Raw genomic sequence first — 57,088 nt, 5'->3', positions numbered from 1 at the left:
TGACGGGTGGCTGCTCGGGCCACAGCTCGCGGGTCAACGTGGAGACGGGCACCACCTGATCCGGGTGCATGCCGAGCATTGCGAGGACCGTCCGTATTTTGGGTGCCACGCTTACCTGTTTCTCGGCATCCTCGGCATGAAGGCGCATCGGACCCAGCAGTCCGATTCTCGCTCGGGCCTGCTTTCGGGTCTCCATGGGTCCGACTGCGGCACCGTACATCTGACCTGCCGCACACATGCTGACGCGCATACCGTCCCCTCCTCGTGGTCGAGCGTTCAGCAGTCGTCGTGCATATGCATGGGGACTGCTACGCCAACATACGTAGCGTAACTCCGCCGTAACCAGATGGAGATCAAGCCGCTTGGCTTTTTCCTGTCTGTTCCGAACTGGCCAGAAGAGGTGCGCGAGGTGTCATCGTGACGGCATGCGAAAGCGATGGCTCCGTACCCGCCATGCATTGTCCGGAGCCATCTACGATTGTTTTTCGTCAAATCGACCGAAAGGTCAGCGGCCGCATCTCTCGCATATTGAGATGCCCGGGCGATGCCATTTGCAATGTCTTTGCTCAAGTGTCCGAGCGGGTGGGCCGCCGTGACAGATGATTCTCATGCCCTTCATGTCGCTCACTCGCTGCCGTCACGTGAGTCGGGCTCGGCATGCGGAAGGGCGGTGAGTGCAGCTACCTCGCCGCGGCACAGCATCACGATGGCGTTGCAGCTGCACTTGCAGTACTCGACCTCACCATTCGACGTCGAGTGGGCGGACAAGAGGCGCCAAGTCGGCGTGCCGGTGGAGGACGTGCAGCCCCAGGCCTGTAGCGGACACCTTTCCGCGGCCGGCGGGACCGCCGTACCACTGGTCCCTGCGCCCGACTGGAGCGGAGGTTGCGATATCTCAGCGGAGACCGGGCCGGACGGGAGAGTGTTCGGCATCGGCGTCTTCTCCCTTCGGTGCCGTGCTGCCGGAGGGCGGCACGACGGGTTCGGGCAGGGTGTGGAACAGGAGCCAGGCGAGGAAGGGCATCAAGATGAGTGGGGCCAAAGCGGTCTGCAGCGATGTCCGGTCAGCGAGGGTTCCGATGACCGGGCTGATCAGACCACCGATGCTCACGGTGAGACCGAGGGTGATACCACTGGCAGTGCCGACCCGAGAGGGCAGGTAATCCTGACCAAGCGTGACCTGGAGCGAGAACGGGATGTACAGACCGGCGGAGGTCAGGATGACGAACAGGTAGAGAGCCGGTCCCGGGACGAAGACCAGACCGGCGATCGACCCAGCCGTCAGCAGGTACGACCAGCGCGAGACCCGAACCCGGTCCCAGCGGTTCGCCAGCGCACCGCCCAACACGCTGCCCACCGCGCCGCCCAGGTACAGGAGGAACAGTGCGGCCGTGCCGGCGGCCTTGCTGCCGTCCATGCGCTCGGTGGCGTACAGGGAGACGAATGTGCTCAGGCCGATGAAGGCGATGGAGCGGCACACCACGGCAAGCGAGAGCCGCACGAAGGACGCCTTGTCGTCCTTCGCCGTTACGGGCGACGCGGCCGCGTCAGACAGGCGGGTTTCCAGCACGCGCAGCACGGGAAGACAGAGCGCGGCACCGACCACGGCTGGCAACAGGAGCAGCGGAGTGAGGCCCAGTCCCCCGACGGCTACCACGGCGGCGACCATGACCGGGGCCAGCGCGAAGCCGAGGTTGCCGCCCAGCGAGAACCAGCCCATCGCACTGTGGCTGCCGTCGCTGGCGACTCTGGCCACCCGCGCGGACTCCGGGTGGTACGCGGCGACACCGACTCCGGAGACCGCGACGACCGCCAACGTCACTGCGTAGGAGTCGCTCACCCCGCTCAGCGCGATGCCCACCCCTGCGAGCAGGGTGCTGACCGGCAGCAGCCAGGGCATCGCCCGGCGGTCGGTCAATACGCCGAAAACTGGTTGAGCCACCGATGACAGCAACGAGGCAGCGAGCACGATGCCTGAGACGGCGGCATAGCTGTATGCGCGCTCGGCAACGAAGAAGGGCACGAGAGAGGCGACAGCACCCTGGTAGACGTCAACGCAGCCGTGCCCGAGGGATAAGAGCGTGATCGAGAATTTTCTTCGCACCTCATTATCGTGAGCGGTGCCCGTTGTGTCGCGCTTCCGATAAACTGCCAGACGATGACGAAAATCCGCCACACGCCCGTAGCCCCTACCCGCACACAGCGACTGGCGTCCGGAGCGGAGATCGAAGCGCACCGGCACGACGACCACCAGATCGTCTATGCGGGCCGGGGCGTGCTGTCCGTGACCACGAGCGCCGGTTCCTGGGTCGCTCCGGCAACTCGCGCCATCTGGGTTCCCGCCAATACCGTCCATGCCCACCAGGCACACGGCGATCTCGAGCTGCACCTCGTAGGGCTCCCCGCGCGGGAGAACCCGCTGCGTCTGGATGCGCCTACCGTGCTCTCCGTAAGTCCTCTGCTACGGGAGTTGATCATCGCCTATACCCGCACGGAGGACGACGGCAGCCCGGAGCGGATGCGGCTGTATGCGGTGCTGCTCGACCAGTTGCGGATTTCGGTGCAGCAACCCATGCACCTGCCCACACCGAGCAATGCCGTGCTGCGGAGGGTATGTGACCTCCTGAGGGCCGACCCGTCGGACAGCCGCACACTCGCCGAGCTGGGGCGGGAGGTCGGAGCGAGCGATCGCACGCTCTCCCGGCTGTTCAACAAGGACCTCGGCATGACGTTCCCTCAGTGGCGCACCCAGCTTCGGCTCCACCACGCACTGGTTCTGCTGGCCGAGCAGACGCCGGTGACCAAGGTCGCGAACCAGTGCGGGTGGTCCTCCACCAGCGCCTTCATCGATGTGTTCCGCCGGGCGTTCGGTCATACGCCGGGGACGCACTCCCAATGACCAGGCCGGCTCGAGCCGGCAGTCCGCAGTGCTGCAGCGCGGGGCTTTGAACCGCTTGGTGGAGACAGCGGCACTCAATGAGGTGCTGTCTGGTCCGGCCGGTCGACGTCGGAGACGAGTGTGCCGCGCCGAGTAAGCCAGGTGATCGCCCACAGGATCACGCCGATCAGCAGCAGGATCCCTGCGATGCGGTACTGGTCGGCGGGGCGTCCGGAGGACCAGGGCACGACCAGGTAGAGACAAGTGATCGTACCTACCACGGGCAGCACACGGCCTGCCTTGAAGTGCTGCGTGTCGACCCTGTCCCGGCGCAGCACGAGGACCGAGAGGTTGACGCCCGCGAACACCGTGAGCAGAAGCAGCGACGTCGTCCCGCCCAGCAAGGCCACGACCGGGCTGTCGGGTTTGAGCGAGACAAAGACGATGAGGCCGAAGGCGATGGCAGTGGTGAACAGGATCGCCACATGTGGAGTGCGCCGTACAGCATGCACCTTGGACAGGGAAGGCGGCAGCACCCCCTGCTTGCTCATGCCGTACAGCAGACGGCTGGCCATCAGCATGTTGATCAGCGCGGAGTTGGCCACCGCGAACATGGAGATGAACGGTAGCAAGTCAGTGATGGGGAAGTCGGGCGCGGCCGTCTGCACCACTGTGGCCAACGGAGTCTCACTGGAGGCGAGTCGGCCGACAGGGACTACAGCCACAGCGCAGACGGACACCAGGACGTAGATCAGTCCGGTGATGCCCAGGCCAGTGAACATCACGCGGGGAAAGACACGCGCCGGGTCCCTTGTCTCTTCCGCCATGTTGACTGAGTCCTCGAAGCCGACCATCGCGAAGAAGGCCAGCGACGTCGCGGTGCTCACCGCCAGGAACACGCCCTTGTCGGAGCCGGTTTCGAAGGCGACGGCACGGGAGAAGTCCGCGTTTCCGCCCGCGATGAAATAGCCGCTGATCAGGACGACGAGGAGCAAACCGGAAAGCTCCACCGCGGTCAGCAGCACGTTGATCCTGAGACTCTCGGCGACACCGCGGAGGTTGACCAGCATCACCAGGCACATGAAACCGAGGGCGATCAGCAGGATGAGGCCGTTCCCCGCGTCGATCCCGAAGCCCGTCACCAGATTCGCCGCGAAGGCCCGGGAGGCCGCTGACGCCGAGGTGATGCCGGAGCACATCACGGTGAAGCACACCAGGAAGGTCAGGAAGTGCTTACCGAACGCCTTGTGCACGTACAGGGCGGCACCAGCAGCCTGCGGGTACTTGGTGACCAACTCCAGGTAGGAGCAGGCGGTGACCAGTGCGACGGCGAACGCGATGACGAACGGCAGCCATGCCGCGCCTCCGACCTCCCCCGCGACCTGTCCGGTCAACGCGTAGATGCCGGTCCCGAGTATGTCGCCGATGATGAACAGCAGCAGCAGACCCGGGCCCATCACCCGCTTCAGTTCAGGTCGGCCATCGGTACTCGGTGCGGAGGAACCGGGTAAGTGCGTGTCAGACATGGCGCACTCCTTGTCGTGGTGGTGGTCGTGGGACTGCGTTGCTCACGGCATTCTTGCTCAACTGATCGCCGCGATGCAGACGATAAGGATCGTGACGTGCGCACACCTGCGATTCAGCCGCTTGCAGGACTCCGTCAGGTCTGTCTCGGTCTTGATGTCGTGTGTGGCCTGCTGGGCAGGGGCTGGTGGCAGGTGGTGCAGATGCCGGTCCAGCACCTCAGGACGTCCTGGAGGGCGTCGAGGACCTGGTGGAGGGTGAGCCCGGTGAGAACCGAGGAGTTCGCCTGCGCCTGGTCGACGATCGCTCCGAAACTCTCCGGTGCGCCGATCGGCTCGCCCTCGGCGGCAACGGACGAGGACCGCGGGACAGCCGAGAACGCCGGCGCCTTCCCCATGGGCCGGCAGGCCTTCGACATCGCCCTCCGCCCCCCCGGAGCAGGATTACCCAGGCCCACGCGGCATGGACACCGGCTGTGGGGCACTGGCCATCGCCAGGCAGGACCGAGAACGCGGCCCGGCGCGGTGCCGGGGAGAACTTCCCGCGCCGCGGTCCACCGTCCGCGAGGTGTTCGCAGCGCACCTGCCCGCAGGAAGCACCTGCCTGCAGGGGCGGATCCCGCAGAAGCTGAGCGACGGCCGCGGTCCGTCCGGCAGGATTCCGCGGCACACTGTCACCGACCGCGCCCTGGCCGGTCGGCCGGCCCCTCCTGGTGCCACTCGGCCTGACCGCCGTGACCTTCCTGACGGGCCTGCGCATCGCCGGCAGCCGCCGGCCGGTCCTCGGCATCGCCCTGGTCACGGCATCCGTCGCGGTCGGCGCGCTCTGGTACCGGCGCCACCACCGGCGCCCCGGGTGAGGCGTACCGGCAGCGCGGCGCCCGGCCACCGAGCGGCGAAGAGGCACAGGCGGACTTCATCACGCACCGCGGGCGGTGCCTCCCGTCGCGACGTCCGTGACGGTGCGGGCGTGCTGGCTGCGGTTCCGGCACCGGCGGTGTCGACCTTGCGGCTGCGAGGCCGCCTCGCCGGGTGCCCCGGACGACGGACGGCGAGATCTCGGCCAAGCGGTTGCGGGACCCGGTCCGTCCCGCGGATGATCCGGTGGGGGCCGGCCGGACCGGCCTGATGCCCGAGGCCACCCGGTGAGAAGGGAACTCCCCATGGTCGAGCAGGACGAGCACTTCGACGTCGTGGTCCTCGGAGCGGGGCCCGGCGGCTACGTGGCCGCCGTCCGCGCCGCCCAGCTGGGCCGGCGCGTCGCCGTCGTGGAGGAGAAGTACTGGGGCGGCGTCTGCCTGAACGTGGGCTGCATCCCGACCAAGGCGCTGCTGCGCAACGCCGAGCTCGCGCACATCCTCACCCGCGAGGCCAAGACCTTCGGCATCAGGGTCGACGGGCAGATCTCCTTCGACTACGGCGAGGCGTTCCGCCGCAGCCGCAAGGTCGCCGACGGCCGGGTCAAGGGCGTCCACTACCTGATGAAGAAGAACAGGATCACGGAGTACGAAGGCCGCGGCACGTTCCTCGACCCGCACACCCTCCAGGTGACCGACTACGAGGGCACCACCCGCACGATCGGCTTCGACCACTGCGTCATCGCCACCGGCGCCACCCCCAGGCTGCTCCCCGGCACCCGCCGCACCTCCCGCGTGGTGACGTACGAGGAGCAGATCCTCGCCGAGGACCTGCCGCAGTCCATGGTCATCGCGGGCGCCGGCGCCATCGGCATCGAGTTCGCCTACGTGCTGCACCACTACGGCGTGAAGGTCACGGTCGTGGAGTTCCTGGACCGCATCGCCCCGACCGAGGACGCCGACGTCTCCGCCGAACTCGCCAGGCAGTACCGCCGTCTGGGCATCGACGTGCTCACCTCCACCCGGGTGGACGCCATCGACGAGTCCGGCCCCCGGGTCCGCGTCACCGTCACCGGCAAGGACGGCTCCCAGCAGGTGCTGGAGACCGACAAGGTGCTCCAGGCGATCGGCTTCGCCCCGAACGTCACCGGCTACGGTCTGGAGAACACCGGCGTGGCCGTCACCGAGCGCGGCGCGATCGACGTCGACGGCCGCTGCCGCACCTCCGTCCCGCACATCTACGCCATCGGTGACGTCACCGCGAAGCTGATGCTGGCGCACACCGCCGAGGCGATGGGCGTGGTGGCCGCCGAGACCCTCGCGGACGCCGAGACGATGGAACTGGACTACGCGATGATCCCGCGCGCCACCTACTGCCAGCCGCAGATCGCCAGCTTCGGCTACACCGAGGCGCAGGCACGCGAGCGGGGCTTCGACGTGAAGGTGGCGAAGTTCCCGTTCACCGCGAACGGCAAGGCGCACGGCCTGGGCGACTCCACGGGCTTCGTGAAGCTCATCAGCGACGCCCGGCACGGCGAGCTGATCGGCGGCCACCTCATCGGCCCGGACGTCACCGAGCTGCTGCCCGAACTGACCCTGGCCCAGCAGTGGGACCTCACCGTCCACGAGGTCGCCCGCAACGTCCACGCCCACCCGACCCTGGGCGAGGCGGTCAAGGAGGCGGTCCACGGACTCGCCGGACACATGATCAACATGTGAGCCGGCCGCCCGCGCGACGGGAGTCCGGGCAGGACCTGACGAAGCACTCCTAGGGGACACCCAGTTCGAACAGGATGTAACCCGCGTAGGAGCCGGAGGCCAGCGCCGCCACGCCGAGCAGCGCGGCCAGCGACGGCAGGGTGAGGCGGCGCAGGCCGGCGGCGACGGGGACGAACAGCGGGAAGAGGGGGAGCAGGTAGCGCGAGACGTTGGCGAAGTACTGCTGGGTGCCCATCACCATGGCGAAGGACACCACCGTGTAGACGACGAGCACGGCGGGCGGGCGCAACTGGAGCAGCAGCACCGTCAGCACCGGCACCAGCAGCACCACACCGACCCCGATCACGTCCGGGAAGGCCATCGCGAAGAGGTAGTCGAAGTGGCCCACCGGGACGGAGGAGAGCACGTCGAGGGTGTGCCGTCCGTAGTCGAACTTGTGGGCCCAGGCGCCGTCCTGGAGTTTGGAGTAGCCGTTCCAGTCGCCCATGCGGTGGCCGACCCAGCCCAGGTAGCCGGCCAGCCCGAGCGGGGCGATCGCCACCGCGGCCAGCGGGCGGACGACGCCGTCCCGGCGGCGGTACAGGGCGAGCAGCGCGGCCACCGCGAGCGCGGCCGCCAGGGCGACGGCGGTGGGGCGGCTGAGCCCGGCCGTGAAGGTCAGGACGCCGGCGGTGAGCCAGCGGCGGGTCATGACCGCGTGACAGGCCCAGGAGGCGAGGGCCACGTACAGGGACTCGGAGTACACCGCCCACTCCGCGCCGGAACCGGGCCAGACCGCCCACAGGCCCACGGCGATCAGACCCGCCCGGCGCCCGGCCAGCCGGGCGGTGACGGCGTGGACGCCGAGCGCCGCCACGAAGGAGGCGAGGACGGAGACGGTCATGCCGGCGCCGTAGGGGCCGAGGCCGGTGCACTCCGAGACCAGCCGCATCAGCGCCGGGTACAGCGGGAAGAACGCCGCCGAGTTGCCCTCCAGGGTGATCAGACCGGTGGCGCCGGGCAGCGGCTCCAGGGCGGGGTCGTAGCCGTGCAGGGCGACCTGCTGGTACCACCAGCCGTCCCAGCTGCCCAGCACGTCCCAGGGGTGGGCGCCGCCGCCGAAGCGCGGGTGCTTCTCGCGGAAGTCGCCCGCGGAGTCCAGCAGGTACAGGAAGACGGCGAAGCCGGCGAGCTTCAGCACGCCGTACGTCGCCAGCACCGGCCCGTGGTGCGCGGCGGCGCGGCGCAGACGCCGGCGCAGGTCCGGGCCGGCGGGGAGGCGGCCGGGCCGGTCGTCCCCGCAGGGGCGCGAATCGGCCGGGTGGGCCGGGGCGGTGGTCATGACGAGGCGGGTCCTGTCTTACGGCGGGCGGGACGGCCGGGGAACACCCAGGCCCGGAAGAGGAGGAAACGCACCAGGGTGGCGGCCAGGTTGGCGGCGACGAGCACGGCGAGCTCGACGCGGGGCGCGGCCGCGGGCGCGGCGTGGTGCAGGACCGCCAGCGAGCCGCTGGTGAGCGCCAGGCCGACCAGGAAGGCGGCCAGGCCCTTGAGCTGGTGGCGCACGGCGCCGCCCCGGCCCCGGATGCCGAAGGTGAGCCGGCGGTTGGCGGCGGTGTTGGCCAGCGCGCTGGCCAGCAGGGCGAGCGCGTTGGCGGCCTGCGGCCCGGCCGCCGGCCGGAGCGCGGAGTACAGCAGCAGGTAGAACAGGGTGCTGGCGACGCCCACGGTCGCGAACCGCAGCAGCTGGGGGACCAGGCCGGGCGGCAGCTCCGGGCCGTCGTCGTGCCCGCCGCCGCGGCGCAGCGCGCCGAGGGGCAGCCTGCCGCAGGCCAGGGCCCGGCCCAGCCGGGCGATGCCCCGCAGGTCGGCCAGTGCCGTGGACACGATCCGCACCCGGCTGTCGGGATCGTCCACCCAGTCCACCGGCACCTCGTGGATGCGCAGCCCGGCACGCTCGGCGATCACCAGCAGCTCGGTGTCGAAGAACCACGCCCGGTCCTCCACCAGCGGCAGCAGTCGCTCGGCGACGTCGCGCCGCACCGCCTTGAACCCGCACTGCGCGTCGGAGAACCCCACGGCGAGCGTGCCGCGCAGCAGCGTGTTGTAGCAGCGGGAGATGAACTCCCGCTTCGGGCCGCGCACCACCCGGGAGCCGCGGGCCAGCCGGGTGCCGATGGCGATGTCCGAGTGGCCCGAGATCAGGGGCGCGACCAGCGGGAGCAGGGCCGCGAGGTCGGTGGACAGGTCCACGTCCAGATAGGCGAGCACCGGGGCGGAGGAGCGCGACCAGGCGGCGTGCAGCGCGCGGCCCCGCCCCTTCTCGGCCAGCCGGATCCAGTCGGTGCCGGGCAGCTCCGCGGCCAGCCGGGCGGCGATCCGCGGGGTGCCGTCCGTGCTGGCGTTGTCCGCGATGGTGATGCGGAAGGAGTACGGAAAGGTTTCCGCGAGGTGTGCGTGGAGGCGTCGGACGCAGGGTTCCAGGTCGTTCTCCTCGTTGTACACGGGGACGACCACGTCCAGGACCGGGTCCGGGTGGTGCGCGGGCAGCGGGGCGCGGCGCGGCAGCGCCGCCGGGGCCGGAGGCGGCACGGAGGTCGGGCGGCCGGCCGGGGCCGACCGCCTTGCGGTTCTCATGGCTGGTCCACAGTCTCTTTCCGGCCCACGGAATGCCGAGGGCGCCCAAGGGGATGAATGGCGGGATGACGGGCCCGGGCGGTGGGGCGCCCACGGGCGGGCGGGGCCGGCGCGGCCCCTACTCGGCCGCCTCCGCCCCGACGTCGGCCGAGGCGGAGGGCTCCTGCGTCCGCCCGGCCGGCGGCGGGGCCGTCGTCGGCGTCGGGGAGGCGGGGGGTGTGGGGGACGCGGGCGGTGCCGTCGGGGTCCGGCTCGCGGAGGCCGTCGGGGGCGGCTGGGCGGTGGCCGGATCCGTCGTGCCCGCCGGGGCCGTGCCGCCGTCACCGCCGGTGACGGCGGGCGGCGTGACCGGAGGGGGCGGGGACGTGGTCGTACCCGGGTCCGGGACCGGGGCCCGGGTGGTGGGTCCCGCGGTGACCGTGGGCGTGGGACCCGTCGCCGGCCGCGGCCCGGGATCGGCGGGCTGCGGCCGGGGGAACACGCCGGGCAGCACCGCGAGCACGACGCCGAGCCCGGCCGCCGCGGCGGCCGAGCCGCCCGCCCGCCACAGCAGCCGGACGCGGCGCCGGGCCCTGATGCCCTCGTGCAGCCGCTGCCGGTCCCGGGCCGCGAAGGGGGTGTGCTGCCGGGTGCCGCGCATCAGCTGCGCCAGCTCCCGCTCGAAGTCGTCCATGGCGTCTCCCTTCACCCCACGGTCCTGACGGTGTCGGACAGCAGCTGCCGCAGCCGGGCGACTCCGCGCGAGGCGTGGGAGCGGGCGGTGCCCACCGGGCAGCCCAGCGCCTGCGCGACCTGGGCCTCGGGCAGGTCCTCGTAGTAGCGCAGCACCACCGCGGCCCGCTGCCGCGGCGACAGCAGGGCCAGGGCGGCCTCCAGCCGCGAGCGTTCGGCCACGGTGGACGAGACGTCCCCCGGCTCGGCCCGGTCGGGCAGCTGCTCGACCGGGCGCTCGCCCCACCAGCGCCGCCGCGCCGAACGCGCCGCCATCCGCACCAGGACCTGCCGGACGTACGCCTCCGGAGCCTGCTCGGCGACCTTCGGCCAGGCGAACCAGAGCTTGACCAGGGCCTCCTGCACCAGGTCCTCGGCGCGCTGCCGGTCGCCGCCGGTGAGCAGACGCGCGACGTGGAGCAACGCCGACCACCGGGCAGCCACGAACTCGTCGAAGCCGTCTGCCCGAAACCGCGCCATCCCCACCGTCCTGCGTCTCATGGACCCCTTACACCCCTGCTAAAGACGCTGGACCCCGCCCCACGCTGCACTCCGGGCGTGTGATCCGCCTCACTCCCGTTGCCCGTGGACGGGCGCCCCGGGCCGGCCGGGGGACGGTGACGCCGTACCGGGGATGTGCCGGGCACGGCGAAGGGGCCCGAGCTGCAGCTCGGGCCCCTTCGTTCCTGCTCTGCGGCACCTGGCGCACGGGGTGCCGTGCGGGCGGTGCCGGTAAGTCCTGTACCCACCCGCCTTTCGGCTCACCGGACCGGCCGGGAGTGCCGTGCGGCGGCAGGGTGGTGCGGCTCAGCGGGCTCCGGACCCGCCGCTGCCGAAGCCGCCGCTGCTGCCCTCGTTCCAACGGGGCCGCTCCTGCGACGGGCTCGTCTGGTCGCCCATGTTGCCGTGGCCCTTCAGCTCGTGCGGCGTCAGGCGGGTGTCGCTCTTGGGCATCTCGTCGGCCTCGCGGTGCTCCTGCGTCTCACGGACCGGGCCCCCGTCCGGCATGCGGGGCTGCTCCTCGGGGCGCGGCGCCGGCGATTCCCGGCGCATCACGCGGACGCCCAGGACGAAGGCGCCCAGCAGCAGGGCCACGACCACCACACCCGCCACGATCAGTCCGACGCCGAGGGCGCCCCGGCCCGCGGCCAGCTCCATCCATGCGGTATTCATGGCACGCGAGTACCCCTGGTACCGCGTATGAACCGGCTCACCTCTCCCGCGCCGCCCCGGTCCGGGAACGGTTCGCCCCGCGGGGCGCGTCCGCCGGCTCCCCCCTGCGGCATCCACGACCGCCCCCAGGCGCCGAGGCGCCCGGCGACGTCGTGCAGGTGCCTCCCGGAGACCCGCTCGCCGAGGTCCTCGCCGCTGCGGCCGCCCCGACGCCGCCCCCGACGTCGCCTCCGACGGGTGGTCGGCGCCGGTGCCGGAAAATCGCACGCGGCCCTCGCCGGGCCCGGGTTTGACCGCAGGGGCCGCGGCTACCCGCGCGGTGTGACTTCGACGACATCCCAGCAGGAGCTGTTCCGGTTCCTGGAGGACCGCTTCGCGTGCGCCCAGGCGTGCACGGAGTGCGCGCGGGCGTGTGCCCTGCGCGCGAGCCTCGTGGATCCGGACGGGACCGAGAACCAGGAACTCGTACGACGCAAGGGCATCATGTGCGCGGAGGTGTGCGACACGACCTGCCGTGTGCTGTCCGAGCAGAACCAGGTGGACGAAGCCACCATCCGGGCGCAGGTGGAGTGGTGCCGGACGGTGTGCCTGGAGAGCGCGCACGTCTTCGACGCGCACCCGGGCGCGGAGGAGGCCGCGGCGGCGTGCCGCGCGTGCGCGCGGGTCTGCACGGACTTCCTCCAGACCCTGAGCTGACGGCTGACGGCTGGCGGCTGGCCGCTGGCGGGTGAGCGCGCGCCGTGCCGGTCCGTGGCGCGCCCCGTGCCGGTCCCGCCGCGCGGGGTGCTCCGGCGACGGCCGGCGACCCGTCGTGCGCCGCCCCGCCGCCGTCCGCCCACGAGTCGTACGGCACTCCGGCCCCCGCACCCGCACCCGCCGCCTCCCGCCGACCGCGCCTCACGGGCACCGGGGTGCACGGCGTCCCCGCAGGTCCGCGCCGACGGCTCCGGTCCGGACGCATCCCGCGTGCCATGGCCGGACCCGGCCCCGATCCACGTCCGGCACCGTACAGAACCGGGTGGCAGGCGGCCATACTGGACGGGCCAGGGGAGGGCACCTCAGACAGCGACGGGGGCGGGCGCGTCAGATGGGGGACAGCAGGCTGATCCACGGCCGGTACCGGCTGCTCGATCCGATCGGGCGCGGCGGCATGGGCGAGGTGTGGCGGGCGCGGGACGAGTCACTGGGCCGGCACGTCGCCGTCAAGTGCCTCAAGCCGCTCGCAACGCCGTACGACCGCTCCCTCGCGGGTGTGCTGCGGGAGCGGTTCCGGCGCGAGGCCCGGGTGGCCGCCGCCCTGCAGCACCGCGGGATCACCGTCGTGCACGACTTCGGCGAGTCCGACGGCCAGCTCTACCTGGTGATGGAGCTGCTGGAGGGACGAAACCTCAGCCAGCTGCTGGAGGACAACGAGCACCACCCGCTGCCCGTCGCCGAGGTCCTCGAGATCGCCGGACAGGTCGCCGCCGCCCTCGCCTACTGCCACGACCAGGGCGTCGTGCACCGCGACCTGAAGCCCGCGAACATCGTGCGGCTCGGCGACGGCACGGCGAAGATCTGCGACTTCGGCATCGCGCGCCTCGGCCACGACATCGGCTTCACCTCCCGGCTGACCGGCACCGGCATCACGATGGGCACCCCGCACTACATGTCGCCCGAGCAGATCGGCGGCGACGAGGTCGACCGGCGCAGCGACCTGTACTCGTTCGGGTGCGTGCTGTACGAGCTCGCCACCGGGGCGCCGCCGTTCGACCTCGGCGACGCGTGGGCCGTCCTCCTCGGCCACCGCGACACCCCGCCGCGACCGCTGCGCGAGCACCGTCCCGAACTGCCCGGGCACCTCGAGCGGATCATCCTGGACCTGCTGGCCAAGGAGCCGGCGGAACGCCCGCAGGACGCGCGCGAGCTGGTCCGCCGGATCGGCGCGCACCGGGCGGCCCCCGCGTACGCGCCGGCCGCGGCGGCGGCCCGGCCCGGATCCGGGGCCGTGGCCGCGGCCGGCGAAGGGCGGCTGCCGTCCTGGACGCGCGGCATGACCACCGGCCGCAAGGCGGTCGGCGCCGGCCGGCGCACCGCGCCCCCGGACCCGGCGGCCGGCCTGTCCGACGCGTGGACCGCCCGGCCCGCCACCGGACCGCCGACGGGCCCCGGACCGCACGAGCGGCCCGCCCCGCCGCCCCGCCGCCCCGGGCCCTGGCCGCCCGGCACGACGCGGGCCTGAGCCTCGGGCGGCTCGGCCGCTGGGCGGAGGCGGGGGAGCTGCACCGCGCTGTCGCCGCCGAACGCGCACACCTCCTCGGCCCGGACCACCCGGACACCCTCGCCAGCCGCTACGAGGTCGCCCTCACCCTCGGCCGCACCGGCCGCGCCGCCGACGCGCTGCGCGAGTACAAGCACGTCACCGAGGCCAGGATCCGGCTGCTCGGCCCGGACCACCCCGACACGCTCGCCGCCCGCCAGGAGATGGCGTACGTGCTCGGCCGGCTGGGCCGGTCCCGCGACGCCCACCGGGTCTACACGTCGGTGCTCGCCGCCCGCGAGCGCGCCCTCGGCCCCGGCCATCCCACCGCCCTCGCCGCCCGCACCGACGAGGCGCGCTGCCTGGCACAACTCGGCCGCGGCCCCGAAGCCACGGACCTGTACCGCCGGGTGACGACGGCCCTGCGGCGGCAACCGGTGCCGGACGGCCCTTGACCGGACGGCCCGGCCGGGGCGCGGCGGCCGGCGGGGCACCCCTGGCCGGTGCGGATCACCGCGTGCTACCAAGAACCATGACCGCACACGAGGGACCCCGGACCGGCCGGACGTACGACGCCGTCGTCGTCGGAGGAGGCCACAACGGCCTGGTCGCCGCCGCCTACCTGGCCCGCGCCGGACGCTCCGTGCTGGTGCTGGAACGGCTGGGGCACACCGGCGGCGCGGCGGTGTCGACGCGGCCGTTCGCCGGGGTCGACGCCCGGCTCTCCCGGTACTCGTACCTGGTCAGCCTGCTGCCCCGGAAGATCGTCCGGGACCTGGACCTGGACTTCCGGGTCCGCACCCGCACCGTCTCGTCCTACACGCCCGCCGAACGCGGCGGACGGCCCACCGGCCTGCTCGTCGGCGGCGGCGAGCAGCGGACCCGGGAGGCGTTCGCCCGGCTCACCGGCTCCGACCGCGAGTACCGGGCCTGGCGGCGCTTCCAAGCCCTGACCGGCCGCGTCGCCCGGCGGGTCTTCCCCACTCTCACCGAGCCGCTGCCCACCCGCGAGGAGCTGCGGCGCCGCGTCGACGACGAGGACGCCTGGCGGGCCCTGTTCGAGGAACCGATCGGGGTCGCGATCGAGGAGTGCTTCACCGACGACCTGGTGCGCGGAGTCGTCCTCACCGACGCCCTCATCGGCACCTTCGCCGACGCCCACGACCCCTCCCTCAAGCAGAACCGCTGCTTCCTCTACCACGTCATCGGCGGCGGCACCGGCGCCTGGGACGTACCGGTGGGCGGCATGGGAGCCCTCACGGACGCCCTGGCCGCCGCGGCACGCGCCGCCGGCGCCGTGATCGCCACCGGCCACGAGGCGGTCCGGATCGACACCGACGGGCGCACCGCGGAGGTCGCCTACCGCACGGCCGGCGGCCAGGGCACGGCCGTCGCGCGGCACGTCCTGGTGAACGCCTCCCCGCAGCAGCTGGCGGCCCTGACCGGCGACGATCCGCCCCCTCCCGCCGAGGGCGCCCAGCTGAAGGTGAACATGCTGCTCGAGCGGCTGCCGAGGCTGCGGGACGACTCCGTCGACCCGCGCGAGGCGTTCGCCGGGACCTTCCACGTGGCCGAGGGCTACGAGCAGCTGGCCACCGCGTACGCCCAGGCCGCCGCGGGCCGGCTGCCCGCCGCGCCGCCCTCGGAGATCTACTGCCACTCGCTCACCGACCCGACCGTCCTCGGCCCCGGCCCGACCGCCCTGGGCCACCAGACGCTCACCCTCTTCGGCCTGCACGCCCCGGCCCGGCTGTTCGCCCCGGACAACGACGCCGTACGGGAGGAACTGCTGGCGGCGACGCTCGCCCAGCTCGACGCCCACCTGGCGGAACCGCTCGCCGACTGCCTGGCGACCGACGCGGACGGGCGGCCCTGCATCGAGGCCAGGACCCCGCTCGACCTGGAGCGCGACCTATGGCTGCCCGGTGGCCACATCTTCCACCGCGACCTGGCCTGGCCCTATGCCCAGGAGGGCACCGGCCGCTGGGGCGTGGAGACCCGGCACCCGAACGTCCTGCTGTGCGGGGCGGGTGCGGTGCGCGGCGGCGGGGTGAGCGGCGTGCCCGGGCACAACGCGGCCATGGCGGTGCTGGAGGAACACGGCGCCTGAGGAACCGCGGTACCGCGCGGCCGAATGGCTGCCGCCGGGTGGGGCACTCCGTCAGAGCGAAGGCATCCGCACGACCCGGCCGCCCCCCGAGGGCGGCCTTATCACCCCCCACGGGAGGCTGCCATGGCCGACCTCAGCCCGATCGACCTGCAGAAGGCCCTCAGCGGCATGGACTACCCGACGGACAAGCAGCACCTGGTGGAGCAGGCCCGCAAGAACAAGGCCGGCGACGAGGTCGTCAGCCGCCTCGACGGTCTGAAGCAGGACCGCTTCGACGGACCGAACGAGGTGCAGAAGGCCGTCTTCAACCAGTAGGACGCCCGGCTAGTCGGCCGAGAGCGTCCAGCCCTCGGCCCGCACTCGTGCCGCGTCCGCGGGGCGCGCCTCGTCGAAGAGGACGCCGCCGGCCGCCTCCACGCGCAGGCCGTCGACGTAGGCGCCCCGGCCGACGTACAGCCGGTCCGTGCCGTACCGCCAGCGCAGGGTGAGCCGCCGGGCGGCGGGCAGGTCCGCCGTCAGCCGGTGCCACACCCGGCCCGACCAGCCGGTGACCGAGCCCGCCGGGTGCCGCCGCGGCTCCCCGTCCCGGCACGCCGTCGTGAACGGCACGGCCCGCCAGGTGGAGCCGTCGTCCGCCGTGGCCTCCAGGACCAGGACGTCGGAGCGCGGCTCGGTGTCCCACCACAGCGCGCAGCGCAGCCGGGCCCCGCCGGAGGTGTCCAGCGCGGGCAGGGCGAGGGTGGCGGTGGCGGCGTTCGCCATCCCGGAGAACCAGGCCGTGCGTCCCCGTGCCGGGCGGACCGGTACGGCGCGCGCCAGGGCGTTCGCGGCGGCCACCCGCGGCGCGGATCCGGACCGCCAGCCGCGCACCGGGTGCACGGAGTTGCCGAGCACGACCAGGAACGAGTCGGTCGTCGGGTCGAGCACCAGCGAGGTGCCCGTGAAGCCGGTGTGGCCGGCGGTGCGCGGCGTGGCCATCGCGCCCATGTACCAGTGCTGGTAGAGCTCGAAACCGAGACCGTGCTCGTCACCGGGGAAGGCGGTGTTGAAGTCGGTGAACAGCAGCTCCACCGACTCCGGCGCCAGGATGCGCGTCCGGCCGTGCACGCCCCCGTCGAGCAGCGTACGGCCGAGGACCGCCAGGTCCCACGCGCAGGAGAACACTCCCGCGTGGCCCGCGACGCCGCCGAGGCTGAAGGCGTTCTCGTCGTGCACCTCGCCCCACACCAGTCCCCGGTCCAGGCCGGACCACGGTGCGCGCGCGTCCTCCGTCGCCGCGATCCGCGCCCTCCAGGAGGCGGGCGGGTTGTAGCGGGTGCGGCGCAGCCCGAGCGGGCCGGTGATCCCGTCGCGCAGGAGGACGTCCAGGGTGCGGCCCGTGATCCGCTCCAGGACGAGCTGGAGCGAGATCAGGTTGAGGTCCGAGTAGAGGTAGGCGGTGCCCGGCGGGGCGACGGGTGCCTCGTCGAGGACGAGCCGGATCCTCCCCTCGTACGTCGGCGCCTTGTACAGCGGGATCCAGGCGCGCAGCCCCGAGGTGTGGGTGAGCAGGTGACGGACGGTCACGTCCTGCTTGCCCGCGCGGCCGAAGCCGGGCAGGTACGACGCGACCGGCGCCCGGAGCTCCAGCCGGCCCCGCTCCATCTGCTGCACCGCGAGGAGCGAGGTGAACAGCTTCGACACCGACGCCAGGTCGAAGACGGTGTCCCTGGTCATGGGGATCTGCCGGTCGGGCGGGAACTCGACGCCGGTGTCGGTCCTCTCGTCGTACGCCCGGTAGCGCACCGCCATGCCGATGGGCTCGTGCAGCGCCACGGTGCCGCCGCGGCCGGCGAGCAGGACGGCGCCGGCGTACCAGGGGTGCTCGGGGGAGGGGCCGAGGAACGCCTCGGCGTCGGTGACGAGCCGGCGCAGGGGGGCGGCCAGGAGCCCGGCGCGCTCGGGGGAGCCGTACCGGAGAGTGGGTCCGCCCGCCCGGTCCGCGGCGGCGGCCGGCCCGGCCGGCCAGGGCGCCAGGGCCAGTGCTCCGCCCAGGACCAGGGCGCTCCTGCCTAAGTGGCGGCGGGTCGGCCCGCCGGCCGTCGTCGCCCTGTCTGCCGCGCCTTCGGTCATCGTGGATCCCTCCGCCGAGCCGCCCGGACGTCCCCGGAAGCATGTCCGCCGTACCGGCCCGCGAATCTGACGCGGTGTCGGAGGATTCCCTCCGTCGTCCCGGGGGATCCGCCGCCCCGTGCCCCGCCGCCGCTCGCGCACCCGGACCACCCCCGCCCCGGGCGAGGCCGTCACGTCCTCGCCCCCACGCCCGGGGACCTGGTGCCGCCGGGAACGGGGACGCGCCGGCCGTCGCGCACCGCGCACCGGTGCTCGCCGGGCCGTGCGAGGGGCGGTGCGCCGGCCCGGTCGCGTCGCGCGCCCCGCGGCGGCGGGGAGGCGGACGCGTCTTGACCTCCCCGCCCGGCGAACCCAGGATCGTCTGTCATGACGATGCCCGGGCACGGCAGCACGGTGGACACGGTGGTGCGGCGCAGCGCCCGGCGCACCCCGGCGCGGGTCGCGGTCGAGTACGGCGACCGTTCCTGGACGTACGGCGAGCTCGACACCGCCGTCTCCCGCGCGGCGAGCGTCCTCCTCGACCAGGGGCTGTCCCCGGGCGACCGGGTCGGTGCCTACGGCCGCAACTCCGACGCCTACCTGATCGGCTTCCTCGCCTGCGCCCGCGCGGGCCTGGTGCACGTGCCGGTCAACCAGCACCTGACCGGCGACGACCTCGCCTACGTCGTCGGCCAGTCCGGCAGCTCCCTGGTCCTCGCCGACCCGGACCTCGCCGCCCGGCTCCCCGGCGGAACACGGACCTTCGCCCTGCGCGACACCGCCGACTGCCTGCTGACGCGGCTGGCCGGGGCACCCGTGCACGAAGGGCCCGGACCGCGCGCCGAGGATCTGGTGCAGCTGCTGTACACCTCCGGCACGACCGCCCTGCCCAAGGGCGCGATGATGACGCACCGCGCCCTGGTCCACGCGTACCTGAGCGCCGTCACCGCCCTCGACCTCGGCGCCGGGGACCGGCCCGCGCACGCGCTGCCGCTGTACCACTCGGCGCAGCTGCACGTCTTCCTGCTGCCGTACCTCGCGGTCGGCGCGACCAACGTCATCCTGGACGCCCCCGACGGCGACCGGCTCCTCGACCTGGTCGAGGCGGGCCGCGTGGACAGCCTGTTCGCCCCGCCCACCGTGTGGATCGCCCTGTCGAACCGCCCCGACTTCGCCACCCGCGACCTGAGCGGCCTGCGCAAGGCGTACTACGGGGCGTCGGTCATGCCGGTGCCCGTCCTGGAGCGGCTGACACGACGGCTGCCGGGGCTGGCGTTCTACAACTGCTTCGGGCAGAGCGAGATCGGTCCGCTGGCCATGGTCCTGGCCCCCGACGAGCACGAGGGGCGCATGGACTCGTGCGGCCGGCCGGTGCTGTTCGTGGACGCCCGGGTGGTCGACGAGGACGGCGAGGACGTCCCCGACGGGACACCCGGGGAGATCGTCTACCGCTCACCGCAGTTGTGCCAGGGGTACTGGGACAAGCCCGAGGAGACCGCCGAGGCCTTCCGCGACGGCTGGTTCCGCTCGGGGGACCTCGCGGTGCGGGACGCGCACGGCTACTTCACCGTCGTCGACCGTGTGAAGGACGTCATCAACTCCGGCGGGGTCCTGGTCGCCTCCCGCCAGGTCGAGGACGCGCTGTACACGCACGAGGCCGTCGCCGAGGCCGCCGTGATCGGTCTGCCCGACGAGCGGTGGATCGAGGCCGTCACGGCGGTCGTCGTCCCGCGCGGAGAGGTCACCGAGGCCGGTCTGATCGCCCACGTCCGCGAGCGGCTCGCCCCCTTCAAGGCGCCGAAGCGGGTGGTGTTCGTCGACGCGCTGCCCCGCAACGCCGCCGGCAAGATCCTCAAACGGGAACTGCGGGAGCGGTTCGCACAGGGGTGAGGCCCAGGTCACCGGTCCTGGCGCGGACGCAGGTCCACGATCCGCCGGATCTTCCCCACCGACCGCTCCAGCGACTCCGGATCGACGATCTCGACGTCGACCGACACCCCGATGCCGTCCTTCACGGCCGCCCGGATCGACCGCGCGGCCGCCTCCCGCACCTCCGGCCCGGCGCCGGGCCGTGCCTCCGCCCGCACGGTCAGGGCGTCCAGCCGGCCCTCCCGGGTCAGACGCAGCTGGAAGTGGGGCGCGACGCCCGGCGTGCGCAGCACGATCTCCTCGACCTGGGTGGGGAAGAGGTTCACCCCGCGCAGGATCACCATGTCGTCGCTGCGGCCGGTGACCTTCTCCATCCGGCGGAACACCCGGGCCGTGCCCGGCAGCAGCCGGGTCAGGTCCCGCGTGCGGTACCGGATCACGGGCATGGCCTCCTTGGTGAGCGAGGTGAGGACCAGTTCCCCCTTCTCGCCCTCCGGCAGCACCTCGCCGGTGACCGGGTCGACGACCTCGGGGAAGAAGTGGTCCTCCCAGATGTGCAGTCCGTCCTTGGTCTCCACGCACTCCTGTGCGACACCCGGGCCCATCACCTCCGACAGCCCGTATATGTCGACCGCGTCGATCGCGCACCGCTCCTCGATCTCGCCCCGCATCCGCTCGGTCCACGGCTCGGCGCCGAAGATCCCCACGCGCAGCGAGGTGCGGCGCGGGTCGACGCCCTGCCGTTCGAACTCGTCGAGCAGCGTCAGCATGTACGACGGCGTCACCATGATGACGTCCGGCTCCAGGTCCCGGATCAGCTGCACCTGGCGGGCGGTCATGCCGCCGGACGCCGGGACCACCGTGCAGCCGAGCCGTTCCGCGCCGTAGTGCGCGCCCAGCCCACCGGTGAACAGGCCGTAGCCGTACGCCACGTGCACCGTGTCCCCGGGCCGGCCGCCCGCCGCCCGGATCGAGCGCGCCACCAGGTCGGCCCACACGGACAGGTCGTTGTCGGTGTAGCCGACCACCGTGGGGCGACCGGTGGTGCCGCTGGAGGCGTGGATGCGGCGCACCCGGTCGCGCGGCACGGCGAACATGCCGTACGGATAGGTCTCGCGCAGGTCGGCCTTCGTGGTGAGGGGGAAGCGGGCCAGGTCGGCGAGCGAACGGCAGTCCTCGGGACGCACGCCCGCCGTGTCGAAGGACCGCCGGTAGAACGGCACGTTCTCGTAGGCGTGCCGCAGCGCGCCCCGCAGGCGCTCCAGCTGGAGCGCCTGCAGCGCGTCCACGTCGAGCCGTTCCCCCGCATCCAGCAGATCCGCCGTCTCCGCCATGAGGACCTCCCTCGCCTACCGCGTCAATCCGGACGACCGATCATTCGGTCGATCTGTCGGGGATCAGTAATCCAGGCCACGGCCTCCCAGACAAGAGCCGGGCCCGCACTTTTCCGGCGCGCCGCCGCACCGCCGGCCCGCCCGCCGCGGCACAACCCCGTTGCGGCCGGACGCCGCGACACCCGAGGATCGGCGCATGCCGACTTTCAGTGCCTGGGACGGGACCGAGCTCGCCTACCACCTGCGGGGCGACGGCGAACCCCTGGTCGTGCTGCCCGGAGGGCCCATGCGGGCTTCCGGGTACCTCGGGGAGCTGGGCGGGCTGAGCGCCCACCGCCGGCTCGTGCTGCTCGACCTGCGCGGCACGGGGGAGTCCGCCGTGCCGGCGGATCCGGCGACGTACCGCTGCGACCGGCTCGTCGACGACGTCGAGGCGCTGCGCGGCCACCTCGGACTGGAGCGGATGGACGTCCTCGCGCACTCCGCGGGCGGAAGCCTCGCCATGCGGTACGCCGCCCGGTACCCGGCGCGCGTGGGCCGGCTGGCGCTGGTCACCGCCACACCGTGGGCGCTGGGCCTGCCGGCGACGGCCGGGCACCGGCTGGCGGCGGCGCGGGCGAGGAAGGACGAGCCGTGGTTCCCGGCGGCCTTCCCGGCCTTCGAGGCGTGGCTCGCGGGGACCGGCGGCTTCGATCCGGTGTTCGTCCCCTTCTTCTACGGACGCTGGGACGACGCCGCCCGCGCGCACGACGCCCGCGCCGAGGAGGAGTGCAACGACGAGGCCGCCGACGTGTACGGCTCCGAGGGCGCCTACGACCCTCCCGCGACCCGGGCCGCGCTCGCCCGGCTCACCTCCCCGGTCCTCGTCCTCGCCGGTGAACTGGACGGAGGCCCGAGCCCGGAGCTGGCGCGCCGCGCCGCCGAGGTGTTCCCGCACGCCGAGTTCGCGGTCCAGCCCGGCGCGGGCCACTACCCGTGGCTGGACGACCCGGCATGGTTCGTCCGGCGGATCGCGGCCTTCCTCGCGGAGGCCCGCTGACCCCTTCCGCCGCCGGCGGCCCCGCCGCCACCGCGCCCGGCCGTGGAGACACGACCACGCTTCCCCGGGGCCGTGGACGAATCCCCGCGCTCTAGGCGCGGGGCCCGTACGCCGTCATGAACCGGTCGCGGAACTCGTCCATGCCCCACCGCGGCGCGTCCCCGGCCGGTTTGAGCCCTTCGGTCCAGCCCCAGCCGGAGACCCGGTCCAGCACCTTGTCGTCGTGGGCGACGATGGTGACCGGCACGTCCTTGCCGGTGTCCCCGGCGGTGACGGTGGGGACCGGCTGGTGGTCGCCCAGGAAGACCAGGACCGTGTCCTCGTCGCCGTAGCGCTCGACCCACTCGGTCAGACTCCGCAGCGAGTACTCGATGGCACGCCGGTACTCGGTGCGCACCCGCTCCGGGTCCTTCCAGACCTCCTTCGGGTCGGTGCCCTCCTTCTTGATCCGGTGGAACACCGAGCCGTCACCGAGGTCCTCCCAGTCCACCATGCGCGCGATGGGCGACCAGGGGTTGTGGCTGGAGGCGAGGATGATCTCCGCCATGATCGGCTCACGGTCCTTCCTGCCGTGCTCCAGGCGCTCGAAGGCCTCCAGGCTGAACTGGTCGGGCACGGGCGTCCAGCTGAAGTACGGGCCGTGGTAGCCGAGGTGCTCGGAGTCGTAGATGTGGTCGAGGCCGAAGTACTTCCCCTCCGGCCAGGCGCGCCGCACGCCCGGCACGATGCCGACGGTGCGCCAGGCGCCCGTCTTGCGGAAGTAGTTGGTCAGCGTCATGCGGTCGCTGGTGGTCAGGCTGCGGTACCGCTGCTGGTTCTTGATCCACAGGCCGGACAGGAAGGTGGAGTGCGCGAGCCAGCTCCCGGCGCCCGTCACCGGTGACTTCAGCCAGCCGCTGCGCGAGCCGAAACCGGCCGCCTTCAGGGAACGCGTGCCCTCCCGGAGGACCGCGTCGGTCTGCTTCGCCATCGCCGGGTCGTCGATCGCGACCCGGCCGTAGCTCTCGATGAAGGTGAACAGGACGTCCTTGCCGCGCAGCCCGGTCAGCAACCGGTCCGGCGGGGTGGTGGCGAAGGCGTCGACGGCGGCCTGCTTCTCGAAGACCCTCGCGTCCCGCAGCCCGGCGCGCACCTGCTCCACGCGGTTGCCGACGAACTCGGCGTTGCCCTTGGTGGCGACCGGTACACCGGCCGTCACCTGCACGCCCAGGGTGACGCAGGTGATCCACGCGGTGCCGAGGACCAGCGTCGTCCGGGCGGCCACGGGACGGTGGCGGACCATCAGGTCCGTCAGCCGCGCCATCGCGAGCGTCATGAGGACCAGCAGGGCGGCGAACAGCACGATCACGCCGGCCACGGCGAGCACCTGCCCGGTGCGGCCGAACGACTCCCGCAGGAAGTCCGTCGCGTAACCGAGCAGGATCCAGTCCAGGACCAGGTCGAAGGGCCGGGCCAGCACCTGGTAGAAGCCCATGTCGACGAACTTCAGCACCGTGAGCAGGCCGAGGAGCACGCCCGAGACCACCGCCGTGACGCGCCGGGGCCTCGGCGGCAGCGCCAGCAGCAGGCCCGCGAGCAGGACCCCCTCGGCGGGGATGCGCAGGAACGCGCCGGGGGTGAGCCGTTCCAGCCGGTTCGGCACGAGCAGCGCGAAGAGCACCAGCGCGCCGGCCAGGACGGTCGTCCCGACGGTGACCCCGCGCGCCGTACGGGGGTGGCGGCGGCGCCAGCCGAACCAGCCGGGCGGGCCGGACGCCTCCGCCCGGCCCGTCTCCTCGGCGGCCTCCTCGCCCGTGACGCCGCCGCCGCCCGTGTCCGCCCCGGCCTCGGTGGTGTCCGGCAGTTGACGGGAGCGAGTGAAGAGCGGCACCCGGTGGTCCTTCCGTGCGGTCGTGCGATGGCATGGCGAACAGGACCCGGTCACCGGGCCTGCCACCACCAGTACGTCCGCGCCCGGCCCCCGGTTCAATCGCGGCGGCGCGGGTTTCCCGCGTCCACCGCCCCGCCGGGAACTTCGGGGCGGCCGGCGGGCCCCGGCCCCGGACTCCCAAGAAGGCACCCCTCGCGTGGCCTGTCGGCCGTGGGAAGCGATCGCTAGGCTGACCGGCGGACGACGACTCGGGAGGAGCACGGACGTGGCCGAGAGCACCATCCAGCAGCGCGCGTTCACGGGCTGGGACAAGCCGGACCTGGACCTCAGCAACGCGCAGTGGCAGTCCAGCAGCCGGGGCCTGGGCGATGTCCAGATCGCCTTCGTGGAGGGTTTCATCGCCATGCGCAACAGCACCCGCCCGGAAAGCCCCTCCCTGATCTTCACGCCCGCCGAATGGGGCGCCTTCGTGTCGGGAGCACGGGAGGGCGAGTTCGACCTGACCTAGGCACCGGCGGCTCCGCGCGGCGACCGTGCGCCGGCCGGCGACCTGGAGGGCTTCCGCCCGTTTTCCCGGACATGGGACCTGAAGCGCCTTCCCGGGGCCGCCGCCTGAGTCGGGCTGCCTCGGGGAGAGGGTCGTACTCCGGAGGCGGGGAACCCCGCGAGCACCCTGCCGGTCATCGCGGTGGCCGACGGTTCGGACGACAGCCTGCGCGCCCCGGAGCGGGCCCTGGACGCCGCCCGCCGGCGCGCCGCACCACTGCGCGTGGGGCACGTACGGCAGTACGCCCCTGGGTGCGGCCCGAGGTGCCGGCCGCCGCGCCGGCGGGCCCGGACGGCGATCCCCTCCTCCGCCGGGCCCGCGCCCACCTGGAGGAACACCGGCCGTGCGGCCGTCGAGCACCTCGGCCCGGGGGGCGCCCGGTGCCGTGCTGCCCGAACCGGGCTCCGCCGCCCGGTTGCTGGTGCTCGGCTCGCGGGGCCGCGGCGGCTTCGCCGCCCTGCCGCTCGGCTCCAACGGCATGGCCTGCGCCCGCGACGCCGAGTGCCCCGTCGCCGTGGTGCCCCGGCCCGGGCACGAGGCCCACGGCGAGGCGCCGGCCGGACCCGGTCCCCGGGTGGTCGTCGTCCCGCACGCGGACAGCCCCGACGAGACCGTGCTCGCCTTCGCCTTCGCCGCGGCAGCCCCGCGCGACGCCCGCCTCCAGGTGGTCGCCGCCCACCCGTGGCCGGCACAGGCCTGGACCCTCCCCGGGGAGCTGCCTCCGCCGGTGATCGGCCAGGGCGTCGCCGAGAACGAGACCCGCACGTTCGCCGAGGGCTTCCCCGTCCCGCACCGCGACCGGTACCCCCGGCGTGCCGGCCGAGACGTGCGTGGTGCCGGGCGACGCGGCCGGACAGCTCGTCGCGTGGCGGGCGCGGACGAGGCTTCGACGAGTGGGAATCGCAGCGCGTCAGCGACGGGCGTGCGGTGGCCATCTGACCGGCACCCCGCTCAGTCCCCAGCGCGGCGCTCGTCGTCCAGGTAGGACAAGGCGAAGCCGCGTTCCTCGGGACGGCGGGCCAAGCGCGCCGTCACCCACGCGGTCCGGGCGTCCATCCCTTCACCGGAGGCGGCGGCCAGGCGCCGGGCCCGCCAGGTCGTACGAGGGGCGAGCACCCACCGCACCAGCGGGAATCGGACCCGGCCGGTGCAGGCAGTCGTCCGGCCTGCTCCGTCGGGGGAGTCCAGGGGAGCGCGGTCATGGGGGTTCGGGTCGGCCACGATCGCGAGTCTGGCGACGGGCGCATCACCGTGGCGGCCGCCCGGCCAGAGATCACCGAAATGGGCGTCGGTATCGCCGACGTTGACGACGGACCGGCCGTGGGCGACTTCAGGAGAGAGCCGTCGGCCTGCGAGGTGGCGGTACGGCGCGGAGCAGCTCCCACAGGGGGCGTGAGCCGGACGCCCATACGCCGAGGGTGTGGCGGTCGACGACGTGGAGGTGCTGCTGCTTGGCGAAGTCCACGGCAGGTGCGGTGACCCGTCCGTTGGTCACGATGACCGCGACGTCGGCGCCGTGGACCTGGCGGGCGGTGCCGTTGAGGACTTGCAGGTCGGGTGTGCCCACGGCGGAGCCGGCGAGGCCGTTGCGCCGGTGCTTGCACTGGATCACCCAGTGCCGCCCGTAGGGATCGGTGGCTTTCACGTCGGCGCCCAGGTCGCCGCCGCCCCCGACGCGGACCGCGTCGTGGCAGCCGTCGCGGCGCATCAGGTCGCGCACCGCGTCCTCGAACCGGGCGTGGTGCAGGGCGTCCAGTTGAGACAGCCCGTAGCGCAGCCCTTGGGCGCGGACCGCTTCCCACCGAGCCTGCTGCTGCTTGTGGTACACCCAGCCGCCGCCGGCCAAGACTACACCTACGACGACCGCGACCGCGTCGTCGCCGAAGGCGGCGAAGCCGGCCACGTCCAGATCACCCTCACCTACACCGACACCGACCCCGACACCGGCCACCGCACCACCGCCGACGGCCACACCACCCGCCACCTCATCGACCACCGCTGCCGGGTCATCGCCACCACCGACCCCCTCGGCCACACCACCCGCTACACCTACGACCCGAGCGGCAACCTCCTCACCCACACCGACCCCCTCGGCCACACCACCGCCCACTCCTACGACGAGGACGACCGGCTCGTCGTGGTCACCCGGCCTGACGGAAGCAAACTGCGCACTACACGGGGCTTGCTCGGATGGCCCACAGAGTTCTACGGGCCGGACGGCACCCGGTGGCTCCAAGAGTTCGACGAGCGCGGCAACCGCATCGCCGTCACTGATCCGTCAGGTTCTACCACCCGATACGCCTACGACGACCGGGGCAGGCTCATCACTGTCACCGACGCCCTCGGCGCCGCCACCACCGTGCACTGCGACGCTGCTGGCTTGCCGGTGGAGGTGACCGACCCAGCCGGCGGTACCACTCGATTGGAACGCGACGCTCTGGGCCGGACGGTCCGCATCGTCGACCCGGTGGGCGGTGTCACGCGTCTCGAATGGGATGCGGACGGCAATCTCGCTCACCGTGTCACCCCGGACGGTTCCACCGAGTCGTGGACCTACGACGGCGAAGGCAACTGCCTCACCCACACCGACCCGGCCGGGGGCGTCTCCTACTACGAGTACACCCACTTCGACCTTCTCGTCGCCCGCACTCACCCCGATGGCACCCGCTACGAGTTCGACTACGACGCCGACCTGCGGCTCACTCAGGTCACCGCCCCCCAAGGGCTCACCTGGTCGTACAAGTACGACAAAGCCGGCCGGCTCATCTCCGAGACCGACTTCGACGACCGCACCCTCACCTACCGCTACGACGCCGGGCGGCTCACCGCCAGGACCGATGCGCTCGGCGGTGTCGTCTCCTACGCTTATGACCAGCTCGGCCAAGCAGTCCGCAAAGACGCCGCGGGCAAGGTGACCACCTATACATATGACCGGGCCGGACGCCTGCTGCAGGCAGTCGGGCCGGACAGCGAGGTCGCCTATGTGTACGACCGGCGGGGGAGGATCAAGACCGAACTCGTCGATGGCCGTGCCATAAGCTACGCCTACGACGTCCTGGGCCGTCGCATCCGCCGTATCACCCCCACCGGCGCGGTCACCGAATACGGCTACGACACCGCTGGCCGCCCAGCTCGGATGACCGTCGGCGGCCACGAGGTCGCCTTCACCCATGACGCGGCCGGCCGGGAACTCGAGCGCGTCTTCGGCGGCGCACTCACTCTGACCTCAGCCTGGGACGAGGCCGGAAGGCTCTCCGCCCAGCACCTGACGATCAGCGACCGCTCCCTCAACCACCGCCGCTACTCCTACCGCGCCGACGGCCATCTCGCCTCTCTGGCCGACAAATTGTCGGGCACCCGCACCTTCGACCTGGACGCGGCCGGCCGAGTCACCGCCGTCCACGCGCAGGGCTGGACCGAGCGGTACGCCTACGACGCGAGCGGCAACCAGGTCGAAGCGTCCTGGCCCGCTTGCCACCCCGGCAGCGAAGCCACCGGAGCGCGGACCTACGCCGGCACGGCGATCACTCGCGCCGGAGCCGTCCGTTTCGAGCACGACGCCCTCGGCCGCATCACCCTGCGGCAGAAGACCCGCCTGTCCCGCAAACCCGACACCTGGCGCTACGAGTGGGACTCCGAGAACCGCCTCACCTCGGTGATCACCCCGGACGGAACCCGCTGGCGCTACCGCTACGACCCCCTGGGCCGCCGCACCGCCAAGCAGCGCCTCGCCGACGACGGCGAGAGAGTGGCCGAGGAAATCCTTTTCACCTGGGATGGCAGGACCCTGTGCGAACAGACGGTCCACACGCCGGACCTGCCGCATGCCGTCGCCGTCACCTGGGACCACCGTGGCCTGATCCCGCTGTCTCAGACGGAACGCCTCCTCACCCCGGACATCCGCCAGGAGGAGATCGACCGGCGATTCTTCGCCATCGCCACCGACCTCGTGGGCATGCCCACCGAGCTAATCGACGAATCGGGCGAAATCGCCTGGCGCGCCAGGAGCACCCTCTGGGGAACCACCGCCTGGACTCGCTCAAGTACCGCCTACACCCCCCTGCGCTTCCCCGGCCAGTACTACGACCCCGAGACCGGCCTCCACTACAACCTCTTCCGCCACTACGACCCCGAGACCGGCCGCTACACCTCCCCAGACCCTCTCGGTCTTGCCCCCGCGCCGAACCCGGTCGCCTATGTGCACAACCCGTTCACCGTCTGCGACCCCCTCGGCCTGTCGCCCTACTCACGATTCAAGGGACTGGGCTGGCTGACCGAAAAGCAGCTCAGCCGGCCGTCGTTCCGATACCAGCGACTCGTCACCGACCAGAGCTACGAGCAGCAATGGATCCTGCCGGACGGCCGAGAGGTCCATATCGACGGCGGTCCACGGGACGGCTGGGTCACCGAAGCCAAGTGGACCGGCGGCGACAACCACGGCGAGTGGGAAAAATCCCCCTACAACCCTGCTTCCGAGTTCTACGACGAGAGCCGGCTCACCACGCAGACCGAGAAGCTGCTCGCCCTCAACGAAGATCTCAGGGGCAAGGGGGTTCGCTATATGGTGTCCAATGAATGGGGCGCCGCGCATGTGAACGAGGTGCTGTCCAAGGCCTTCCCCGAGGCTTACGCCAGCGGACAGCTGAAGGCGTATCACGTGCCCGGCAACGGCATGAGTGGAATGAGTTCATGGCTGCAGTGACCGCAATGCTGGAAGAGCTCCGGGGCCTGGTCCCGCTGACCGTCGAGGGCGCGGCGGAAAGGTTCGCGGCCCAGGAGTGGACGCCCGGAGGCAAGCCCCGCGACGGTGTGGAAACGTCCTGGCGCAGGGACGGCATTCGGGGATGGAGCCAGAAGTTCCGCAGCGGGGCGGTCCGTGTCTCGTTCGCCGTCTGGATCCGCGACGTCGACGAGTCCGGTTACTTCGACGACCTGGACGCCGTCTACGAGCAAGGCGAGCAGGCGCTGGCCGAGTTCCTCCCCGAGATCGAAAACTCCCCGCTCGCCGGCCACCTTGTCGAGGCCGAGCTCACGGCCACGGACAAGGACGAGTTCATCGCGGCCCGCAAGTGGACCCTCGACGGACGGGTCCTGACCGCTGGCGTGGTACAGCAGGACACCGATCTCCCAGTGATGGTCGTAGTCGCGCTGGAGGAACCCGCGCCGACCCCGGCATAAGGGCTGTCCCGTAATCGATCTTCGGGTGGCGGGTGAGCTGGCAGGAGCGCTGGTGCTCCGGTCGGTCAGCGCGTCGTGGGTAGCACCTACCATGCCTTCGTGACGCGACCGTGGACGGTACGAAGGATGGCCGAGCAGTTTGTTGAGCTGCTCGGGATGGCTCCTACCAGCATCGATGGCGGCGATCTGGAGTTCGTCCGGGGAAGCCTGTGCACCACGCTTTCGATCTGGAAGAACCGTTACGACCGGTCGCTCTTCGGCTGGATGGTGCACACGGACTACTGCGGTCTCAGTGACCGGATGGACGGCTTTGGTGGTGTGGGCATCCGAATCGACCACCCCTCGCCGTGTGGCGACGCAGGTTCGACTGACATCCCTCCCGCTGCCTGCTATCCCTGGCCGACGGGCAGTGCTCCGCTCGCCTCTGAGGTCTCCGCCGGCGTCGCTTACTACGGGCCGCCGTCCCTGCGCTTCGTCCGCGACTCCCACGACCTGGGGCTGCTGCTCCTGGCGGACGCCCATGTTCACCGGGACCGGGTCTGGTCGTTCGCGCCGGCCAACAACGAGCCGGGACGACTTGCGAAGGCCATCCTTCTGGCTCGTCAGTGCGGTGATCAGGATCTGGAGCGGGCGGCTGTCGCTAAGTTGCGGAACCGCGGCGAGGAACCGGTGGATCGTCGCCCCGACTACCTGTTCCGGCAGGCCGTCGCCGACTGGTCCAGGCAGTATGCCAAGGCCACGGGCATCGATCTCAGTGACCTGGCCAAGCTCAAGCGGAAGCGCCCTCAGTACCCCGAGATCCCGTAGCTCAGCACGGCTCCTCGGGGCCGGGAGATGATCTCGCCGTGATCACGGCATCGGAGCCCCGCTGGACAACTGATCGTTTCAGAATGATGTTCGCAGGCGGCGGAGGCACATGAGGCTGCAGGCCAGTTCGAGCAGGCCCTGGTGGAGGTCTGCGCGTCGTTCGTAGCGGGTGCGGAGCCGTTTGAACTGGTGCAGCCAGGCGAAGGCGCGCTCGACCACCCAACGCACCTTGCCTAGTCCTGAGCCGTGGGCGACACCGCGTCGGGTGATCACGGGCTTGATGCCGCGCTTCCACAGCAGGCGGCGGTACTTGTCGAAGTCGTAGCCCGGGTCGGCGTACAGTCGCCGGGGCTTGCGGCGGGGACGTCCGCGCAGACCCCGGATCAGTGGGACCGCGTCCAGCAGCGGCAGAAGCTGGGTGACGTCGTGCCGGTTACCGCCGGTGAGCGTGACGGCAAGCGGGGTTCCGTGGCGATCGACGATCAGATGGTGCTTGGAGCCCGGGCGGGCACGGTCGACGGGTGAAGGGCCGACATGATCCCCCCTTTGAGAGCCCGGACGTGCGATCCGCCCACGGAACAATCGTCCGGGTCCAGCAGGTCGGCACGGCGGAGCTCGGTCAGCAGGACGGCATGCAGGCGGGGCCAGACGTCGGCCTCGGTTTCCTGCGGGTTTGAGTACTCGTGCTCATGCGACCGGCGCCGTCTCGTTCGTACGGTCGAATCCATGAAGAAGACCGCCGCGCTTCTGACCCTGCTGCTCGCCGCCCTGACGACCACGGGCTGCTCCGCACTGGAGCAGGAGTACCCCTCCGCCGACCCCGCGACGCTTTCCCAGTGCCTGACGGACCGCGCGCAGTGGGCGTACGACGGCATGGCCCTGCCGCCCCACAAGGCAGTGAAGCCCGTTCAAATAATCCCCGGCCACAGCTGCTACGCGGGCGGCCTCAGCATCGAAAAGACCCTGCCGGACGTCGTCACCTTCGACCTCAGCTGGACGGTCGAAGATGTCCCGGCCGATGTCGCCCGTACCACGGAGGCTCGCCTGCGCCGGAAGTTCACCTCGGCGGGCTGGGCCCTCACCCACGACGGTAACCGCCGCGGCAGGAACTTCGTCGCGTTCGGCTTCCGCGTTCAGGACCCGGTGGCTTCGTTCACGTTTGGCGGCAGCGCTTGTGCATGAGTTCCGGTGGCAGTTGGTGATCACTCCGCCGAGAGATGTTCGCGAGTTTTGACGGCAGCACCGTGCCGTCGTCGCGGCGAGTGAGCAATTCACTGTGCCTTGGCAAGCAGCGTCCGTAGGGTTTGCGCATGACAGATGAGAGTGAGCGGGCCGTGCAGGCGGCCATCGATGGGGAGATGCGGCTTCTCGATCCCGAGGTGCGTGCTTCCCCGGCCCGTGTCCTGGAGCTTCTGGATCCGGAGTTCATCGAGTTCGGGGCTTCTGGGCGCCGGTGGGACGTGGAGTCGATCCTCACGGTGACGAGCGGAGGCTCGGTGTCTCCGGAGTCTCCGGTCAAGGTCAGTGAGATGGCCGGAGTCGTCCTCTCTCCGGGCATCGTTCATCTGACGTACTTCACCGACAACCAGGGCCGCCAGGCATGGCGGAGTTCTGTGTGGCGCCTGACGGAGAGGGGCTGGCGGATGTACTTCCACCAGGCCACTTTGACTAGTTGAGTGGGTGGGACCGCCGCCCGCAAGGACGGCGGCTGCCCAGCCGAATCGGGTGGCTTCAGCTGGCCGTGGCCGGCGCTTCCGCTCGCGCGCGGGTGCTGGCGAGGCGTTGCGGGGCAAGTGACCGGACCTGCGACGAAGCCCCGGGGCACTTGCCCCGGGGCTTCGGATCAGGTCGTCTGTCAGCGCGCCGGGACACTCTCCGGCGTCGTCGTCATAGCAGCGCGCTTCATGTCGCAGACGTTAGCAGGACACCGCGATGTCCACGCGGTCGTTCCTCGTCAGGAGTGCCCGGGTCACGTAGGGGCCGCAGGCCGCCCGGAAGGCCAGGCAGTTGGAAGGAGCACCGGCCGAGCATGTGATGTGGTGCCGTACGAACGCTGAGAGGCGGGCCACGTCCTCGTCGCGAACACCTCCCTCCGGCGCAGCATCCGGTGCAGTCGCTCCAGCACGCAGAAGAACTGCCGGTCCTGGGACGAGACCGGTTCCTGCACGAGCGGCCCGCCCGGCTTACGGAGCTCGCCCGGGCGGGCTGTCGAAGCACGCCGTGGAGCAGGCCCTGTGTCGCGGCGGGGTTCCGGCGGAACCGCTCGCGTCCTGGGCCGGGCTCCGGGTCAGGAGGTGCCGAGGCTTTGGAGGGACGGTTCCAGCAGGTCGAAGGCGCGGGTCGCCTCCGAGGCGACGATGGCCTCGATCTCTTGCGCCGTCCGTCCGGCGAGGGTGAGGTACTGGATCCGCTGGAAGAGGATGCGGTGTACGGCGCCGAGCAGAGCGGCGGCCGTGCGGATGGTGATGTCGTCGCCCGGTACGTCCTCGGCCTGGGCGAGCGCCTCGGCCAGTGCTTCTTCCCGGCGGTCGTGCAGGCCGCGCACGCAGGTCGTGAGGGTGGGGCTGTCGGCGACCATCCGGGCGAAGTCCGGGCCGGTGAAGCCGGTCACGGGGTCGTGTGCGGCGAGTGCGTCGGCGAAGGCGCGGCGCAGCGCGCCCAGGACCGACTCGCCGGGGTGCCGCGCCGCCACGGCCGAGGCCAGGGTGGCGACGAAGGCGTCCTGATGGTCGAGGGCCATGTCCTCCTTGCGGGCGAAGTAGTTGGTGACGGTCTTCTTGGAGACGCGCGCGGCGTCGGCGATCTCGGCGATCGTCGTGGCGTCGAAGCCCTGCCTGAGGAAGAGACGGGTGGCCTGGTCGGAGATGTGCTGACGGGTCTCCTGCTTCTTGACCTCGCGCAGGCCCGCAGGCCGCGACGACGTACGTTCGCTGTCACTGCTCATGGAAAAAATCTTACACCGGTAGTACATTTACGTTGACACTCTTACGAGTGTAGAAGTAAATTTACTATCGATGTAACTTCATGCGAGGGGGGCCATGACTGTCGATCCTGCTGTTCCGCACCCATCGCCGGCACACGAGCGGGCGGCGTTCCTCAAGCCGCTGATCACCTCCCCGACGGTCGATGTGGGCGAGTACACCTACTACGACGACCCCGAGGGAGCGGCCGACTTCGAGCGGCCCGCCCCCGGCCCGCACGGATCCAGCCCCGTCCGCCCCGGCAAGGAGCATGCATTGCCCGACACCCAGTCCGCCCCCGTGCCCCCCGTGCCGTCGCTGCCCGCCCAGGCGGAACGCCTGATCGAGCTGGGACTGCACACGCACGCCGGGATACCGGCCGAGGAAGTGCGCGCCTTCGCCGGGCGACACCGGAACGAGGGCGGTGACACCCTGCTGGCCGTCCACCCCGACCGCATTCCCGCCTCGGTCCTCGCCCCGCTGCTCCGCCACGGCGACAAGCCCGGCTTCGTCGTCACCGACATGCCCGACGTCGACCGCTTCACGCCCCATGGGATCGACCTGCCCGATTCCCCGCTCTACGTGGTCACCGGCGTCGACCGGGGCGACCACATGGCCAACTGGAGCCCGGAGGAAGCACTGCCCGCGCTCACCAAGGAGGACCGCACCCCGCTGCTGCTCACCGAAGGCATCCACTGGGTGCTCCAGCAGCCGGCGGCCCTCGAGCGCAACCGCTGCTTCATGACCATCGGCTCCCGGCTGCGCAAGCTGAACGGCACGTACGACGCCCGCACCCCCGCGATCTGGATCAGCAACGGCACCGGCCGGGACGGCCGCGAAAGACGCAACGCCCCGAAGGTCGGCTGGTGCTGGTGGGGCAACCGCCACACCTGGCTGGGCTTCGCCTCCGCGGCGGACCGCAGGGACTGACGTACCGGAGTCGGACACCGCCACCGTGCACCGGTCGCAGCCATGCGTCCCCGGCGGACACGACGCCGATTGACGCTCGGGGGGGATGCGGGATGGCGCCTGACCTGGTGTGTTGCTGGTTTGTTCCGATGCGGTCTGCGGTGCGTCGGTGGAGGTAGGGGGTGGGGTGGGGGAGGACCCGCCGCGCGAGCGCCCCCGTCCGTGATCACGGGGTTCGGTGAAGATACCGCCCGGTGGTTCCTTCTGCGGGTCACCCCGCTTCCGGGCCCCGGCCGCATGCTGATGGGCACGGCACACGCGGAGCCGACGCTCAGGTCCCGTCCGATCGCACCCTTCGCGCCGGCCGGGGACCGGAGCCGGGTGAGGGCCTGGTGCCGGATGCCGTCCCGCCGCCACCGGCGGAACAAGTCGTGGATCCGGCCCCACGGCCCGTACTCGACGGGCACGTCCCGCCACGGAACACCGGTCCGGACCCCGGACCGTATGCCGTTGATCAGCTGCCGCCGGGGCCATACGGGCGGTCGCCCCGCCTTCACTCCCTTCGGTGGCAACGGCTCCAGCACCGCCCCCTGCTCATCGGTGAGATCTCCCCGCCCCGTGAAGCACGATCATTCATGGGGCAGGATTCACTTTCGATGCACGGCCTCGGCGACGTGCCCGTCCCGCAGCCTCAGATGGGCGCCGTCGAAGCGGGACCGCATGCGCCGGTCGTGGGTGACGACGACGACCGTGCCCTGATAACCGGTCAGCGCCTCCTCCAGTTCCTCGACGAGCGCGGGCGAGAGGTGGTTGGTGGGCTCGTCCAGCAGCAGCAGGTCGACCGGCTCGGTCACCAGCCGGGCGAGTTCGATGCGGCGCCGCTGCCCGTACGACAGGTCCTGCACACGCTGGCGAAGGTCGTCCGGGCTGAACAGCCCGAGGGAGAGCAGCGCCTCGGTGTGCTCGTCGATGCCGCCGGCCCGTCCGCTGCTGAACGCCTCAAGCACCGTCATCCCCTCCTGCCACGGCGTCTGATCCTGCCGCAGGTGTCCCACCCGGCCCGACACCCGCACCGATCCGCTGTCGGGTGCCAGCTCCCCGGAGAGCACCCGCAGCAGCGTCGTCTTGCCCGCCCCGTTGGGGCCGGTGATCAGCAGCCGTTCACCGGGCCCGAGGCGCAGGGAGTCGACGCTGAGCCGGTCGCCGACCCGGACGCCGGTGAGTTCGGCCACCGTCTCCTGAGGCTGCGCGGCCTCGGTGGTGATCTCCGCTGTGAAGGTGAGCGGCTCGGGCGGCGGTGCGACCGGGTTCTCGGTCAGCCGCGCGACCCGTTCCTTGGCGTTGCGGATCCGCACCATCGCCCCGTGGCCCCGCCCGCGCATCCGGAACTGTCCGGCGCCGAAGACGGCGAAGGGCAGCTTGCGCGGGATGGCGTCCAGGCGTGCCACGTTGGACGCGATCAGCTCGCGGCTGCGGTCCAGTTCGGCGCGCCACTGCTCGTACTCCAGCAGCCTGCGCTGCCGTTCCGCCGCCTTGGCCGCCAGGTAGCCCTCGTAGCCGTTGCCGTAGCGCATCACCTTGCCGGAGTCGATCTCCAGGATCGTGGTGGTGAGCCGGTCGAGGAAGAGCCGGTCGTGGGTGACCGCCACAACCGTGCCGCGGTGCTTGCGCAGGTGTTCCTCCAGCCAGCCCACGGCCCGGTCGTCCAGGTCGTTGGTCGGCTCGTCCAGCAGCAGCAGTTCGGGTTCCGAGGCCAGCGTCGCCGCCAGGGCGAGGCGCGAGCGCTCGCCGCCGGACAGGGTGCCCAGCCGCCGGCCGCGTTCCAACCCGGGCAGCCCGAGCCCGTGCAGCGCGATCTCCACGCGGGAGTCGGCCTCGTAGCCGCCGCGGGCCTGGTACCGGTCCACCAGCGCGGCGTACCTCTCCAGGAGGCCGGTGAGTTCGGCGTCCCGGCCCGCCTGGTGGGGCCGTTCGGCCAGCTCGGCCTCGGTCCGGCGCATGGCCTCCTCCAGCTCCCGCAGGTCGGCCAGGGCCAGATCGACGGCGTCCTGGACCGTGGCGTCCAGCGGCAGTTCCAGTGTCTGGGCCAGATAGCCGACGCCACCGGGCGCGACCACCGTCAGCGCACCGTTGTCCGGCTGTTCCTGCCCGGCGATGAGCTTGATCAACGTGGACTTGCCGGATCCGTTGTCCCCGATGACACCGACCTTCTCGCCCGGCTTGATGGTGAAGCCGACCCGGTCGAGTACGACGTGGTCCTGGTAACGCTTGGTGATGTCATGCAGAGCGAGTTGCGCTGTCGACACGTGGGAGTCCTCCTGATGTGGGTCGAGTGATGTCGCCGCGCACACAGCAGACCGTCGGAAAACGCAGTCGGTCGGGAACCCGCACCGTCGGGAGCGGTTCCGTCCGGCGGAAACAGCGCATGACGAAGAAATCGCAGCGCGTCCGTCTTCTCAGGCGTGCACGGCCGAGTGCGGTGACGGAGCCAGGCTCGACGTCCCACACCCTCGCGGACCACACGTGCCGATCACAGGGAACCCATGGGGGCATCGTAGGTGGTACGAAGCTGCACCGGCAACCGGTCCGGCCGGAACCGGGCGGGAGAGCCGATCCCTCCTGCGGTCCCCCCGCCCGGGTCACGGCTGGGGGAAGGCCCGCAGAGCGGCCGCCAGGGAGGCGAGTTGCGCCTCCGGTTCGGGGTGCGAGCCGTCCACCACGTGCAGCACCCGGTGCGCGTCCGCCGCCTCGTCGATGGTCGAGCGGAACGCCTCGACGAGGTGGTGCGGAAGGTGCCGTACAAAGCCGACGGTGTCGGCGATGGTGTAGGGGCGGCCGCTCGGGGTCTCCGCGCGGCGCACGGTGGTGTCCAGGGTGGCGAACAGCGCGTTCTCCACCAGCACTCCGGCACCGGTGAGCCGGTTCAGCAGGGAGGACTTGCCGGCGTTGGCGTACCCCGCGAGCGCGACCGACAGCACCCTGTTGCGCCGCCGCTCCCCGCGCTTGACGTCCCGTCCGGCCTTCAACTGGGCGATCTCGCGGCGGAGTCCGGCCATCCGCTCGTGGATCTGTCGCCGGTCGGTCTCGATCTTCGTCTCGCCGGGACCGCGGGTCGCCATGCCGCCCCCGCCACCGCCGCCCATCTGCCGGGACATCGCAGGGGAGCCGCCGCTGCGGGAGGGGGGCTGTACCCGCTGGACCTGGAAGAGCGGATGGAGACTACCGTCGGAGCACAGACCCAGCAGGGGGAAGGCGTGCCGGGCCCAAAATTCGAGGTGCTGCCCGGTGGACTCGTTGCCGAGACCACGCGCATCGGGTCCTGCGGGCAACTTCCCCTGGTCTGCGACGCGCTCTTCGCCGCCATCCACGAGCAGGGACCGCGCCCACAAGCACCCGTTACGCGAGGCGTGTCCCGTCGGACCGGCAGAGGCACCGCGAGAAGAACCGATGACCCGAGTGACCATCCCCGTCCAGGAGAGCACGGCATGACCACGGTAATAGGCATCGATGCCCGCGGCACGCAGCACTGCGAGACGACAGCCCTGGGGGTGCTGCTGCGGCACCAAGGACTTGATCTGTCCGAGCCCATGCTGTTCGGCCTCGGCTCCGGTCTGTCCTTCATCTACTGGGACGCCAAGAACATGGGCTTCCCCTTCCTCGGGGGACGGGTCAAGCCCTTCGACCTCACCAGGAACCTGGCCACCAGGCTCGGGCTGGAGCTCCTGGTCCAGGAGACCACATCCCCGCGCAAGGCATGGGACAGCGTGGCGGCCTCCATCGACGCCGGCCGCCCCGTCGGACTCCAGCTCGACAGCTACCACCTGGACTACTTCGACTCGAAGGCCCACTTCGGCGGCCACGTCGTCGCCATGTACGGCTACGACGACCACAAGGCCTACCTGGTGGACACCGACCAGCAAGGCGGAGCGGTCTCCACCAGCCTGACCAGTCTCGCCCGGGCCAGGGCCGCGCGCGGCCCGATGACCGCCAAGCACCGGTCCTTCACCCTCACTGCTCCGGGAAACCTGCCCGCCCCACACGGGCGGATCGTCCCCGCCATCACTGCCTGCGCCGACGCCTTCCTCAACCCGCCCATCGCCAACCTCGGTCACCGCGGCATCGAGAAGGCCGGCAAGCTGGTACGCACATGGCTCCAGCGCACCGACAACCCGCAGCGAGACCTGCCACAGGCCGCCCTTCTGATGGAGAAGGCCGGCACCGGCGGCGCCCTGTTCCGCAACCTCTACCGCGACTTCCTCGCCGAATGCACCGATCTGCTCGACAGCAGCCACCTGCGCACCGGCCACACGCTGTACACCGAGGCAGCCACCCTGTGGACGGAAGTGGCAGCACTGATCAAGAAGGCCGGTGAATCGGGCGATGCGCAGTGCCTCGTCCAGGCCGGCTCGGTCCTCGGCGATCTCTCACGTATGGAGCGCGAGGCCATGCAGGCGCTGAGCTGCCTGGGGAGTGAGACCCCAAGCATGATCCGGCCCTGACAGCCTTCAGGAAACCTTCGTTTCACCGTTCGTGCGGCACCACATCGACCTGCTGGGCCGCTGCTCGTTCCACCTCCCGGACCTGTCCGGCGGCCTGCGGCCCCAGCGCGATCCGGACACGAGGAACGACGAGTAGCACCGGGAAGCAGGAGGCGCAGACGCTTCCGCGGCGCAGGAGCTCCTCGATGGTCTCCCTCCGCACACAAGGACTTGGGCCACCAGCTGGTCGGGGGGAAATACATGCCGAACACCCCGGGCGGCACCACCGGAAACGGGAACGGAGGCCCTGCGAGCGATGGGGCAGGTGCCCAGTCACCTCCTCTCCCCGCGTCAGGCGGGCAACGCACACCCGCCTCGGCTCCGCAGCCCGCGGCGGTTCCCCCGCCACGCCCACACCAGGAACAGCACCGACACCAGCCAGTACGCCGACGACCCCTTGGCGTCCGTAGGCGGTTCGGCCGCACCGCCGGGCGGCGCCGGCGTCCCAGTGCACGGCTTCCAGCACGTGCTCCTCGCGCACCTGGCCGCGGCGGCGGGCGTTCGTCCGGCGCCCTTCGTCCTGGCCGGGCAGCGGCGCCCGGCGAAGTCCAGGTCCTCGACGCCGACGCCCAGGACCTCCTGCGCCCGCCCGGAGATCTCGTGGAGCATCCTCCCCAGCGTCTTTTCCCGCAGGTGGACCTCGCGCCGGGCGGTCAGCCTGTCGATGGCCGTCTTCGAGCGGACCGGGGTCCGGCGTCCGGCACCGCCGGCCGCTTCGCCCGGGCCGGGACCGTCGGGCCCTCGCACCCGCGCTCGGAGGCGGGGTGATGGTCAGCGTCTGACGCGGCTGCGGACGGTCAGGACCGCGAGGCCGGCCGCCGTCCGGGAGCCGCGCGCCCCCGTCCGCGCCCCGTTCGCCCGCGCCGTGCGCCCCGCGGCGAGCCGGGCCCCGCCGACGCGGCCCGCCTGCCGCCGGTACCCGAGGGCGCCGGTGCCTGGGCGAAGCGGCCGCCCGCCCGCCGGCCGTCCCCGTCCCGGCCTGGGCGCGGGGCGCCGGGGCCGCCGTGGAGCGGGGCCCGTGTACGGCGCGGGCGAGCCGGTGGCCGTCCTCGCCCAGGCCGTGACCGCCTTCCGCGCGAGCCCCGGCCGGCGGTGGCCGCGCGCCTGCCACGTGCCGCGCCACGTGCGGTACTTCCTCATGGAGCACCCCGCCGGGAGCGGCGCGGGCCGTCCCGCGGAAACCGGGTCGGGACGGTCCGCCACCACGAACGGCGCAGGAGGACCGCGCAGGCGAACGGGGGGTGCCGCCCGACCGGCACACGGCAGGTCCGGGCACGTACCATGGCGGCATGTCGTTCCTCCGCCGCCGCAGTGCCACTCCCGCCGGGCCCGACTTCGACGTACTGGCCATGGACCCGGGCGACTGGCCCGGCAACCTGGGCGCCGGGCTGCTGCCCGCCCCCGACGGCACCTGCCAGGGCGTCTTCCTGCGCTACGACCTGTTCGGCGGCCGCGGTCCCGCGATGATCATCGGCAATCTGCCGGAGGGCTCCCCGGCCCGCGACGTCCCCGAGGGCCAGGTCCCCTTCGAGGTCGCCCAGCTGCTGCTGGCGCTGGAGAACGACGAGGAGGTGACCGTCGTCGGCACCGAGGACGCGCCGGTGATGCAGGGCGACAACCTGCTGATCGTGCGCCGCGTCAAGCTCTCCGAGAGCCGGATCTCCTGCGTGCAGTTCGACCGCAGCGACAACGTCCTGGTGACCATCGCCGCCTGGGACCGCCCCATCACCGACGACCTGTACGCCCTGCTCAAGCCGCTGCCCGCGGAGCTGTTCCAGCAGGACTGAGCCCCGGGCGGCCGGGCCGGACCCCGGCGGGGGCCCGGCCCGAAGCGGGTCACGGCCGCGCGGCCGACGGCTCCACCCGTACGTCCGCCGCCCGCACGAACGCCACGCGGTGACCGAACTGGATCGAGTGGTACAGGTCCTCGCCGACCACGACCCGGTGCGAGGCCGGGTCGAAGGACACCGCGTAGTAGTACTCGCCGCGCACCGTGCCGCCCACGACGTACCGCTGTCCCTTGAGCAGCCTGTACGGCAGCGGGGACACCGCCTGGGCGGGCACGCCCGCCGGGTAGGCGGACGCCTCCGGGTAGGCGCGGCCGTACACCGGGACGCTGTCCAGGCCGTCCCTCGGGGTCACGACCCGGCCCCTGGCGGGCACCGCCGTGGGCCGCCGCTCCGGGTTGCGGAACCAGGCCTTCTCGCCCAGGTACCAGATGGCCGTCCAGTCCCTCCACCGGCCGGCGACCGCGAACTGCTGACCGGTGGAGACCCGTGAGGACAGGTCGTTCACCCCGGTCTTGGGCGGGGTGCCCAGGCCCGCGTCCGTGATCAGGGGCGCGTTCTCGTCGTGGTCGGAGTACAGCCGTACCGCGCTCGAACCGTGCACCGGGCACGGCTCGCCGCTGCCGGCGCAGCCCGTGAACACCGGCCGGTTGGCGGTGTAGTCCGGACGGATCGTCACCACGCCGCTGTTACGGCCCGCGCCCCGTTCGAAGGGGCGGCCCAGCAGCTCGAAGTAGTGCCGCCAGTCCCAGTACGGACCCGGGTCGGTGTGCATGCCGGGGACGGCCGGGGCGGTCGGCCCGGGCACGTTGTCGTGGCCGATGATGTGCTGCCGGTCCAGCGGGACGCCGTACTTCCCGGCGAGGTACGTCACCAGCCGCGCCGACGACCGGTACATGGCCTCCGTGTACCAGGCGTCCGGGTCCGCGAGGAAACCCTCGTGCTCCAGACCGATCGACTTGGCGTTGACGTACCAGTTGCCCGCGTGCCAGGCCACGTCCTTCGCCCTCACGTGCTGGGCGATGTGGCCGTCCGTGGAGCGCAGGCTGTAGTTCCACGACACGTAGGCGGGGTCCTGGACCATGTCCAGGACGCCCTCCCAGGTGCCCTCGGTGTCGTGGACGACGATGTACTCGATCGACTGCGAAGCGGGCCGGTTCCCCAGGTCGTGGTTGCCGTAGTCGCCGTCCCCGAACTGCTCGTACGGTGCCGGGATCCACTCGCAGGACACCGACGCGGGGCACTCGGTGCCCGCGGCGGAGGCCGTGCGCAGCCCGGTGCGCCGCAGCTGCGCGGTGTCGGGAACGACATCCGGCCGGGCAGGCAGGGAGATCCGCTCCCCGGCGTCCGTGGTGCGCTCCTCGCCGCCGCGGATCACGTCGTACACGCCGTCGGCGTACGCCGCCGCCGTCGCGCTGTCGTCCGCGCCCGAGAAGCGGGCCACCGCCCCGTACCAGTCGGCGGGATCGGGACTCGGCGGCTCGCCCAGCTCCCGCTGGGCCGCGGCCAGCAGCGCCGCGCCGCCCGCCACGTTCGCGGCCGGGTCGGTGCGCAGCCGCTCGGGGTCCAGGCCGGTCAGTCGGGCCGCCTTCGGCAGGGTGGTCAGGCGGGCCGGGAGCACGCCGGTCAGCGGCGGCTTCGCCGCGGGGCGCGGCAGCGGGCGGGCGTCGTCGCCGCGCGGGTCCTCCGTGCCGTCGGCGTGGTGCCCGGCCGCGGCGAGGGCGGTGCGGGCGTCGGTGAGGTGCATCGGGCCGTAGCCGCCGGTCACACTCGGGGCACCGCCGTGCGTGTCCCAGCGGGACTGCAGGTAGGAGACCCCGAGCAGCACGCTCTGCGGGACCCGGTACTCGGCTGCCGCGGCGGCGAACGCCTGCTGGAGGCCGTCCGGTCGCGCCTCGGGCGGGGCCGCGCCGAGCAGCGGGAACAGCAGCGCGACCGCGGCCACGGTGCCGGCGGTACGCATACGTCTGGTGCCGGGAGCGGATCCTCGCACTGCGTCCTCCTGTGAGCCGACGATCCGTCAATCATGCCCACCGCGGCGGGATCTGCCACGTCGTCGGAGGCCGGGCGGGTGCCGCGGCACCCGCGCGCACACGAACGTCCGCGGCGCGCCCTCGTCCGGGCGCACCGCGGACCTCCGTCCCCGTCAGCGAGTCCCGACCGCCGCGCGCACGGCCCGTCGGGCCAGGTGGCAGTCGTCGTGCAGCCGCCGCAGCAGCAGCCGCTGTTCCTCACCGGACGGCACAGCACCGTGGTGGGCCGTCCCCGGTGCCGCCGGGGCCGCGTCGTGCATCGAACGCTGCAGGGCGGTCTCGTAGGTACGGATCTCACGGGTCAGCACGAGCATCAGGTTCACCAGGAAGGCGTCACGGGAGGCCGGACCCGCCGACTGCGCGATCTGGCTGATCTGCCGCCGGGCCACCGGCGCGTCCCCGAGCACCGCCCACAGCGTCGCCAGGTCGTAGCCCGGCAGGTACCAGCCCGCGTGCTCCCAGTCCACCAGCACTGGACCGGCCGGTGAGAGCAGGAGGTTCGACAGAAGCGCGTCGCCGTGGCAGAACTGGCCCATGCCGTGCCGCCCGGCCGCCTGCGCGATGCCGTGCAGCAGTTTCTGCAGATCGCCCATGTCCCGGTCGGTGAGCAGGCCCAGCTCGTGGTACCGGGAGATCCGCGCCGCGTAGTCCAGCGGCGCGGCGAACGCGCCCGCCGGCGGACGCCAGGCGTTGAGCCGGCAGATCGCGCCGAGCGCGGCTCTGATGTCCGCCCGCGGCGGGGCCTCCGCCGGGTGCCGCTGGAGTGCCGCCATACGTCCGGGCATCCGCTCGATCACGAGGGTGCAGTTGTCCGGGTCCGCCGCGATCAGCCGGGGCGCCCGTACCGGAGGGCGGTGCCGGACGAACGTGCGGTAGGCAGCTATCTCGTGGCGGATCCGCTCGGACCACGCGGGAGAGTGGTCCAGTAAGCACTTGGCGACTGCCGTGCTGCGTCCGGTCGTACCGACCAGGAGCACGGAGCGTCCGCTGCGGCGGAGCACCTGCACCGGAGCGAACTCCGGACAGATCCGGTGCACCGCCGCGATCGCCGTGCGCAGCTGGGCGCCCTGGGGGCCGGACAAGTCGAGTCTCCCGCTGAGCGGTTGGGCGCCGGGCCCCGCGGCGCGCCGCGGTCTGCCCGTGCCGAGCGCGGGCGCCGCCGGGCGTGCGGGGGCGAGGTACGGGCCGCTGTCCGTGGGACGGGGACGCAGCGGCCGGGGCGGGGCGGACACGGAGGACGATGCTGCGTACATGGGCGATACAGATCCCTTCGTGTGCCTGCGACGTCATCGCACCACCCGGCCCGGCCGCCCGGGGGCACCCTGGGGAATGTCCCTGCGGCGGCCGGGGCGGGGTGGCGCTTTCCTACCTGACACCCGACGGCCGGTGGCACACCATCTGGCGAACCCTGGCGAACCCTGGCGAATAGTCGCCCGGCAAGTCCGGCCGGGCTACTGTCAACTCAGCCGAGAACCTGGGGGCTTGACGTGAGCGGACAACCCAATACCCGGCTCGCGGACCTGTTCGGCCTGGCCGGCTGGTCCAAGGGCGAACTCGCGAGACTGGTCAACAAGCAGGCGGCGGCCATGGGCCACCCCCAGCTGGCGACCGACACCTCCCGGGTGCGGCGGTGGATCGACACGGGGGAGATCCCGCGCGATCCGGTGCCGCGGGTGCTGGCGGCTCTGTTCACCGAGCGTCTCGGCCGTGTCGTGACCATCGAGGACCTCGGTCTGGTCCGGCACGGGCGTGCGGGGAAACGGCAGGGCGGCGGGAGCGCGGAGCCTCCCGACGGAGTGCCGTGGGCGCCCGAGCGGACCGCCGCGGTCCTCACCGAATTCACGGGAATGGACCTCATGCTCAACCGACGCGGCTTGGTGGGCGCGGGCGCGGCGCTCGCCGCGGGATCCGCACTCAGCAGCGCCATGCACGACTGGCTGCACACCGACCCTGCCCTGACTGCCGACGCTTCCGACCTCCCCCGTCCCCTGCACGCCGACCCCGTCGGGTTCGACCGCTACGAGGCCGCCCCCATCGGGTCGCAGGAGATCGAGGAGCTGGAGCGCTCGGTGGAGGTGTTCCGCGCCTGGGACGCCGCCCGCGGCGGCGGACTCCAGCGCAAGGCCGTGGTGGGCCAGCTCAACGAGGTGGGCGGCATGCTCGCCTACCGGCACCCACCCCACCTCCAGCGGCGCCTGTGGGGCGTCGCCGCCAACCTCGCCGTCCTCGCGGGCTGGATGTCGCACGACGTCGGCCTGGAGCCCACGGCCCAGAAGTACTTCGTCATCGCCGCCCACGCGGCGAGAGAGGGCGGCGACCGGCCCCGGGCCGGCGAGGCGCTCTCCCGGGCGGCCCGCCAGATGGTGCACCTGGGCCGGCCGGACGACGCCCTGGACCTGATGAAGCTGGCCCAGTCCGGTTCCGGCGACGAGGTGCTGCCGCGCACCAGGGCCATGCTCTACACCGTCGAGGCCTGGGCGCAGGCCTCCATGGGCAAGGGCCAGGCGATGCGCCGCACCCTGGGACAGGCGGAGGACCTCTTCGTCTCCGACAAGGGCGACGTACCGCCGCCGAGCTGGATGCAGCTGTTCGACGAGGCGGACCTGTACGGCATGCAGGCCCTGTCCTACCGCACGCTGGCGGAGTTCGAGCCCGACGCGGCCGTGCACGCGCAGCACTACGCGGAGAAGGCCCTCGCCCTGCGGATCGACGGCCGGCAGCGGTCGAAGATCTTCGACTACCTGTCCATGGCCTCCGCCTGCTTCATCGCCGACGACCCCGAACAGGCCGACCGGTACGCCCGGCTGGCCCTGGTGTCGATGGGCTCCAACTCCTCGCTGCGCACCTGGGACCGGCTGCGCCAGATGTACCGGCTCACCGCCGAGTACGCCGGCTACCCGAAGATCCAGGAGCTGCGGGAGGAGATCAAACTGGCCCTGCCGAAGAGCAGGGCCAAGGGCGGCGGCACCGCACCGGCGTAGGGGCACGGGCACGGCCCCGTCCGAGGCCACCCCGGTGCCCCTTACGACGTCACCCTGACGACCAGTACGCAGGCGGCGTCCTCGCGCTCGTCCGCGCCGAACTCCTCGACGACCGTCCGCACGCAGTCCTGTGCGGTCCGCGCCCCGGTGAGGCGGGGGGCGAGAGCGAGGAGGGAGTCCACGGCCTCGGTCCCGCCCTGCCCGGACACCAGTCCGTCGGTGTGCAGGAGCAGCAGGTCGCCCGCCCGCAGGGTCTCCTCGGCCTGTCCGTAGGCGCCGCCCGTGGTGGCGCCGAGCAGGACGCCCTGCGGTGCGCTCAGCACCCGTCCCGTCCCGTCGCGGAACAGCAGCGGGGCGGGGTGTCCCGCCCGGGCCCACACCAGGGTGTGGGTGCCGGGCCGGTAGCGGCAGCAGACGGCGCTGCCCAGGGCCGGTTCCTCGGCGGCGTCCACCAGTTGGTTGAGCCACGCCATCAGCTGCCCGGGCCGGGTGCCCGCCATCGCCATGCCGCGCACCGCGCCGAGCAGCATCGTCAGGTCCGGGGTCACGCCCACGCCGTGCCCGGTCAGGTCGCCGAGGCTGAGCAGGACGTCCCCGTCGGGCAGTTCGAGCGCGTCGTACCAGCCGCCGATGAGCGGGCTCGCCGTCGCCGGCAGGTGGTGGGCCGCGAGGTCGAGGGTGCGCGGACCGCGGTGCGGGAGCCGCAGGGAGCCGTGCCACGACGGCACGGCCTCCCGCGGCCCGGCCGCGGACCGGTGCCCGGTCCGCCCGGCGGGCCGGTGGCGGGTGAGCGAGTCACGGGTCTCGCTCACCGCCGCCTGACTGCGGCGCAGTTCGCTGACGTCCCGCAGCACGGCCCACATCGAGGCCGTGCTGCCGTCGGCGTCGAGCACCGGTTCGCCCATCATGTGCACGGTCCGCGTCCCGCCGCCCGGGCGCACCACGCGGAACTCCCCGTCGATGGGCCGGGCGTCGACGAGGCAGTGCGTGACCATCGCCGTCAGCTTCCCCCGGTCCTCGTCGAGCACCAGCGAGGGCAGTTCGTCGAGGGTGAGCGGGGGAGTGGCGGGGTCGCGGCCCAGGATCCGGTACAGCTCCCCGGACCAGTCGGCCTCATCGGTGAGCAGGTTCCACTCCGCGGTGCCGACCCGGGTGAGCAAGGAGCCGGGCCGGGGTCCGGCGGGAGCGGTCCCGGGCGGCGGGTCGTCCCGCAGTTGCGCCAAGTGCTGGTCGATGTCGTCGAGTTGGTGCAGTGCCAGGTCGCACAGCGCGCGCTGCCACCGTTCCCGCGGGTCCGATCCGTCGCCCTGCGCGTCCCGCCGTACGGCGTCCACGTCGCCCTTGAGCCGCCGCGTCTGCGACAGCAGCGCGTCGACCGAGCCGCGCCCTGGCGGCTGGGCGGCTGGGCGGTCCGCGGAGAGATGGGGCGGCATGACGCACTCCGATGCGGGGACGGTGGGGCCAAGGCGGGCGGAGGGACCGTTACGACTGTGGCACAGCCCGCGACGCCCTGTAAGGGATTTGGCAACACACGATAAGGCGATGCTTCCGGCATATGCCACAGTCTTCCTGGAGTGACTCCGGGACTGCCTTCCGGCTACCCGGCCGTGTGCATCAAGTCGTAGGTACTGTACGCGACTTGACGGACGGCCGGAGGTGCCGGTGTCGCGCTCGGGCAGAGGTTCGGCGCTCTGGTGTTCCCCCGTCGTGTCCTGCGCCTCGGTCACGCTGCGTCAGGGACGTCCTCGTGTCGGCACCGCGGCACGCCCGCGTTCCCGTCCGCGTCCCCCGGCGTGCCGTCCGGGACGGACCGGGCGTCGGCGCCGGTCCCCGGCCACGGCGTGACGTGGTCGGCGGCCGGCACGGACACCGCCGGGCGGGGGAGCGGGCGGCACAGCCCGGCGGGGGCGGCGGGGCCGAGGCCGTGCTCCACGACAGCACCACAGGGCCGAGCGGGGTGTGGGGCGCCCGGGTGGATCCCCCCTCCCGAGGGAAGGGCGGAGCCCGGGGCGGCGCGATCGCGGGCGCGGGGGCCGTCGGCGGGTGTGGAGCGGGGGCGGGCCGGGGCCTCAGCCGTCGTCGTGGTCCGAGCCGCAGGAGCTGCCGTTCGGCGGCAGGCCGCCGTAGAGGAGGAAGTCGTCGATCTTGCGGTGCACGCACTCGGAGGAGGCGTACCCGGTGTGGCCCTCGCCCCGGTTGTCCAGCACCACCGCCGACGGGCCGAGCCGCTTCGCGGTCTGCTCCGTCCAGTGGTACGGCGTGGCGGGGTCCCCGCGTGTGCCGACCAGCAGCATCTTCGGCGTGTCGAGGTCCTTGACCTCCGTGCGGATGAAGTCGGTGCCCTTCGGGCGGCCGTGGCACATCAGCACCTGTGTGAGCCGGTACCGGCCGAAGACCGGTGACGCCTCCTCGTAGGCGGCGCGCAGCCGGCCGAGGTCCCTCTCGATCTGCGCGGCGGTGGGGCGGTCGGGGTCGTCCGCGCAGTTGACCGCCATCAGGGCCGCCGGAAGGTTGTCCAGGGGGATGTCCTCCTGGTCCACGAGGCCGCCGTCGGGGTCCTGCCGCGGCGGGAGCGTCACACCGCCCGTCGCGAAGGCCTCGACCGCGTGGGTCTCGCCGTCCTCCAGCAGCCGGGCGAGGGCCCGCTCCAGCGAGGGCCACATCTCCCGGCTGTAGAGGGCCTGCCCGATGGCGCCGGCCAGGTCCTGGCCGGAGAACTCGTTGCCGAAGTCCGTCGGCACCGGGTTCTCGTCGAGCGAGCGGACCAGCCGGACCACCTGCTCGCGCGCGTCGCGCGGATCCTGCCCGAAGGGGCAGGCGATGTCCTTCGCGCACCAGGTCAGGAAGCTCTCCAGGGCGGTCTGCTGCCCCCGCGCGCTCGCCATGCCCTGCTCGGACAGCGGTTCCGTCAGCGTGTCCACGCCGTCCAGCGCGAACCGGCCCACCCGGTCGGGGAACTGGGCCGCGTACACCGCGCCGAGCCGGGTGCCGTAGGAGAAGCCGAGGTAGTTGAGCCGCTTGTCGCCGAGCGCCTGGCGGATCACGTCCAGGTCGCGCGAGGCGTTCACGGTGCCGATGTGCCGCAGGACGGGCCCGGAGTGCTCGGCGCACTCGTCGGCCGCCTCGCGCAGCCGTGCGAGCACGGTCCGCGGATCGCCGGCCTCGGCGCCGCCGGCCGTCACCGCCAGGGTCGCGTCGGTGTTCTCGCCGCAGCTGACCGGCGAGGACCGGCCGACACCGCGGGGGTCGAAGGACACCACGTCGTAGCCGTCCGTCAGCTCCATGAAGTCGTCGCCGCCGGCGGCGAGTTCGCTCACCCCCGAGCCGCCGGGGCCGCCGAAGTTCAGCAGCACCGAGCCGCGCGAGGAGCCCGTGGCCCGGTAGCGGGCCAGCGCCAGGTCGAGGGTGCCCGCCTCGGGCCGGGCGTAGTCGAGCGGGACGGTGACCTTGCCGCACTGCAGATCCTTCGGCATGTCCACGCCCTCGCACGCCGACCACCGGATCTCCTGGCGGTAGAAACGGGTCAGGCCGGATCGGGCGTCGTCGGTGGCCGACAGTCCCGCACCGAACACGGCCAGTGTGACCGCGGCCGTGACCGCGCCGCGCCGGACCGAGGGCCGCTTTGCGAACTTGGCCAGCATGGATGCCTCCAGGGCGCCCCACAGCGGACCGGGAACCGGCGCCCTCGCCCACCATAAGCGGACCCCGTGGGCCGCGCCTCCGGACGACCGGGACCCGGCCGGCCGCCGGGCCCGCCCGCCCCGGCCGCGCGTATGACGTTCTTTACCGCCAGTTCGACGAACGGGCCGCTCGATGGAGTGAAAGACGGATGAGCCATAACTCCGATGGTCCGCCCGCGTTCTATCCGGTGCGGGCGAGCGCCCGCGACATCTCTGGAAGGCAGGGAACCTATGGGACGGGTTACCCGAAACGGTTTGATCGCCGTCGTCGCCGCCTCGGGCGCGATGGCCGTGGCAGGGCAGGCGTACGCCGGCTCCTCGGCGGACGGCTCCGCGGCCGGCTCGCCCGGGCTGGTCTCCGGCAACACCATCCAGCTCCCGGTGCACGTCCCGGTGAACGTGTGCGGGAACACCGTGGACGTGGCGGGGCTCCTCAACCCCGCGGCGGGCAACGCGTGCGCGAACCGGGACCAGGCGGGCGACCGGGACGGCCGGTCCGGCGAAGCGGCCGCCGAGGGGCTGGGAGAGGGCTCCCCGGGCGTGCTCTCCGGCAACGGCGTGCAGCTGCCCGTCGATCTCCCGGTGAACGTCAGCGGGAACAGCGTGAACGTCGTCGGTGTCGGCAACGGATCCGCCGGCAACGACTCCGTGAACACGCCCGGCGGCGACCGGCCCGACCGGCCCCAGGCCCCCGACCGGCCTCAGGCCCCCGAGCGGCCGGCGCCGAAGCCGTCGGTGCCGCCCACGGCGCACCCGGCACCGCGGCCCGCCCCGCACACCGAGAGGCCGGCGGCGGGCTCCCTCGCCCACACCGGAGCGGACCGGACGGTGCCCGCCCTCGCGGTGAGCGCGGCGCTGGTCGCGGGCGGCGTGGTGCTCCGCCGGCGCTTCCGCCCGCGGCCGGACGGCCGGGGGACGGCCGACTGAGGGCCGAGCGGCGGCCGGCGGACGGCGCGGGGGCGGTCGGCCCGGGCGGGCCCCACGGCTCCCCACCGGCCGCTTCGCCGGTGGGGGCCGGTCCTGGCCGGGCGCGGCTCCTCGCGCGTCCGCCCGCACCACGGCCGTCAGCGGCACCACTGCCGGGCCCCCGTGGCCCGGCCTTCCTCGTCGGCGCCGTGGACGGTGCCGGCCGGCGCGGCGCCTCGGCCGGTGTCGCGGGCACGTCGGGACCGCGCCGCCGGCACGGCGCGTGGAACGGCAGCCGGCTCGCGTCGGGCCGGCGCGGGGTCTGCACCAGGAGGCGGGCGACGTCGCCGGCGCCCGCCTCCACGGCGTCGATCCGGCGGCTCACGGCGGACGCCGGGACCGGCGGGGAGGCCGGGACGTGGCCCCGTCCGGTCCCACCGATCGTGGGCACCGCCCGTTCGGCCCTGCGCCTGGGGCGGCCGGGCGGCGTGGCGGCCCCGGCCGTCCGTCGGTCAGGCGTGCCCGCCGTGGAACCGGACGTGCAGCGCGCGCACCTGCTCCACCAGCTCCGGCACCGGGCCCTCCACGGTCACGCCGGGCGCCACCTCCTGGACCGGGAGCGTCCGCACCGGCGGCGCGGGCACCCCCAGATCGGCCAGCCAGCCCGCGAGGTGCGCGGAGGAGGCGACGTACACGATGCGTCCGAGACCCACCCAGGCGTGCGCGGCCGCGCACATCGGGCAGTGCTCGCCGGAGGTGTAGACCGTCGCCGCCGCCCGTTCCACGGGGGTCAGGTGGGTGGCCGACCAGCGGGCCAGCTCGAACTCGGGATGCCGGGTGCGGTCGCCGGAGGTCACCCGGTTGTGGTCCTCGCCGAGCACGGTCCCGTCCCCGCCCACCAGCACCGACCCGAACGGTTCGTCCCCGGCCTCCAGGGCCTCGGCCGCCAGCTCCACACAGCGGCGCAGATACGGCAGCTCGGCGTCCTTCACGACCATGGCGTACGGCCCTCCTCGCGACGTGGCGGTCTGCGAGCAGCCTAGGACCGCGCTGTCCGGACAGCCGGTCCGACCGGGCCGTAAAACCGTTGCCCGGTCGGCGGGGGCGTGCTGGAGTGGGCCCATGGACCACGCCGCGGTGCTCGCCCTCGTCGACCGGGACCTGCGCCGGCAGGCGCGGCCCGACGGACCCGGCGCGCGGATCGAGCGGACGGGGGACGTGGTGCGCCAGGTCGCCTCCGAGCACGGCTGGAACGGGATCGTGTGGTCCGCCCTGGACGAGGCGGGCGCGGACGCGGCGATCGCCGAGCAGGTCGCGTACTTCACCGGGCTCGGCCGCGAGTTCGAGTGGAAGCTGTACGGGCACGACCGGCCGGCCGGCCTCGCACGGCGCCTCGTCGCGGCCGGGTTCCGGCCCGGACCGGCGGAGACGCTGATGGTCGGCGAGGTCACCGGCCCCGGCCTCGACGCCGAACCACCCGAGGGCATCCGCATCCTGCCCGTCACCGACCGGGCGGGTGTCGGTCTGCTCGCCGACGTCCACGAGAAGGCGTTCGGCACGGACAGCTCCTTGCTGCGCCACCGGCTCCTCGCCCGGCTCGCGGCCGGGCCCGGCACCCTCGTCGCGGTCGTGGCCCTCGCCGGCGACGAGCCGGTGAGCGCGGCCCGCATGGAACTCGTGCCGGGCACCCGGTTCGCCGGGCTGTGGGGCGGCGGCACCGTCGAGGCGTGGCGCGGCCGGGGCGTCTACCGGGCCCTGGTGGCCCACCGGGCCCGCGTCGCCGAGGCGCGCGGCTACCGCTACCTCCAGGTCGACGCCTCCGGCCGGAGCCGCCCGATCCTCGAACGCCTCGGCTTCGCCGCGCTGGCCACGACGACGCCGTACACGTACGCGCCGTAGCCCCACCGCCTCCGGCCGTGCGGCGCGGTTCCCGCAGCCCGGCGGGCGGCACGGCGGCCGGAACGTGCGCTCCCGGCGCCCGGGCCACCGTGGCGTGGGCCGGCGGCGTCCCTCCCGCGGCACGGGTACGGCGGCGAAGCGCGCCCCGGTGCCGGCGGGTGCGCGGATGCACCGGGCGCGCTCCCTCCGGCTCATCCGTTCCGCAGGCAGCCGCGCAGCCGGCGCAACCCGCGCCGCGCGTGGCTCTTGACCGTGCCCAGGGGCCAGCCGGTGCGTTCCGCGATCTGGGTCTGCGACAGGTCCTCGTAGAAGGCCAGGTGCAGGACCTGCCGCTGGGGCGCCGGGAGCCGGGCGAGCTCCTGCCGGACCAGCGCGCGGTCGAGGACGGCCTCGGGCGACGCGGCGGAGTCGGCGAGCACCAGGTCGGATCCGGCCGCGGCGAGCAGGTCGCAGCGGCGGGTCCGCGCGGACAGTGCGTCGGCGATCCGGTGCCGGGTGATCCCGACGATCCACCCGCCGACCGTGCCCCGCTCGGGCCGGTAGCCGGCCCGTCCGCGCCACACGCCGAGGAACACCTGCTGGGTGACGTCCTCCGCCTCCGCGGCGTCCCCGAGCGAGCGCCGGGCCAGGGTGTGGACGAGCGCCGACCAGCGGTCGTACGCGGCGGCGAGGCAGGCCGGATCGCCCGCGGCCAGGCCCCGCGCCAGGTCCTCGTCGGTGAGCGGCTCCTCGGGCGGGCGGCGCACCGCGGGCGGGCTCATGGCGGCGGCTCCTCACGTGTCGGGCCGGCGGGGTGGTGCCCCGGTGCCGCCATCGTCCGGGCGTGGGCGCGAGCGCCTCAACTCGCATCGGTTCTGCGTCGAACGGTGCCGTAGAGTCGCCCCATGGCCGAGCCCACAGGCGTGGAAGCCCCCGGACCGGGGTCCGCGCCGGCCGCCGTCCCGGGCGCCGGCACGGGTCTGACGACCGGTGCGGTCGCCCGCCGCCTGGGTGTGTCGCCCACCACCTTGCGCTCCTGGGACCGCAGGTACGGCATCGGCCCGGCGGTCCGCGCCGGCGGCCGGCACCGGCGCTGGTCACCGCGGGACGTGGCGGTGCTGGAGACGATGTGCCGGCTGACGTCGGCGGGCGTGCCGCCCGGTGAGGCGGCCCGCGTGGCCAAGGAGGGCTCCGGCGGCGCGCCGCCGGACGCCGCGCCGGCCCGCGCCGCATCCGCCGGCCGGCGCTCCCGGGCCGCCGGGACGCTGCCCCTGGGCGACGTGCGCCAGGAGTGCCGCGGCCTGGCCCGGGCCGCCGTACGGCTGGACGCCCCGGCCGTCGAGGAGCAGCTGGCCGACGCGGTGGAACAGCACGGCCTCACCGTCGCCTGGCAGGAGGTGATCGTGCCGGCCCTGCACGCCGTCGGACGCAAGTGGGCCTCCTCCGGCGACCGGTACGTCGAGGTCGAGCACCTGCTGTCCTGGCACGTCTCCACCACCCTGCGCCGCCACACCCGCCCGCCCGTGCCGCGGGGCGGGGGTCCCGCCGGGCCCGTGATCCTGGCCTGTGTCCCCGGCGAGCAGCACACCCTGCCGCTGGAGGCCCTGAACGCGGGGCTCGGCGAACTCGCCCTGCCCACGAGGATGTTCGGCGCGGCCGTACCGGCCGAAGCGCTCGCCGCGGCGGTGCAGCGCCTCGGTCCGGCGGCCGTCGTCCTGTGGGCGCAGGCCCGCTCCACCGCGAACCTGCCGCTCGCCCGGCACGTGGCGGGGACGCAGTGGGGCGTGAAGGGTGCGCGCCGGCAACCCGTGGTGGTGCTGGGCGGCCCTGGCTGGGCCGGGCGTTCCGCGGGAGGCGTGTTCCGGCCGACGAGTCTGCGGGAAGCGCTCGACGTGCTGGCCGGCGCGTGCGGGGCGGCGGCCCCGGCCGGCCGGCGGTGACGGCCGGCGTGCGGTGACGGCCGGCGCGCCCGGCCCGGGCCGGACGGGGCCGGCCACCGGTGAGCTCAGTCCCTTCGCCCGCGAGCCCGTCCGAAGCGGGCGGGTCCCCCGGCGAGGCCGGGGACGGGATCGACGGGGGGCCGACGACGGGGCCTACGGCGGGCGGGAGCGGCGAGGCCGGGGACGGGACCGACGACGGGCGGGAGCGGCGGCGCCTTCCGGGCCGGGGCACCGGTGCCTCCCGGCCGGTGGGGCATCGGTGCTCCCCGCCCGTGGCCCGGCACGGACGCGGCCGTCTATCCGGTGCCGGCGGTCTCCCTCTTCCGGGGGGACGCGGCCGGCTGCTCCGCCGCCCGCGCGATGTTGCGGGCCATGCCGCCGAACACGACGGCGTGGAACGGCGACACGCCCCACCAGTAGGCCTGGCCCAGCAGGCCGTGCGGATGGAACAGGGCCCGCTGGCGGTACCGGGTGCGGCCCTCGCCGTCCGGCTCGGCGTACATCTCCAGCCAGGCCAGACCCGGCAGCCGCATCTCCGCGCGCAGCCGCAGCAGCCGGCCCGGCTCGATCTCCTCCACCCGCCAGAAGTCCAGCGAGTCCCCGACCCGCAGCCGCTGCGCGTCACGGCGCCCGCGGCGCAGGCCGACCCCGCCGGCCAGCCGGTCCAGCCAGCCCCGCAGCGCCCAGGCCAGCGGGAAGGAGTACCAGCCGTTCTCGCCGCCGATGCCCTCGATGACCCGCCACAGGGCCTCGGGGGAGGCGTCCACGACCCGTTCGCGCCGGTCCGTGTAGAGGCTGCCCCCGGCCCAGTCGGGGTCGGTGGGCAGGGGATCGCTGGGCGCGCCGGGCACCGAGGCGGACGACCACCGGGTGGCGACCCGGGCGTCGCGCACGTGCCGCAGGGCCAGCCGTACGGCCTCGTCGAAACCGATCGGGTGGCCCGGCGGGTCGGGCACGTACCGCGCGATGTCGTGCTCGCGGCACACCACCTCGTGGCGCAGCGACTCGGTGAGCGGCCGCGCGATGGCCGCGGGCACCGGGGTGACCAGGCCGACCCAGTGACTGGACAGCCGGGGCGTGAGGACCGGGACCGGCACGATGACCCGGCGCGGCAGGCCCGCGACCACCGCGTACCTGGCCATCATGTCCCGGTACGTCAGGACGTCCGGGCCGCCGACGTCGAAGGCGCGGTTGACGTCGTCCGGCATGCCGGCGCTGCCGACGAGGGCGCGCAGCACGTCCCGTACGGCGACGGGCTGGATCCGGGTGCTCACCCAGCTCGGGGTCACCATCAGCGGCAGGCGTTCGGTGAGGTAGCGCAGCATCTCGAAGGAGGCCGAACCCGAGCCGATGACGATCGCGGCGCGCAGCACGGTCGTCGGAACGCCCGATCCCAGCAGGATGCGGCCCACCTCGGCGCGGGAGCGCAGGTGCGGCGAGAGGTCCCGCTCGGGCACGTCCCGCGGCGTGAGCCCGCCGAGGTACACCAGGCGCCGTACGCCCGCGGCGCGCGCCGCCTCCGCGAAGGTGCGCGCGGCCCGCCGGTCGGTCTCCTCGAAGTCCCGGCCCGTGCCGAGCGCGTGCACCAGGTAGTAGGCGACGTCGATGCCGCGCATGGCCGAGGCGAGGGACGCGGTGTCCGTGACGTCCCCGCGCACCACCTCGGCGTCACCGGCCCACGGATGGTCGCGCAGCTTCTCCGGGGAACGGGCCAGGCACCGCACCCGGTGGCCGGCGCCGAGCAGCTCCGGCACGAGCCGGCCGCCGATGTATCCCGTGGCGCCGGTCACCAGGCAGTGGAGCCCGCGTGCGGGGTCGTCGCCGTTCATCAGCCCTCGGCCTTCCGTGTCGGTGCCCCCTCTGTCCATGTTCCCCCCTTCCGCGGATCACTTCACCGGGAGGGGGCCGCGCGGATGCGCCGGCGTCCCGGTACCGCCGGACCGGACGACGGCCACTCGCGCCCGCACCCCTCGCCGGGGTCCACGGGCCGCCCGGACGGCCGCAGCAGACGAGTGGGGGAAGGGCGTGCGAGGCCGGGAGCGCACGGGACCCCGGAGGGGCAGCCCGCGGTCCTCCGCCGCCCGCTGCGTGATCCCGGCGGCCTCCCTGGCGCGGATCGCCTTCACCGTCGCCTTCGGCGTACTGCCCGGCACGCTCGTGGTGCGGCCGCCGCCGGCCCCCGCGTCCGTACGGGACGCCGGTGCCGCGGCGTGGCGGCCCGGGCGTCCCGTACCGGCGCGGCGGCGCGAAGGCCAGGCGGAGCGCCGGGCGGCGCGGCACACGCGGGCCGGACGGCACACCCGGGCCGTTCACGCCCCGGCGGCCGGAACATCACCTCGCGTCGGCGCCCGTGCCACACGACCTCGAACAGCCGGACATGCTTGCCCCGATCGTGGGCAGCCGGATTGTACGGAGTTGTCGGTTCGAGCGGGTCGATCATGGAGGTGTCTGCCGCTATGAGCGCGAAGGTGTTGGAGCGTTTTCCTGCGGGAGCTCCGCGCGGATCGTGGCCGGCGGAGGAGTACGCGGCGGCGCGGCGCGCGGAGGGCGAGCCCGCGACGGTCGTCATGGATCTGAAGTCGGACGCGTTCTTGGTGGTTGTCCCGGCGCGCGAGGAGGACTGACCCCCGCAGGGGGTCGGCCGCCCCGCGACGCCCGGTGCGCGGGGGCGTCGGCGGGGATCGCCCGGACGGGACGGCGGGACGCGGGCACCGGCGCGGGCGCCGGTGCCCGGCGGGCGTCCGGTGCGGGACGGTCGTCCACGAGCGGCCCCCGCGCCGGCGCAGGCCGGTGTGACGGCGACCGGAGTGGATCCGGTCGCGTCGAACCGTTGCGGCGGCGCCTCCCGGGCCAGTAACTCCATGAGTCTGAGCAAGCCGTCGGTAACGAGATGGTCTTCGTCCTCCACCGTTCCA

The 57,088-nt window shown here is 73.1% G+C and carries 44 protein-coding genes and 7 pseudogenes (1 of these 51 cut by a window edge); 24 read left to right on the top strand and 27 right to left on the bottom strand.

What is annotated here, in order from left to right:
- Positions 1-250, bottom strand: partial view of an AfsR/SARP family transcriptional regulator gene (locus tag AB0L29_RS20490; RefSeq protein WP_365829069.1) — the 5' end (the start) only. 665 nt of this gene lie to the left of the window's left edge; 250 of the gene's 915 nt are visible here — the first part of the coding sequence; its start codon is at positions 248-250; its stop codon lies beyond the left edge, outside the window.
- Positions 251-895: 645 nt separating this feature from the next.
- Positions 896-2,104: an MFS transporter gene (locus AB0L29_RS20485; RefSeq protein ID WP_365829067.1), complete on the bottom strand. Its 1,209-nt coding sequence runs from the start codon at positions 2,102-2,104 to the stop codon at positions 896-898.
- A 54-nt stretch (positions 2,105-2,158) separates the two neighbouring features.
- On the opposite strand from AB0L29_RS20485, the gene AB0L29_RS20480 reads away from it, so the two are divergent.
- Positions 2,159-2,899: a helix-turn-helix transcriptional regulator gene (locus AB0L29_RS20480; RefSeq protein WP_365829065.1), complete on the top strand. Its 741-nt coding sequence runs from the start codon at positions 2,159-2,161 to the stop codon at positions 2,897-2,899.
- A 74-nt stretch (positions 2,900-2,973) separates the two neighbouring features.
- On the opposite strand, the gene AB0L29_RS20475 is transcribed toward AB0L29_RS20480, so the two are convergent.
- A complete protein-coding gene (locus tag AB0L29_RS20475; RefSeq protein WP_365829063.1) occupies positions 2,974-4,404 on the bottom strand; it encodes an APC family permease in 1,431 nt (476 codons plus the stop codon).
- Between the two features lie 134 nt (positions 4,405-4,538).
- Positions 4,539-4,799, bottom strand: coding sequence for a hypothetical protein (locus tag AB0L29_RS20470; RefSeq protein ID WP_365829062.1), 261 nt, complete (start codon positions 4,797-4,799; stop codon positions 4,539-4,541).
- 336 nt (positions 4,800-5,135) lie between these two features.
- Between AB0L29_RS20470 and AB0L29_RS20465 the strand changes: the two genes are divergently transcribed.
- Complete coding sequence (locus AB0L29_RS20465) at positions 5,136-5,261, top strand: hypothetical protein (protein WP_365829060.1); 126 nt, start codon at positions 5,136-5,138, stop codon at positions 5,259-5,261.
- Between the two features lie 303 nt (positions 5,262-5,564).
- Positions 5,565-6,977, top strand: a complete 1,413-nt coding sequence (gene lpdA, locus AB0L29_RS20460; protein WP_365829058.1) for a dihydrolipoyl dehydrogenase — start codon at positions 5,565-5,567, stop codon at positions 6,975-6,977.
- Between the two features lie 49 nt (positions 6,978-7,026).
- Here the strand turns inward: lpdA and AB0L29_RS20455 are convergent, their stop codons facing one another.
- The 5 genes from AB0L29_RS20455 to AB0L29_RS20435 all read right to left on the bottom strand — a co-directional run bounded on the left by AB0L29_RS20455 (position 7,027) and on the right by AB0L29_RS20435 (position 11,477).
- Positions 7,027-8,298, bottom strand: coding sequence for a hypothetical protein (locus AB0L29_RS20455; protein WP_365829056.1), 1,272 nt, complete (start codon positions 8,296-8,298; stop codon positions 7,027-7,029).
- Positions 8,295-9,593 (bottom strand): dolichyl-phosphate beta-glucosyltransferase, encoded by a 1,299-nt coding sequence (locus AB0L29_RS20450; protein WP_365829054.1) that lies wholly within the window; start codon positions 9,591-9,593, stop codon positions 8,295-8,297. The genes AB0L29_RS20455 and AB0L29_RS20450 overlap by 4 nt, the downstream gene beginning before the upstream one ends.
- Before the next feature lie 118 nt (positions 9,594-9,711).
- Positions 9,712-10,266: a cellulase gene (locus AB0L29_RS20445; protein ID WP_365829052.1), complete on the bottom strand. Its 555-nt coding sequence runs from the start codon at positions 10,264-10,266 to the stop codon at positions 9,712-9,714.
- A gap of 11 nt (positions 10,267-10,277) precedes the next feature.
- A complete protein-coding gene (locus tag AB0L29_RS20440) occupies positions 10,278-10,784 on the bottom strand; it encodes a SigE family RNA polymerase sigma factor (RefSeq protein ID WP_365829214.1) in 507 nt (168 codons plus the stop codon).
- A gap of 327 nt (positions 10,785-11,111) precedes the next feature.
- The gene (locus AB0L29_RS20435; protein ID WP_365829050.1) at positions 11,112-11,477 is read right to left on the bottom strand and encodes a DUF6479 family protein; all 366 of its coding nucleotides are present in this window, start codon (positions 11,475-11,477) and stop codon (positions 11,112-11,114) included.
- A gap of 321 nt (positions 11,478-11,798) precedes the next feature.
- On the opposite strand from AB0L29_RS20435, the gene AB0L29_RS20430 reads away from it, so the two are divergent.
- The 4 genes and pseudogenes from AB0L29_RS20430 to AB0L29_RS20415 all read left to right on the top strand — a co-directional run bounded on the left by AB0L29_RS20430 (position 11,799) and on the right by AB0L29_RS20415 (position 16,141).
- Entirely contained in the window at positions 11,799-12,173 is a 375-nt protein-coding gene (locus AB0L29_RS20430) for a ferredoxin (RefSeq protein WP_365829048.1), read from the top strand.
- 391 nt (positions 12,174-12,564) lie between these two features.
- Positions 12,565-14,096, top strand: a pseudogene (locus AB0L29_RS20425) (protein kinase); the annotation flags it as partial.
- A 152-nt stretch (positions 14,097-14,248) separates the two neighbouring features.
- Positions 14,249-15,826: an NAD(P)/FAD-dependent oxidoreductase gene (locus tag AB0L29_RS20420; protein ID WP_365829046.1), complete on the top strand. Its 1,578-nt coding sequence runs from the start codon at positions 14,249-14,251 to the stop codon at positions 15,824-15,826.
- Between the two features lie 123 nt (positions 15,827-15,949).
- Positions 15,950-16,141 (top strand): DUF2795 domain-containing protein, encoded by a 192-nt coding sequence (locus AB0L29_RS20415; RefSeq protein WP_365829044.1) that lies wholly within the window; start codon positions 15,950-15,952, stop codon positions 16,139-16,141.
- Positions 16,142-16,150: 9 nt separating this feature from the next.
- Here the strand turns inward: AB0L29_RS20415 and AB0L29_RS20410 are convergent, their stop codons facing one another.
- Positions 16,151-17,938 (bottom strand): serine hydrolase, encoded by a 1,788-nt coding sequence (locus AB0L29_RS20410; protein ID WP_365829042.1) that lies wholly within the window; start codon positions 17,936-17,938, stop codon positions 16,151-16,153.
- A 366-nt stretch (positions 17,939-18,304) separates the two neighbouring features.
- Here AB0L29_RS20410 and AB0L29_RS20405 point away from each other — a divergent pair, with 366 nt between their 5' ends.
- Entirely contained in the window at positions 18,305-19,807 is a 1,503-nt protein-coding gene (locus tag AB0L29_RS20405) for an acyl-CoA synthetase (RefSeq protein ID WP_365829040.1), read from the top strand.
- 8 nt (positions 19,808-19,815) lie between these two features.
- Here the strand turns inward: AB0L29_RS20405 and paaK are convergent, their stop codons facing one another.
- Complete coding sequence (gene paaK, locus AB0L29_RS20400) at positions 19,816-21,120, bottom strand: phenylacetate--CoA ligase PaaK (protein WP_365829038.1); 1,305 nt, start codon at positions 21,118-21,120, stop codon at positions 19,816-19,818.
- 196 nt (positions 21,121-21,316) lie between these two features.
- Between paaK and AB0L29_RS20395 the strand changes: the two genes are divergently transcribed.
- Positions 21,317-22,159 (top strand): alpha/beta hydrolase, encoded by an 843-nt coding sequence (locus AB0L29_RS20395; protein ID WP_365829036.1) that lies wholly within the window; start codon positions 21,317-21,319, stop codon positions 22,157-22,159.
- 91 nt (positions 22,160-22,250) lie between these two features.
- Here AB0L29_RS20395 and AB0L29_RS20390 read toward each other — a convergent pair whose 3' ends face one another.
- Positions 22,251-24,029, bottom strand: a complete 1,779-nt coding sequence (locus tag AB0L29_RS20390) for a sulfatase (RefSeq protein ID WP_365829035.1) — start codon at positions 24,027-24,029, stop codon at positions 22,251-22,253.
- A gap of 265 nt (positions 24,030-24,294) precedes the next feature.
- On the opposite strand from AB0L29_RS20390, the gene AB0L29_RS20385 reads away from it, so the two are divergent.
- Together AB0L29_RS20385 and AB0L29_RS20380 are read left to right on the top strand one after the other, a co-directional pair.
- Entirely contained in the window at positions 24,295-24,537 is a 243-nt protein-coding gene (locus AB0L29_RS20385) for a DUF397 domain-containing protein (RefSeq protein WP_365829033.1), read from the top strand.
- Between the two features lie 114 nt (positions 24,538-24,651).
- Positions 24,652-25,442, top strand: a pseudogene (locus AB0L29_RS20380) (universal stress protein); the annotation flags it as partial.
- Between the two features lie 85 nt (positions 25,443-25,527).
- Here AB0L29_RS20380 and AB0L29_RS20375 read toward each other — a convergent pair.
- Positions 25,528-25,797: a hypothetical protein gene (locus AB0L29_RS20375; RefSeq protein WP_365829031.1), complete on the bottom strand. Its 270-nt coding sequence runs from the start codon at positions 25,795-25,797 to the stop codon at positions 25,528-25,530.
- A gap of 109 nt (positions 25,798-25,906) precedes the next feature.
- A complete protein-coding gene (locus AB0L29_RS20370) occupies positions 25,907-26,485 on the bottom strand; it encodes a restriction endonuclease (protein WP_365829213.1) in 579 nt (192 codons plus the stop codon).
- Between AB0L29_RS20370 and AB0L29_RS20365 the strand changes: the two are divergent.
- The 3 genes and pseudogenes from AB0L29_RS20365 to AB0L29_RS20355 form a co-directional block, all read left to right on the top strand.
- Positions 26,423-29,278 (top strand): annotated as a pseudogene (locus tag AB0L29_RS20365) (RHS repeat-associated core domain-containing protein); the annotation flags it as partial. The gene AB0L29_RS20370 and the pseudogene AB0L29_RS20365 sit on opposite strands and share 63 nt — an antisense overlap.
- On the top strand, positions 29,266-29,754 hold the full coding sequence (locus AB0L29_RS20360) for a hypothetical protein (RefSeq protein WP_365829030.1): 489 nt from the start codon (positions 29,266-29,268) through the stop codon (positions 29,752-29,754). The pseudogene AB0L29_RS20365 and the gene AB0L29_RS20360, both read left to right, overlap by 13 nt.
- A gap of 126 nt (positions 29,755-29,880) precedes the next feature.
- On the top strand, positions 29,881-30,561 hold the full coding sequence (locus AB0L29_RS20355) for a hypothetical protein (RefSeq protein WP_365829028.1): 681 nt from the start codon (positions 29,881-29,883) through the stop codon (positions 30,559-30,561).
- Positions 30,562-30,639: 78 nt separating this feature from the next.
- Here AB0L29_RS20355 and AB0L29_RS20350 read toward each other — a convergent pair.
- Positions 30,640-31,223, bottom strand: a pseudogene (locus AB0L29_RS20350) (IS5 family transposase); the annotation flags it as partial.
- Positions 31,224-31,287: 64 nt separating this feature from the next.
- Here AB0L29_RS20350 and AB0L29_RS20345 point away from each other — a divergent pair.
- Entirely contained in the window at positions 31,288-31,743 is a 456-nt protein-coding gene (locus AB0L29_RS20345; RefSeq protein ID WP_365829026.1) for a hypothetical protein, read from the top strand.
- 128 nt (positions 31,744-31,871) lie between these two features.
- Positions 31,872-32,237: a DUF4440 domain-containing protein gene (locus tag AB0L29_RS20340; RefSeq protein ID WP_365829024.1), complete on the top strand. Its 366-nt coding sequence runs from the start codon at positions 31,872-31,874 to the stop codon at positions 32,235-32,237.
- 611 nt (positions 32,238-32,848) lie between these two features.
- Here the strand turns inward: AB0L29_RS20340 and AB0L29_RS20335 are convergent.
- The gene (locus AB0L29_RS20335; protein ID WP_365829022.1) at positions 32,849-33,505 is read right to left on the bottom strand and encodes a TetR/AcrR family transcriptional regulator; all 657 of its coding nucleotides are present in this window, start codon (positions 33,503-33,505) and stop codon (positions 32,849-32,851) included.
- A gap of 292 nt (positions 33,506-33,797) precedes the next feature.
- Between AB0L29_RS20335 and AB0L29_RS20330 the strand changes: the two genes are divergently transcribed.
- Positions 33,798-34,451, top strand: coding sequence for a DUF5701 family protein (locus AB0L29_RS20330; protein WP_365829212.1), 654 nt, complete (start codon positions 33,798-33,800; stop codon positions 34,449-34,451).
- A gap of 428 nt (positions 34,452-34,879) precedes the next feature.
- Here AB0L29_RS20330 and AB0L29_RS20325 read toward each other — a convergent pair.
- The 3 genes and pseudogenes from AB0L29_RS20325 to AB0L29_RS20315 form a co-directional block, all read right to left on the bottom strand.
- Positions 34,880-34,987 (bottom strand): annotated as a pseudogene (locus AB0L29_RS20325) (transposase); the annotation flags it as partial.
- A gap of 90 nt (positions 34,988-35,077) precedes the next feature.
- Positions 35,078-36,736 carry an ABC-F type ribosomal protection protein Car(A) gene (car(A), locus tag AB0L29_RS20320; RefSeq protein WP_365829020.1) on the bottom strand — a complete coding sequence of 553 codons (1,659 nt, stop codon included), beginning with the start codon at positions 36,734-36,736 and terminating at the stop codon, positions 35,078-35,080.
- 366 nt (positions 36,737-37,102) lie between these two features.
- A pseudogene (locus tag AB0L29_RS20315) lies at positions 37,103-37,588 on the bottom strand (GTPase); the annotation flags it as partial.
- A gap of 327 nt (positions 37,589-37,915) precedes the next feature.
- Here AB0L29_RS20315 and AB0L29_RS20310 point away from each other — a divergent pair.
- Positions 37,916-38,929, top strand: coding sequence for a BtrH N-terminal domain-containing protein (locus AB0L29_RS20310; protein WP_365829018.1), 1,014 nt, complete (start codon positions 37,916-37,918; stop codon positions 38,927-38,929).
- 466 nt (positions 38,930-39,395) lie between these two features.
- On the opposite strand, the pseudogene AB0L29_RS20305 reads toward AB0L29_RS20310, so the two are convergent.
- A pseudogene (locus AB0L29_RS20305) lies at positions 39,396-39,726 on the bottom strand (site-specific integrase); the annotation flags it as partial.
- A 531-nt stretch (positions 39,727-40,257) separates the two neighbouring features.
- On the opposite strand from AB0L29_RS20305, the gene AB0L29_RS20300 reads away from it, so the two are divergent.
- On the top strand, positions 40,258-40,755 hold the full coding sequence (locus AB0L29_RS20300; RefSeq protein WP_365829016.1) for a hypothetical protein: 498 nt from the start codon (positions 40,258-40,260) through the stop codon (positions 40,753-40,755).
- 49 nt (positions 40,756-40,804) lie between these two features.
- On the opposite strand, the gene AB0L29_RS20295 is transcribed toward AB0L29_RS20300, so the two are convergent.
- The gene (locus AB0L29_RS20295; protein WP_365829211.1) at positions 40,805-42,718 is read right to left on the bottom strand and encodes an N-acetylmuramoyl-L-alanine amidase; all 1,914 of its coding nucleotides are present in this window, start codon (positions 42,716-42,718) and stop codon (positions 40,805-40,807) included.
- Positions 42,719-42,901: 183 nt separating this feature from the next.
- On the bottom strand, positions 42,902-44,041 hold the full coding sequence (locus AB0L29_RS20290; RefSeq protein ID WP_365829014.1) for an aminoglycoside phosphotransferase family protein: 1,140 nt from the start codon (positions 44,039-44,041) through the stop codon (positions 42,902-42,904).
- Between the two features lie 234 nt (positions 44,042-44,275).
- On the opposite strand from AB0L29_RS20290, the gene AB0L29_RS20285 reads away from it, so the two are divergent.
- On the top strand, positions 44,276-45,769 hold the full coding sequence (locus AB0L29_RS20285; RefSeq protein ID WP_365829012.1) for a hypothetical protein: 1,494 nt from the start codon (positions 44,276-44,278) through the stop codon (positions 45,767-45,769).
- Positions 45,770-45,810: 41 nt separating this feature from the next.
- Here the strand turns inward: AB0L29_RS20285 and AB0L29_RS20280 are convergent, their stop codons facing one another.
- Positions 45,811-47,202 carry a SpoIIE family protein phosphatase gene (locus tag AB0L29_RS20280; RefSeq protein WP_365829010.1) on the bottom strand — a complete coding sequence of 464 codons (1,392 nt, stop codon included), beginning with the start codon at positions 47,200-47,202 and terminating at the stop codon, positions 45,811-45,813.
- Positions 47,203-47,838: 636 nt separating this feature from the next.
- On the bottom strand, positions 47,839-49,410 hold the full coding sequence (locus tag AB0L29_RS20275) for an alpha/beta hydrolase (protein WP_365829008.1): 1,572 nt from the start codon (positions 49,408-49,410) through the stop codon (positions 47,839-47,841).
- Positions 49,411-49,680: 270 nt separating this feature from the next.
- On the opposite strand from AB0L29_RS20275, the gene AB0L29_RS20270 reads away from it, so the two are divergent.
- Entirely contained in the window at positions 49,681-50,376 is a 696-nt protein-coding gene (locus AB0L29_RS20270) for a chaplin family protein (RefSeq protein WP_365829006.1), read from the top strand.
- Positions 50,377-50,867: 491 nt separating this feature from the next.
- Here AB0L29_RS20270 and AB0L29_RS20265 read toward each other — a convergent pair whose 3' ends face one another.
- On the bottom strand, positions 50,868-51,353 hold the full coding sequence (locus tag AB0L29_RS20265) for a nucleoside deaminase (protein WP_365829004.1): 486 nt from the start codon (positions 51,351-51,353) through the stop codon (positions 50,868-50,870).
- Between the two features lie 124 nt (positions 51,354-51,477).
- On the opposite strand from AB0L29_RS20265, the gene AB0L29_RS20260 reads away from it, so the two are divergent.
- Positions 51,478-52,254: a GNAT family N-acetyltransferase gene (locus tag AB0L29_RS20260; RefSeq protein ID WP_365829002.1), complete on the top strand. Its 777-nt coding sequence runs from the start codon at positions 51,478-51,480 to the stop codon at positions 52,252-52,254.
- 191 nt (positions 52,255-52,445) lie between these two features.
- On the opposite strand, the gene AB0L29_RS20255 is transcribed toward AB0L29_RS20260, so the two are convergent.
- The gene (locus AB0L29_RS20255; protein WP_365829000.1) at positions 52,446-53,015 is read right to left on the bottom strand and encodes a sigma-70 family RNA polymerase sigma factor; all 570 of its coding nucleotides are present in this window, start codon (positions 53,013-53,015) and stop codon (positions 52,446-52,448) included.
- Positions 53,016-53,138: 123 nt separating this feature from the next.
- On the opposite strand from AB0L29_RS20255, the gene AB0L29_RS20250 reads away from it, so the two are divergent.
- Positions 53,139-54,173: a MerR family transcriptional regulator gene (locus AB0L29_RS20250; RefSeq protein ID WP_365828998.1), complete on the top strand. Its 1,035-nt coding sequence runs from the start codon at positions 53,139-53,141 to the stop codon at positions 54,171-54,173.
- Between the two features lie 296 nt (positions 54,174-54,469).
- Here AB0L29_RS20250 and AB0L29_RS20245 read toward each other — a convergent pair whose 3' ends face one another.
- Entirely contained in the window at positions 54,470-56,002 is a 1,533-nt protein-coding gene (locus AB0L29_RS20245) for an SDR family oxidoreductase (protein ID WP_365829210.1), read from the bottom strand.
- Between the two features lie 627 nt (positions 56,003-56,629).
- Here AB0L29_RS20245 and AB0L29_RS20240 point away from each other — a divergent pair.
- Positions 56,630-56,797, top strand: a complete 168-nt coding sequence (locus AB0L29_RS20240) for a hypothetical protein (protein WP_365828996.1) — start codon at positions 56,630-56,632, stop codon at positions 56,795-56,797.
- Positions 56,798-57,088 lie beyond the last annotated feature (291 nt).

It is taken from the genome of Streptomyces sp. NPDC052701, from assembly GCF_040678355.1.
Lineage (GTDB): Bacteria > Actinomycetota > Actinomycetes > Streptomycetales > Streptomycetaceae > Streptomyces.
Note: the sequence above shows the minus strand (reverse complement) of the source record. Positions and strands in the feature narration are given on the sequence as shown.

Coding starts and splice junctions, on each gene's coding strand:
- AB0L29_RS20480 (WP_365829065.1), top strand. CDS start 2,159: ATGACGAAAATCCGCCACACGCCCGTAGCCCCTACCCGCACACAGCGA.
- AB0L29_RS20475 (WP_365829063.1), bottom strand. CDS start 4,404: ATGTCTGACACGCACTTACCCGGTTCCTCCGCACCGAGTACCGATGGC.
- AB0L29_RS20470 (WP_365829062.1), bottom strand. CDS start 4,799: ATGGGGAAGGCGCCGGCGTTCTCGGCTGTCCCGCGGTCCTCGTCCGTT.
- lpdA (WP_365829058.1), top strand. CDS start 5,565: ATGGTCGAGCAGGACGAGCACTTCGACGTCGTGGTCCTCGGAGCGGGG.
- AB0L29_RS20455 (WP_365829056.1), bottom strand. CDS start 8,298: ATGACCACCGCCCCGGCCCACCCGGCCGATTCGCGCCCCTGCGGGGAC.
- AB0L29_RS20450 (WP_365829054.1), bottom strand. CDS start 9,593: ATGAGAACCGCAAGGCGGTCGGCCCCGGCCGGCCGCCCGACCTCCGTG.
- AB0L29_RS20445 (WP_365829052.1), bottom strand. CDS start 10,266: ATGGACGACTTCGAGCGGGAGCTGGCGCAGCTGATGCGCGGCACCCGG.
- AB0L29_RS20440 (WP_365829214.1), bottom strand. CDS start 10,784: ATGGCGCGGTTTCGGGCAGACGGCTTCGACGAGTTCGTGGCTGCCCGG.
- AB0L29_RS20435 (WP_365829050.1), bottom strand. CDS start 11,477: ATGAATACCGCATGGATGGAGCTGGCCGCGGGCCGGGGCGCCCTCGGC.
- AB0L29_RS20420 (WP_365829046.1), top strand. CDS start 14,249: ATGACCGCACACGAGGGACCCCGGACCGGCCGGACGTACGACGCCGTC.
- AB0L29_RS20415 (WP_365829044.1), top strand. CDS start 15,950: ATGGCCGACCTCAGCCCGATCGACCTGCAGAAGGCCCTCAGCGGCATG.
- AB0L29_RS20410 (WP_365829042.1), bottom strand. CDS start 17,938: ATGACCGAAGGCGCGGCAGACAGGGCGACGACGGCCGGCGGGCCGACC.
- AB0L29_RS20405 (WP_365829040.1), top strand. CDS start 18,305: ATGACGATGCCCGGGCACGGCAGCACGGTGGACACGGTGGTGCGGCGC.
- paaK (WP_365829038.1), bottom strand. CDS start 21,120: ATGGCGGAGACGGCGGATCTGCTGGATGCGGGGGAACGGCTCGACGTG.
- AB0L29_RS20395 (WP_365829036.1), top strand. CDS start 21,317: ATGCCGACTTTCAGTGCCTGGGACGGGACCGAGCTCGCCTACCACCTG.
- AB0L29_RS20360 (WP_365829030.1), top strand. CDS start 29,266: ATGGCTGCAGTGACCGCAATGCTGGAAGAGCTCCGGGGCCTGGTCCCG.
- AB0L29_RS20355 (WP_365829028.1), top strand. CDS start 29,881: ATGGCCGAGCAGTTTGTTGAGCTGCTCGGGATGGCTCCTACCAGCATC.
- AB0L29_RS20345 (WP_365829026.1), top strand. CDS start 31,288: ATGAAGAAGACCGCCGCGCTTCTGACCCTGCTGCTCGCCGCCCTGACG.
- AB0L29_RS20340 (WP_365829024.1), top strand. CDS start 31,872: ATGACAGATGAGAGTGAGCGGGCCGTGCAGGCGGCCATCGATGGGGAG.
- AB0L29_RS20335 (WP_365829022.1), bottom strand. CDS start 33,505: ATGAGCAGTGACAGCGAACGTACGTCGTCGCGGCCTGCGGGCCTGCGC.
- AB0L29_RS20310 (WP_365829018.1), top strand. CDS start 37,916: ATGACCACGGTAATAGGCATCGATGCCCGCGGCACGCAGCACTGCGAG.
- AB0L29_RS20300 (WP_365829016.1), top strand. CDS start 40,258: ATGTCGTTCCTCCGCCGCCGCAGTGCCACTCCCGCCGGGCCCGACTTC.
- AB0L29_RS20295 (WP_365829211.1), bottom strand. CDS start 42,718: ATGCGTACCGCCGGCACCGTGGCCGCGGTCGCGCTGCTGTTCCCGCTG.
- AB0L29_RS20290 (WP_365829014.1), bottom strand. CDS start 44,041: ATGTACGCAGCATCGTCCTCCGTGTCCGCCCCGCCCCGGCCGCTGCGT.
- AB0L29_RS20280 (WP_365829010.1), bottom strand. CDS start 47,202: ATGCCGCCCCATCTCTCCGCGGACCGCCCAGCCGCCCAGCCGCCAGGG.
- AB0L29_RS20275 (WP_365829008.1), bottom strand. CDS start 49,410: ATGCTGGCCAAGTTCGCAAAGCGGCCCTCGGTCCGGCGCGGCGCGGTC.
- AB0L29_RS20270 (WP_365829006.1), top strand. CDS start 49,681: ATGGGACGGGTTACCCGAAACGGTTTGATCGCCGTCGTCGCCGCCTCG.
- AB0L29_RS20265 (WP_365829004.1), bottom strand. CDS start 51,353: ATGGTCGTGAAGGACGCCGAGCTGCCGTATCTGCGCCGCTGTGTGGAG.
- AB0L29_RS20260 (WP_365829002.1), top strand. CDS start 51,478: ATGGACCACGCCGCGGTGCTCGCCCTCGTCGACCGGGACCTGCGCCGG.
- AB0L29_RS20255 (WP_365829000.1), bottom strand. CDS start 53,015: ATGAGCCCGCCCGCGGTGCGCCGCCCGCCCGAGGAGCCGCTCACCGAC.
- AB0L29_RS20250 (WP_365828998.1), top strand. CDS start 53,139: ATGGCCGAGCCCACAGGCGTGGAAGCCCCCGGACCGGGGTCCGCGCCG.
- AB0L29_RS20245 (WP_365829210.1), bottom strand. CDS start 56,002: ATGAACGGCGACGACCCCGCACGCGGGCTCCACTGCCTGGTGACCGGC.
- AB0L29_RS20240 (WP_365828996.1), top strand. CDS start 56,630: ATGAGCGCGAAGGTGTTGGAGCGTTTTCCTGCGGGAGCTCCGCGCGGA.